The following is a 55,918-nucleotide window of genomic DNA, read 5'->3' as shown; positions in this document are numbered from 1 at the left end:
GGCGATCTGGGCGAGGGCGTCGCGCAGGAGACCGTGGACGAACCCGACGATGACGGCACAGGCCTCGAACCCGACGGACATCGCACCGCTGCCGACCTCGAGGATCTTGAGCTTGCGCAGCTCGTTGCGCACGTGCTCGCGGTAGGCCGCGATGTTGGGGCCCGACATGCCCTCGAGCTTGCTGTCGGACTCGCTCTTGAAGTCGTCGCGGACGCCGCCGACCTCGATCGAGACGTTGAGCCAGGTGCCGGCGAACGCCGAGACCGCCTCGGGGTTGCCGGTGAGGTCGTCGAACCAGCCCTTGATCGGGTCGAGGTGGTCGATGATCCATCCGATGCCTGCCGCGAACAGGGACCCGAGCGGGTCCGAGTAGGTCGCCACGACATCGAAGCCCACGGCCACCCCGGAGAGGGCGAAGTCGACCCAGCTCTCGTCCTTGATGCTGTTGGCCACACCCATGCCGGAGTCCAGCAGCCCGGCACCGCTGTGCCAGCTGCGCTCCGACGGCGCGACGACCAGGGGGTTGTCGCTCATCGCTCGCCCGCCTTGATGACGCGGTTGCTCGCGCCGGTGTCGTCGGACTCGTACTGCTTGACGACCTGCCTGAGGTTGCGCATCGTCTCGGTCATGTCCTTGGAGCTGTTGCTGATGGCGCCCTGTGCGATGCCGGCCAGCCCCGTCGCAGCCGTGGCGAGGAAGACGTTGACCAGACCGAACGCGCTCGAGTCGAGGGTCGTCTGCCCGGCCGAGGACGCCGTGCTGAGTCGTGCCGACAGGCTGGCCACCTCGTTGGCGTGGCCCCCTATGTCGTCGGGCCTGACGTCGAACTGCGTCATCGCGGATCCCCTCCCTGGGTGCAGTGTCACCGGCTCGGTGCGCTGTCATCCTAGGTCGGTCCCGGGAGCATGCGCGATGGGGAGCACTCCCCGTCCGATCGTGCGCTCGGCGTCGGCCGCGGGTCTGCCGGCGTCGCCCGGCCGACGCACGTCACCCAGCGGCTAGGGTCGTGCGCGTGCCTGCCGACACCGACACGGAACTGTTCCTCTGGGGAGCCCGCGCCTTCGCCGTCATCGCGTTGCTGGGCGTCGTCGCCATCCTCGCGGCCGTGTGGTGGCTCATCGTGAGGCCCGTCATCACCGAGGCGCTGCGGGCCAACGAGGCGGGCAGCTGGTGGCTGCCGTTCCTCCCGGGCCCCGACGGCGGCTACGGCCCGCTCGCCGACAACCACTGGTGGAGCGCGATGCGGGCGAGCGCGCCGGGCAGCGGTGCGGCCCTGGCGCTGCGCTGGGGCTTCTGGGGGTTCGTCGCCGTGGCGCTCACGGCAGGCATGGTGCGGGCACTCGTCCAGCTCGCTCAGCTGGGCCTGAAGCTCTGGGACTGAGCCCGCAGGGCGTCGTCAGCGGCGCTCGTCGCCGACGTTGAACCTCGCCTCGACCGAGCGCGAGATGGTGTCGACCTCGGCCGAGTCGGACCCGAACGCCGCGACCGCGCTGTCCCTGATCTGGCGTGCCAGCAGCGCCTGGGCGTCGGCCACGGCGCCCAGGATGGACGCGGCGACCGCGTCACCGCCGCCGGCGCAGGCCGACGTGGGGACCGTGAGACCGCGCAGGCCGCCGGTCCCGGAGACCGTCGCCACGACGCCGTCCCTCACGCCCTCGGCCGTCATCGCGTCGACCGAGGCTCGCCACGCGAACGCCGCACGCGCGCGGGCCACGGCGCGGTCGAGGTCACCCTGTGCGGGGATGTCGCCGTCGAGACCGAGGTCGAAGCCGCCGGTGCCGCTCACCACTGGCCTCCGTCGTTGCGTGCGTGAGTGGAGTCCGGCTCGTCACGCGGAGCCGTCTGGTTGGCCGTGAACTCCTGGCTCACGACCCGTGTCGTCGCCGAGTCCTCGCCCCATGCGCGCGCCGTGAGCTCGTGCACCTGCGCGGTGACGTCCTCCTGCGCGGTCCGGACGGCAGCGAGGACGCCCAGCTCGACGACGCGGCCACCCTTGGCGGCGACGACGTCGCTCACCGTGAGCCGGCGCAGCACACCCTCGGCGTCGACCTCGACGCGGACGCCGCCCCGCTCGGCCTCGCCCGTGCCGCTCACGGCCGTGACCGCGGCGCTCCAGTCGGCGGAGCGCTCGGCCCTCGCGCGGGCCTCGGCGACGGCACCGTCGGGGTCGTCCCACCTCTGCGCGCGCCGTCGTTCCTCATCGGGGCTGGTCGTCATGCCGGTCAGGGTAGCCGTGGTCGGCGCCGGGAGGCAGGACAGACCTCCCGCAAGGTCAGCGGGCGCCCGGAGGCCCGACGCGGTCCAGCTGCCGAGCATCGCGGGGCGCGACACCCGTGGGGGTGGGAGCATCGCGATCGTGACGACCACACCCGACCTCGCGCCCTCCGGCGTCCTGCGCGCCTCGATCAACCTCGGCAACGCCGTCCTGACCAACGGCTCGGCCGATGACCCGGCCGGGATCACGGTCGACATCGCCCAGGAGCTCGGCCGCCGGCTCGGGGTGCCCGTCGAGCTGGTCCTGTGGGACGCGGCTCGCAAGTCCGTCGACGCGGTCCGCGACGGCGCGGCCGACGTGTGCTTCCTTGCAGTGGACCCGGTGCGTGCAGAGGAGCTCGCCTTCTCGTCGCCCTACGTCCTCATCGAGGGCGCGTATGCCGTCCGCGACGCCTCCCCGCTCCGCTCGGCGTCCGAGGTCGACCGGGACGGGATACGGATCGGGGTCAAGACCGGGTCGGCCTACGACCTGCACCTCACCCGCGAGATCACGAGTGCGGAGATCGTGCGTGGGTCGGACGGTGTCGACGTCTTCGAGCAGGAGGGCCTCGACGTGGCCGCCGGTGTGGCACAACCGATCGAGGCCTACGTGGCGGCCAACCCGGGCCTGCGTGTCCTGGACGGTGCGTTCATGCAGATCCCGCAGGCCGTCGCCATCTCACGTCGTCACGACGACGGGACCATCGCCTGGGTGGGCTCGGTCGTGGACGAGCTCATCGAGTCCGGGTGGGTCGGCGAGGCCCTGGCCCGCCACGGTCACGACCCGGCCCTCGCGGCACCCGCCGAGGGTCACTGACCGAGCTGTCGCACCGCCCGGGCCCCGAGGCTCGTGCCGATGTGGCCACGCATGACCTCGGCCGCGGTCTCGCCGTCACGGTCGGCGATCGCAGCGACGAGGGCTCGGTGCTCCTGCGCCTTGTCGCCGGCCTCGGACCCGTCGGCGCTCGGGTCGCCACCCGCCAGGACGAGGAGCCGGTAGCGGTCGGACTGGTCCCACAGCTGCTCGAGCGACGCCACGAGCAGCGGGTTGTGACCCGCGGTGTAGACCGCGCGGTGGAACCGCCGGTGCGCGCCGAGCTGCTCGACCGTGGTCCCGGACGCGAGGGGCTCCAGCGCGTCGAGCGCCGCACGCATCTCGGCGAGGTCGTCGCTCGTGCGCCGCTCGGCGGCCAGGGCCGCGGCCAGGGGGTCGAGGGCAGAGCGCAGCTCGATGAGGTCACGAGCCTGCTCGGCCCGCAGCTCGGTGATGCGGGCGTCGCGGTGCGAGTCGAGGTCGACGAGCCCCTCGGTCATGAGCCGACGGAGCGCCTCGCGCAGGGGAGTGGTCGAGATGCCGAGCGTCGCGGCGAGCTCGCGCTGCTGGAGGACCTGTCCGGGTGCGAGGGCGCCGGAGAGGATGCGGTCACGCAGCAGCTGGTAGGCCGACTCGCTCTTGGTCATGGTTATAACCCTATCCCAGCATGTGAGGCGCTCGCGCAGGCGACTTGCGGAGATAGGTTATAACCGTCATGCTCGGCGGGTGACGGCCCCCGATGTGTTCTGCACGGCGACCCTGGACCACCGGGGTCGGCGCTATCCCATGGTCGACGTGCCCCAGCTCCTCGGTGACGACCCGTCGCGCCACCCCTACGTCCTGCGGCTGCTCGCCGAGAACGTCGCGCGCTGCATGAGCGGGGAGGAGCGCGAGCGCGCGCTCACGGCGCTCCGGTGCTGGGTCACCACCCGCACGAGCCGTGTCGAGATCGACGTCACGCCGGGCCGGCTGCTCATGCACGACACGACGAGCACGCCGGCACTGGTCGACCTCGCCGCCATGCGCGACTGCCTGGCCGAGGCGGGTCGGGACCCCGAGGTCCTCACCCCGCGGCTGCCGGTCGAGGTCTCGGTGGACCACTCCCTCGCGGTCGAGGCCTACGCGTCCGCGGACGCCGTGGAGCGCAACCAGGCCCTCGAGCTGCGACGCAACGGGGAGCGCTTCTCGTTCCTCAAGTGGGCGGCTTCGGCGATGCCCACGGTGCACCTCAACCCGCCGGGGACCGGCATCATGCACACGATCAACCTCGAGCAGCTCGCGACCGTGAGCGAGGTGGTCGACGGCTTCCTGCGGCCCGACGTCATGCTCGGGACCGACAGCCACACGCCGATGGTCAACGGCCTGGGTGTCCTGGGGTGGGGGATCGGCGGCCTCGAGGCGGAGCTGGTCATGCTCGGGTTGCCCACGACCCTGCGGATCCCCGACGTCGTCGGTGTGCGGCTCGTGGGCGCGCTGTCCGAGGGCGTCACGGCGACCGACCTCGCCCTCACGGTGACGCACCTGCTGCGAGAGCTCGGGGTCAACGGGGACTTCGTCGAGTTCCACGGCCCGGGGGTCACGACGCTCACCGTCGGGCAGCGGGCAGTGGTGGCCAACATGGCGCCCGAGTACGGCGCGACGACGGGCTACTTCCCGGTGGATGCGGCCGTGGTGTCGTACCTCGGGCTCGTGGGTCGGGACCGCGTCGACGCCGGGCTCGTCGAGGCGCACCACCGCGCCGCCGGGCTCTGGTTCGACCCCGGCCTCGACCCGGACTACACCCGAACCCTCGAGCTCGACCTCGCTTCGGTGGGGCGGACGGTCGCCGGGCCCACCCGGCCGCAGGACCGGCTGCGGCTCCACGGCATACCGGAGGCGGTGGGGGAGAGGCCCAGCGAGGGTGACGGCGCGATCCCGGCGGCACCGGTCGCCATCGCGTCGATCACGAGCTGCACCAACACCTCCGACCCGTCGCAGCTCGTCGCCGCGGGCCTCCTCGCGCGCAACGCGCGACGTCACGGGATCACGAGCAAGCCGTGGGTCAAGACCTCTCTCGCCCCGGGATCGCCTGCGGCACAGTGGTACCTGCACAGGTCCGGGCTCCTCGACGACCTGGCGTCGGTCGGCTTCGCCCTCGTCGGGTTCGGCTGCACAACGTGCATCGGCAACTCCGGCTCGCTGCCCCCGGAGGTCGAGGCGGCCCGGCGTGCGGGCCGGGCGAAGCCCGTGGCGGTGCTCAGCGGGAACCGCAACTTCCCGGGTCGCGTCCACCCCGACCTGGACACCGGCTTCCTCATGTCGCCGGCGCTCGTCGTGGCCCACGCGCTCCTCGGGGACGCCGCGCAGGACATCGAGTCCGCCGTCCTCGCCACCACGGCGGACGGTCGCTCCGTGCGGCTGGCCGACCTCATGCCGACCGACGCGGAGGTCGCCGCCGCGACGGCCGAGTCGGTGGACGCCGACGACTTCCGCGAGGCCTTCGCGCAGGCCCATCGGAGCGAGGCCTGGGCCGCGCTCGACGCGCCCACGGGTCCGACCTTTGCCTGGGACCCGGACTCGACGACGTTGCGACGACCGCCGTTCGCGCGGGCGGACGCCCCGGCGCCGGCCCCCTTCTCGGCGCATCCACTGCTCGTCCTCGGCGACGACATCACCACCGACCACATCTCGCCGGCGAGCGCGATCCCGACCGACAGCCCGCTGGCGGACTTCCTCGTGGCGCGCGGTGAGCCCCGCGAGGACCTCGGGGTGCTGGCCGCGCGACGCGGCAACTGGGAGGCGATGGTGCGCGGCGCCTACGTCAACGCGACGATGGTCAACGCCCTCGCCCCGGGCGGAGCGCCGGGCACGACCCGGCACGCCGACGGCTCGGTGGCGCCGGTGTTCGAGGTCGCCGAGCGCTACGCGGCGCAGGGGCTGCCCACCGTCGTCGTGGCCGGCGAGCGCTACGGGATGGGCAGCTCGCGCGACTGGGCCGCCAAGGCGCAGCACCTGCTCGGGGTCCGTGCCGTGCTCGCCGCGTCGTTCGAGCGGATCCACCGCACGAACCTCGTCGGGATGGGGATCCTGCCCCTGGTCCTGCCGCCGCACCTGCGTCGCACGCTCGGCGAGATCCGGGCGTCGGACCGCCTCGTCGTCGACCTCGATGCCGAGACGCTCGCTCCCGGCGTCGTCGTGCGGGTGCGGCACGAGCGGGCCGACGGCGGCGCCACCGACCTCGACCTCGTCGCGGCCCTCGAGACGACGGTCGAGGTCGAGCTGCTCAGGTCGGGAGGCGTGATCCCGATGATCCTGCGGCGGGAGACGGCCCGAGGCTGACCTCGAGCTGGGCCACGGTCGCCTCACGCGCGGCGAGCACGTGCTGCTCGGCCCGTGCACCGGCCTGCACCGCGTCCGCCGCGGCGATCGACTCGACGATGCCGCGGTGCTCGGTCAGGGCCGCGGCGCGGCGGTCGGGCGAGGCGTTGCTGAACCGGCGGTAGCGCGCGAGCTGGCCCTCGATCTGCGCGAGCACCCGGGACGCCCAGGAGTGGTCGGCGATCCGCTCGATCTCGACGTGGATCGCGTGGCCCGACTCCATGGCGCCCTCGGGGAGGCCGGCGAGGGCCTCGTTGCGCTGCAGCAGGGCCGTGAGCCGGTCCACGTCGGCGGGCGCGGCCCGCTCGGCCGCGGCGGAGGCGACGAGGGCCTCGAGACGGGCGCGGACGGCATACAGCTCCGCAGCGTCTCGCGTCGAGAGGCGACGCACGACCATGCCGCCGGTCGGGAGCTGTTCGAGCAGGTCCTCGGCGAGGAGCAGCCGCAGGGCCTCGCGCAGGGGGGTGCGGCTCACCCCGAGGGCGGCGGCGAGCTCGGTCTCGTGGAGGCGACGGCCGGGCTCGAGCCGCATGTCCTGGATCTGGGCGAGGAGCTCCTCGTAGACGAACTGCGCGCCGTTGCGACGTCGGGGGCTCGCGCTCGTGGACATGGGGGCATCCTGCCCCGTGACGGATCACTTGTCTACTTGTATACAAGTATGCCACCATGGTCGTCATGACCCCGAGGACCGTCGCCGCAGCGCCGCTCGCCACGTTCATGGCCGACGTGGCCCGCGCCCACGGCGTGCCGTCACACGATGCAGACCTCCTGGCCGACACGCTCCTCGTCGCCGAGCTCTGGGGGCACCCCTCGCACGGTGCGATCCGGCTGCCCTGGTACCTCACCCGCATCCGGAGCGGCGCCATGCGGGCCGTGACCGAGGTCGAGACCGTGCGCGACACGGGCAGCGTCGTCGTCCTCGACGGGCACGACGGCCTCGGCCAGGTCGTCACGCAGCGGGCGGTCGAGCTCGGCGTCGACCGAGCCCGCGAGCACGGCATCAGCGCGGTCGCGGTGCGCCGCTCGGGCCACTTCGGGACTGCTGCCTACTTCACCCGATATGCCGCGGAGCGCGGCTTCATCGCGCTCCTCGCGACCAACGCCTCCCCGGCGATGGCGCCGTGGGGCGGGCGCACGAAGCTCGTCGGCACCAACCCCTGGTCGATCGCGGCACCCGGCCCGGACGGTGACGTCCTCGTCATGGACATGGCCAACACGGCGGTGGCGCGCGGCAAGGTCTACGTCGCCGCGGACCGGGGGGAGGCGATCCCGCAGGGCTGGGGAGCCGCCGCCGACGGCACGCCGACCACCGACCCGCGCGAGGCGATCGAGGGGCTCATCCTCCCGGTCGGTGGGGCCAAGGGCTACGTCATGGCGTTCATGTTCGACGTGCTCGCCGGCGTGCTCACGGGGAGCGCGTTCGGCGCCGACGTCGTCGGGCCCTACCGCCCCGAGGGGGCGAGCGGTGCCGGTCACCTGCTCATCACGCTCGACGTCGCGGCGTTCGCCGAGCGTGAGGAGTACGACGTCCGGGTGGCGGCGCTGGCCGAGCAGGTGCACTCCAGCGAGCCGGCCTCCTGGTCCGACGGGGTGCTCACCCCGGGCGAGCTCGAGGACCGCAACCGGCGACGCGCGGAGGCGGACGGCATCCGGCTCTCCGACGCGACCTGGTCCGAGCTCACGACGCTCGCCGACGCCACGGGCGTCGCCCTCCCCGCCACCACCACGGAAGACACCCCCACCCCCAGGGAGAACGCATGATCTCGCTCATCGTCCGGCTGGACGTCGTCCCCGAGCGCCGGGAGGAGTTCCTCGCGGCCATCACGAGCAACGCCGCCTCGACCTTCGGCGACGAGCCCGGCTGCCTCCGGTTCGACGTCTGCCAGTCGCAGACCGACCCGCACCACTTCGTCTTCTACGAGATCTACCGCGACGAGGCGGCGCTCGAGGCGCACCGGGCCGCACCGCACTTCGCGCAGTGGCGCGAGGCGGTCGCACGCACCGTCGTACCCGGCAGCCAGGTCAACACCGTCACAGATCTCGTTCTCGCACACCGAGAGGGCGACAAGGGCGGGGTGACGGCATGAGGCTGCTCCTGCTCCCCGGCGACGCCATCGGGCCCGAGATCAGCGCGGCCACCGAGCGGGTGCTGCGCGCGGTCGACGAGGCCTTCGGGCTCGACCTCGAGATCGAGCACGCCGACATCGGCTGGGCGGCGCACGAAGCCGTGGGCGAGACGATGCCGCAGGCCGTGCTCGACCGGGTCGGCGAGGTCGACGGCACCATCCTCGGGCCGGTGTCGCACCTCGACTACCCGTCGCGGGCCGAGGGCGGCTGGAACCCGTCGGCCGCGATCCGGACGACCTACCGGCTCTACTCGAACGTCCGCCCCGCGCGCAGCATCCCCGACCTCACGGTGCTGCCCGAGGCCCTCGACCTCGTCATCGTCCGGGAGAACACCGAGGGCTTCTACAGCGACCGCAACATGGTCGCCGGGAGCGGCGAGTTCATGCCCGACCCCGACCTCGCACTCTCGGTCCGCAAGATCTCGCGCCGGGCCTGCAACGCCGTCGCCGAGGAGGCCTTCCGGCTCGCCGCAGGCCGACGGCAGCGGGTCACGGCGGTCCACAAGGCCAACGTCCTCAAGCTCTCGGACGGGCTCTTCCTCGACGAGGTGCGGGCCGTGGCCTCGCGGCACCCCGACATCGAGCTGCGCGAGCTCATCGTCGACGCCGCCACCGCCCACCTCGTGCGCTCGCCGCAGGAGTTCGACGTCGTCGTGACGACCAACATGTTCGGCGACATCCTGTCCGACCTCGCGTGCGCGCTCTCGGGCAGCCTCGGGCTCGGCGGGTCGCTCAACATCGGTGACGAGGTCGCCGTGGCCCAGGCGCAGCACGGCTCCGCGCCGGACATCGCCGGGCAGGGAGTGGCCAACCCGACCTCGCTCATCCTCTCGACCACGATGCTCCTGCGCTGGTGGTCGCAGCGGACCGGCGCCGAGCAGTTCGCCCGGGCCGCCGACGCCGTCGACGCGGCCGTCACGGCGCGCATCGCCGACCCCTCCACCCGCACCCGCGACCTGCGGGGGAGCCTCAGCACCGAGCAGTTCACCACCGCCCTCCTCACGAAGCTGGAGTCCTGACCATGACCGACCGCACCGCACCCGACGCCCCCAACCTGCTCGTCCGACCCGACGAGGTCGAGCCGTTCGACCGCGGCAACGGCGTCCGCACCATCCCCTACGTCGGCAGGTGGAACTGCGAGACCAACCACGTCACGACCGGGCAGACGCAGTTCCAGGAGGGGACCGGCCTCCCTCTCCACAGCCACAACGTCGAGGAGTCGGTCCTCATCCTCGAGGGCGAGGCGGTGGCCGAGATCGACGGGCAGGAGTTCGAGCTCGTCGCGGGCGAGGCCACCTGGGTGCCTGCCGGTGTGCCGCACCGCTTCTACAACCGCGGCACCGGCTTCATGCGGATCTACTGGGTCTACGGCGGGCGCGACGTCACCCGCACGATCACGGCGACGGGTGAGACGTTCGAGCACCTCTCCGAGGCCGACCGGGGCGGGCTGAGCACCCCGTGACCGTGATCGAGACGTTCGACCCCGCCACCGGGAAGCCGCTCACGACCCATCCGGTCATGGACGACGCCGCGATCGAGGCCGCGGTGGTCGAGGTGGCGGATGCTGCACTGTCCTGGGCGAACGTGCCTGTCGCACAGCGGTCCTCGCTCCTGCTCCGCGTCGCCGACACCCTCGAGGCGCAGCGCGAGGCGCTCGCCGCGCTCATGACCTCCGAGATGGGCAAGCCCCTGCGCGAGGCGCGCGGCGAGGTCGACAAGTCCGCGACCACGGCCCGGTGGTACGCCGAGAACCTCGATCGGCTGCTCGCTCCGCAGCAGGTCGACGTGGGGGGAGCGGCGAACGCGTGGGTGACCCGTGAGCCGGTCGGGCCGGTCCTCGCGGTGATGCCGTGGAACTTCCCGCTGTGGCAGGTGATGCGGTTCGTCCTGCCCGCGCTCGGGGCCGGCAACACCGTCCTGCTCAAGCACTCGCCCAACGTCACCGGTTCGGCGCTCGCCATCGAGTCGCTGCTGCTCGATGCCGGTGTGCCGCAGGGCGTCCTGCGTGTCCTCGTCGTCGACGAGGCACGAGTTCCCGAGGTCACCGAGCGGCTCATCGACGACCCGCGCATCGCCGGTGTCACGCTCACCGGGAGCAACCGCGCCGGTGCCGCCGTCGGCGCCGCGGCCGGACGTGCCGTCAAGCCCTCCGTGCTCGAGCTCGGGGGGTCCGACGCCTTCGTCGTGCTCGCCGACGCCGACGTGGCGGCGGCGGCCGAGGCCGCCGTGCGGGCGAGGTTCCACAACAGCGGCCAGTCGTGCGTCTGCGCGAAGCGCTTCGTCGTCGCGGCGGAGGTCGCCGACGCCTTCCTCGACCGCTTCCTCCTGGGAGTCGCCAAGCTCCGCGTCGGCGACCCCACGGACGAGGCCGTCGACGTCGGCCCGATGGCTCGCGACGACCTGCGCACGGCGATCCAGCGCCAGGTCGACGAGTCGGTCGCCGCGGGAGCCCGGCTCGTCGCCGGTGGCGCGGCGGTCGAGGGGGAGGGCTGGTTCTTCGAGCCCACCGTCCTCACCGTCGACGGTCCCGGGGTCCCCGTCTTCGACGAGGAGACCTTCGGGCCCGTCGCCGCGGTGGTCGTGGCCACGGACGACGACGACGCCGCCCGCCTGGCCGGCGCGACGGCATACGGGCTGGGCCTGTCCGTCTGGAGCGCCTCGACCGAGCGCGCGGTGGCGCTGGCCGCCAAGGTGACCACGGGTGCGGTCTTCATCAACTCGGTCGTCGCGTCCGACGTCCGGGTGCCCTTCGGGGGCACGAAGCAGTCGGGCTACGGGCGCGAGCTGTCGGCCGAGGGGATGTACGCGTTCATGAACCAGCGGACCTACTGGGCCGCCGTCTGATAGCGACGCTCGGGGCGGCCCGCCGAACCGTACCGGTGACGGACGGCGGCCGCTCCCGAGTCGACGAGGTACTCGAGGTAGCGCCGGGCGCTGCTGCGCGCGATCCCCACGGCCTCACCGCACTCGGTGGCGGACAGGCCGTCGTCGCCGGCGCCGGCGAGTGCCGTGCTCACGAGGCTGACGGTCTCGGCGCTGATGCCCTTGGGGAGCGAGGTCCGGCCGCGTCCGGCCGGGCCGGCCCGGAAGAGGCGGTCGGCCTCCTCCTGCTCGACCGTCGTGTCGGGGTCCTGGCCCCGGATCCGGGAGCGGTGCAGGGCGTACTCCGCGAGGCGTCGGCGCAGCTCCTCGAGCTCGAACGGCTTGACGAGGTACTGGTAGACGCCGGACTGCATCGCCTGACGGAGCGAGTCGAGGTCGCGGGCGGCGCTGATGACGATGACGTCGCAGTCGACGCCGATGCCGCGGAGCCGGCGCAGCACCTCGAGGCCGGTGAGGTCGGGCAGGTAGACGTCGAGGAGCACGAGGTCGGGACGCTTGTCCTTGACCATGGCGAGCGCCTGCGCGCCCGTGCTCGCCACACCGACGACCTCGAAGCCGTCGAGCCGGGCGACCGTGCTCGAGTGCAGCCGGGCCACCATGAAGTCGTCGTCGACGACGACGGTGCGGATGGGGAGGGGGTCGGTGATCGCCACGGTCAACCCGTCGGGAGGCTGACCGTGAAGACGGCGCCGTCGTCGTTGCTCACACTGACCTCTCCACCTCGTTTGGTGCAGACCATACGCACGAGGGCCAGCCCGATGCCGCGCGAGGACCCGGGTTCGCTGTCCTTGGTCGACCAGCCACGGACGAAGAGCGTGCCCATGTCGTCGGCCGGGACGCCGGGACCGTTGTCGTGCACGACGAGGCGGACGCTGCCACCGTCCGGGCCGCTCACCGCGACCCGCACCCGGCCGCTCATGTCGGGGACGGCCTCGAGGGCGTTGTCGACGAGGTTGCCGAGGATGGTGTTGAGGTCGGTCGAGAGGTCGCCGTCGAGACGGGCCAGGCGGCTCTCGTCGTCGAGGTCGAGCGTGATCCCGCGCTCGGCGGCCTGCCGGGACTTCGCCATGAGCATCGCGGCGACGGCCGGGTCGGCGACGGCCGTCCCCACCCGGGCGGTGAGCTCGGCCTCGTCGGCGGTGATGTGCCGGATGTAGTCCGTGACGTCGTCGTACTCCTCGAGGGCGATGAGCCCGGCGACGACGTGCATCCGGTTGCTGAACTCGTGGGCCTGGGCGCGCAGGGAGTCGGTGGTCGCGCGGGTCACGTCGAGGTCGCGTTGGAGCTCGAGCAGCTCGGTCCGGTCGCGCAGGGTGGCGACGTGGCCGACCAGCCGACCCTGCTGGCGCACCGGCATGACGTTGGCGGTGACGAGGCGTCCGCGCACGAGCATCGCGCGGTCGACGGAGGGGACCTCGGGCTCGTCGGCGACGGAGACGGTCGGTCCGCTGCGCAGCCGTCGTGACGGGAAGAGCGCGAGGAGCGGCCGGTCGGCGCCCAGCTCGGAGAGCGAGTGGCCCACCGCGCCGGCCTGGGGGATGGACAGGAGGGTGGCGGCCTCGTCGTTGATGAGGGTCACCCGCCCGGTGAGGTCGACGGCGAGCAGCCCCTCCTTGATGCCGTGCAGCACCGCCTCGCGCTGCTCGACGAGGCCGGCGATCTCGCGCGGCTCGAGCCCCAGGGTCTGCCGCTTGACGCGCCGGGCGAGGAGGAGCGAGCCGACGACGCCGATGACACCGGCGAGGCCGAGATAGGTGAGGAGGTTCGGGGTGATCGTCGCGAGGTCGTCCCAGGCCGAGGGGGAGGGGCGCGTCACGGCGACGACCCCGACCGGCTCGAACTCGCCGGGCACGATGACCGGCGCCATCGCCATGATCGTCGTCGGGTCGTCGTCGTCACCCTCACCACCGAGCCAGGAGCTGCCCTCGAAGGCCTCGGTGCGGGGCAGGCGGCGGACGGGGTCGTCGGCCGCCGCAGCGACGACGGAGCCGTCGACCGTGCGGGCGAGGTAGACGCCGTCGGAGGCCGACAGGGTGCGGGCCGACTCCAGGGCGGCCTGGGCCTGCGACATCCAGGCCTCGCCCTGCGGGCCGAGCACCTGGCGGACGCCGGGCTCCTGGGTGACCTGCTCGGCCACCTGGCGGGCGCGGCGGACCTCTCGGTCGGTGACGCCCGCACCCTGCTGAGCCACGGAGAGCGCGCCCACCGCGACGAAGACGATGCTCACGATGAGGAGCTGGGTCGCGAGCATGCGACCGGCGAGGGTCTGGGGCCAGATGCGACGCAGCGCCGCCCGCACCCGTCCTGACCGTCGTCGCACCACCCCATGATTGTGCCGGTCACGGCTGGGAGCACCCGCAGCACCGTGAGCACAAAGAACTCAACGGCGTCTGTGCCCGCAACCGTGACATGCGGGCCGGCAGGCGCGACCGTTGCCTGCGACGCACCCCACGGTGCACCCGTCACGCACCCCTCGACAAAGGAGTCCCCCGTGCGCATGACCTCCCTGGTCCGCAGCGCCGCGATCACCGCGGCCGCTGCCCTCGCCCTCACCGCCTGTGGCGTGAGCAAGACCGACGACACCGCCTCCGGCTCCGACAGCAGCGCCTCGGCGCAGAAGCTCTCGGGCCTGCGCATCATGGTCCCGAACTCGCCCGGCTCGGGCTACGACCAGACGGCCCGCGCCGTCTCGGCCGACCTCCAGTCCGCGGGCCTCAGCGGCTCGATCGAGGTCTTCAACCAGGCCGGCGCCGGCGGCACGGTCGGTCTCGCCCGTCTCGTCAACGAGAAGGGCAAGGGTGACCTCCTCATGCAGATGGGACTCGGCGTCGTCGGTGCCTCCTACAGCAACAAGTCGGAGGCCAAGCTCACCGACACCACGCCCATCGCCAAGCTCATCGAGGAGTCCGAGGCGATCGTCGTGTCGAAGGACTCGCCCTACAAGACGCTCGACGACCTCATCAACGCCTGGAAGGCCAACCCGGGCGCCGTGCCCGTCGGTGGCGCCTCCAACCCCGGTGGCCCCGACCACCTCACCCCGATGCTCCTCGCCAAGACCGTCGGGCTCGACGCCAAGAAGGTCAACTACGTCGCCTACGACGGCGGTGGCGAGCTCATGACCGCCGTCCTCGGCAAGAAGCTCGGCTTCGCCGCCACCGGCGTCAGCGAGGTCGTCGAGCAGGCCAAGTCCGGTGACGTGCGCGTCCTCGCCGTGACGAGCGACAAGGCCGTCGAGGGCCTCGACGCCAAGCCCCTCAAGGACCAGGGCGTCGACATGGTCTTCACCAACTGGCGTGGCCTCGTCGCCGCCCCCGGCATCACCGACGCCGACAAGAAGAAGCTCGTCGACGCCGTGACCGCCCTACACGGCACCGACGAGTGGAAGAAGACGCTCGCCGACAAGGGCTGGGCCGACGCCTTCGTCACCGGTGACGAGTTCAGCACCTTCCTCACCACCGAGAGCGACCGCGTCGCGGGCGTGCTCAAGGAGCTGGGTCTCGCCTGATGAGCGACCAGGTGCAGAAGCGGGGGGAGGGGCGCTCCGAGTACGGCGTGTCCCTCCTCCTGCTGGCCCTCGGGATCGTCGCGATCGTCGACGCCCTGGGCCTCATCGAGCGGGGCGCGCGCGGCTTCATGACCGCGCGGACCGTCCCGATGTTCGTCGGCGGCCTCCTCATCCTCTGCGCCGTGCTCCTCGCGGTCGACATCGCTCGCGGTGGGCGCGGTGAGCAGGAGGAGGGTGAGGACGTCGACCTCAGCGGCGGCGCGGACTGGCGGACGGTGGCGCTGCTCGCGGCGGCCTTCGCCTTCAACGCGGCCTTCATCGACCGCCTCGGCTGGCCGATCACCGGAGCCGTGATGTTCTTCGGCTCGGCCTACGCGCTGGGTAACCGCCACTACGTGAGGCTCGCGGTCATCTCCGTCGCGCTGTCCCTCGTCACGTGGTACGGCTTCTTCCTCGGTCTGGGCGTCAAGCTCCCGGCCGGGCTCCTGGACGGGATCCTCTGACATGGACGGCCTCAACGCCCTGCTCGACGGGATGTCGGCGGCCCTGACGCCGATGAACCTGCTCTACGCGTTCTTCGGCGTGCTGCTCGGCACCGCCATCGGTGTCCTCCCCGGCATCGGTCCGGCCATGGCCATCGCGCTGCTCCTGCCGCTCACCTACACGCTGCCCGTCGAGCAGGCGATCATCATGTTCGCCGGCCTCTACTACGGCGGCATGTACGGCGGCTCGACGACCTCGATCCTGCTCAACACACCGGGCGAGAGCGCCTCGGTGATGACAGCCATCGAGGGCAACAAGATGGCCAAGGCGGGACGCGGTGCAGCCGCGCTGTCGACCGCGGCCATCGGCTCGTTCGTCGCCGGCACCATCGCCACCTTCTGCCTCGCGCTCCTCGCGCCCCAGGTCGTCAAGGTCGCGATCCAGCTCGGTGACCCGGACTACCTCGCCGTGATGCTCTTCGCGTTCGTCGCGGTGACCACGGTCCTCGGCTCCTCGAAGATCCGCGGGTTCGCCAGCCTCGGTCTCGGCGTGTGGATCGGCCTCATCGGCATCGACCCGACGTCGGGCCAGCAGCGCCTCACCTTCGGCATCGACCAGCTCTCGGACGGCATCGACGTCGTCGTGGTGGCCGTCGCCGTCTTCGCGATGGGCGAGGCCCTGTGGATCGCCGCGCACCTGCGCCGGGCCCCGGCCCGGATCACCCCGATCAAGGGCCGCTGGATGACGCGCGAGGACCTCTCGCGCTCGTGGAAGCCGTGGCTGCGCGGGACCGTCATCGGCTTCCCGTTCGGCGCCATCCCCGCCGGCGGGGCCGAGATCCCGACGTTCCTGTCGTACATCTCGGAGCGCAAGCTGAGCAAGAAGCCCGAGGAGTTCGGGCACGGCGCCATTGAGGGCGTCGCCGGACCCGAGGCGACCAACAACGCCTCGGCCGCGGGCAGCCTCGTCCCGCTCCTCACGCTCGGCATCCCGACGACCGCGACCGCGGCCGTCATGATCCTCGCGTTCCAGACCTACGGGATCCAGCCGGGACCGCGCCTCTTCCAGGACCAGGGCCCGCTCGTGTGGACCCTCATCGCCAGCCTGCTCATCGGCAACGCGATGCTGCTCCTGCTCAACCTGCCGATGGCCGGTCTGTGGGCCAAGCTCCTGCTCATCCCGAGGCCCTACCTGTATGCCGGCATCCTCATGTTCGCGTCGCTCGGCGCCTACGCGGCCAACGGCTCGCCGTTCGACCTGTGGCTGCTGCTGTTCATCGGTGGTCTCGGTTTCGCGATGCGTCGCTTCGGGCTCCCCGTCGTGCCGCTCATCGTCGGCCTGATCCTCGCCCCTCGGGCCGAGGTCTTCATGCGGCGGGCGCTGCAGATCAGCGACGGGCACCTCTCGGGCCTGGTCAACACGACGTTCTCGAAGGTCGTGTACGTGCTCATCGCGCTCCTCATCGTGGCGCCGTTCATCTGGTCCAGGGTCCGGGGTCGGCGCACGCCTCCCGAGGGCCCGGTCGGCCCGTCGTCCCCGACCACGGGGGCGGACGACGCTCGCGTCCACGCCAACACCGAAGGAGCCTGACATGCCGGTCATCGTGGGGTTCGTACCCACCAAGGAGGGTCGCGCCGCCCTCGACGCCGCCGTCACCGAGGCCCGCAGCCGCGGCAGCAGGCTGCTCGTCGTCAACGCGAGCACCGGTGCGGCGTCGGCGGACAACCGCTACGTCGACGACGAGGAGCTCACCGCGCTGCGCGCCGAGCTCGACGCGTCGGGCCTGGACTACGAGATCTCGCACGCGGTCCACAAGAAGGACCCGGCCGAGATCATCGTCGAGCTGGCCGAGGAGACGCACGCCGACCTCATCGTCATCGGGGTGCGCCGCCGCACGCCGGTCGGCAAGCTCCTGCTCGGCAGCCAGGCCCAGAAGGTCCTGCTCGACGCCGAGTGCCCCGTGCTCGCCGTCAAGGCACCGCGCTAGAACGTCACCGCCCCGCCGCGGCACCCCCTGCCAGGCCGCGGTGGCCGCCGCGAGCACCGCGCGGCACGGAGCCGCCCACGATGACCCGTGGGCGGCTCCGTCGCGTGCGGGGACGTCGCGCCCACCGCCGTCGGAGCCCTGAACGCGCGACCTCGGCGGAGTCCTAGACTGGCGCCCATGGCTGAACTCACCCGCGACGACGTGGCGCACCTCGCCGGTCTCGCCCGCATCGACCTCTCCGACGCCGAGCTCGACAGGATGGTCGGCGAGCTGGGCGTCATCCTCGAGTCCGTGGCCGTCGTGCAGCAGTCGCCGATCGAGGGCGTCGAGCCGATGAGCCACCCGATGCCGATCGTCAACGTCACCCGGCCCGACGTCGTCCGGCCGAGCCTCGGCGCCGACGCCGCGCTCTCGGGCGCACCGGAGTCGGACCAGCAGCGCTTCTCCGTGCCGCGCATCCTCGACGAGGACTGACGCGACCGTATGCCGTGAGGTGAGCCCACGGCATACCTCCGCCTTGACAGCACCACGCCTCCCGCAACCGCAAGGACCGACGTGACCACAGACCTGACCCGCGCCAGCGCCGCCGAGCTCGCCGACCTCCTCACCTCGGGTGGGACGAGCTCGGTCGAGGTGACGCAGGCGATGCTCGACCGGACCGAGGCCGTCGACGGCGACGTCCACGCCTACCTCCACGTCGACCGTGAGGGTGCCCTCTCGAGCGCGCGCGACATCGACGAGCGACGCAGCCGCGGCGAGCAGCTGCACCGGCTGGCCGGTGTGCCGATCGCCGTCAAGGACGTCATGGCGACGAAGGGCCTGCCCACGACGTGCGGCAGCAAGATCCTCGAGGGCTGGGTCCCGCCCTACGACGCGACCGTCGTGAGTCGCCTCAAGCAGGCCGGCATGCCGATCCTGGGCAAGACCAACATGGACGAGTTCGCGATGGGCTCCTCGACCGAGCACTCGGCCTACGGCCCGACCCGCAACCCGTGGGACCTCGACCGCATCCCCGGTGGCTCCGGCGGTGGCTCCAGCGCGGTCGTCGCGTCGTTCCAGGCTCCGCTCGCGATCGGCACCGACACCGGTGGCTCGATCCGCCAGCCGGCCGCCGTGACCGGCACCGTCGGGACCAAGCCGACCTACGGCGGCGTCTCCCGCTACGGCCTCGTGGCGCTCGCGTCCTCGCTCGACCAGGCCGGCCCGTGCACCCGCACCGTCCTCGACGCGGCCCTGCTGCACGAGGTCATGGGGGGTCACGACCCGATGGACTCGACGTCGATCGACGCCCCGGTCCCGCCGGTCGTCGAGGCTGCGCGCCGCGCCGACGTCACGGGGATGAGGATCGGCATCGTCCGCGAGCTCACCGGCGAGGGCTTCCAGGCCGGCGTCCAGGCGCGCTTCGACGAGTCGGTCCAGCACCTCGTCGACGCCGGCGCCGAGGTCGTCGAGGTCTCGTGCCCGAGCTTCACGGCGGCACTCGCGGCCTACTACCTCATCCTCCCGTCGGAGGCCTCGAGCAACCTCGCGAAGTTCGACGCCATGCGCTACGGCCTGCGCGTCCTGCCCGAGGGTGTCGACGACCCGAGCGCCGAGCAGGTCATGGCGGCCACGCGCGACGCCGGCTTCGGCGACGAGGTCAAGCGCCGCATCATCCTGGGCACCTACGCCCTGTCGTCGGGCTACTACGACGCCTACTACGGCTCGGCCCAGAAGGTCCGCCGGCTCATCGCCGACGACTTCGCGAAGGCGTTCGAGTCCGCCGACGTCCTCGTCTCGCCGACCGCGCCGACGACGGCCTTCCGCTTCGGTGACAAGATCGACGACCCGATGGCGATGTACCTCAACGACATCGCGACGATCCCCGCCAACCTCGCCGGTGTGCCCGGCATGTCGCTCCCGAGCGGCCTCGCCGACGAGGACGGGCTGCCCGCGGGCTTCCAGATCCTCGCGCCCGCCACGGCCGACGACCGCCTGTATGCCGTCGGCGCGGCTCTCGAGCAGCGCCTCCACGCGGCGTGGGGCGGACCCCTGCTCGCCCAGGCACCGGACCTGTCCACCTCCACGACGAAGGGTGCGTGACATGAGCGCCACGACCACCGACGCGACCCTCGCCTGGGACGACGTCCTCGCGGCCTTCGACCCGGTGCTCGGGCTCGAGGTCCACGTCGAGCTCGGCACCAACACGAAGATGTTCTGTGGGTGCGCGACCGAGTTCGGCGCCGAGCCGAACACCCAGGTCTGCCCGGTCTGCCTCGGCCTGCCCGGCGCGCTCCCGGTCGTCAACGAGGTCGCCGTCGAGTCGGCGATCCGGATCGGTCTCGCGCTCAACTGCGAGATCGCGCAGTGGTGCCGGTTCGCGCGCAAGAACTACTTCTACCCGGACATGCCCAAGAACTTCCAGACCTCGCAGTACGACGAGCCGATCGCCTTCGAGGGCTTCCTCGACGTCGAGCTCGACGACGGGTCGACGTTCCGTGTCGAGATCGAGCGCGCGCACATGGAGGAGGACACGGGCAAGTCGCTGCACGTCGGTGGCTCGACCGGTCGCATCCACGGCGCCACGCACTCGCTCGTGGACTACAACCGGGCGGGCATCCCGCTCATCGAGATCGTCACCAAGCCGCTGCGTGGTGCGGGGGAGCGCGCTCCCGAGGTCGCCCGGGCCTACGTCGCGACCCTGCGTGACCTGCTCAAGGCGCTCGACGTCTCCGACGTCAAGATGGAGCAGGGCTCGATGCGCTGCGACGTCAACCTCTCGCTCATGCCCAAGGGCACGACCACCCTCGGCACCCGCACCGAGACCAAGAACGTCAACTCGCTCCGCTCGGTCGAGCGCGCCGTCCGCTACGAGATGTGCCGGCACGGCGCGATCCTCAAGGACGGCGGCTCGATCCTCCAGGAGACGCGGCACTGGCACGAGGACACCGGCATCACGACGTCGGGCCGCGTGAAGTCCGACGCCGACGACTACCGCTACTTCCCCGAGCCCGACCTCGTCCCCGTCGCCCCGACGCGCGAGACGGTGGAGTCGCTGCGGGCGACCCTGCCCGAGCCGCCGGCGCAGCGCCGCAAGCGCCTCCAGTCCGACTGGGGCTTCAGCGACCTCGAGATGCGTGACGTCCTCAACGCCGGGCTCGTCGACCTCATCGGCGAGACCGTCGAGGCGGGCGCGACGCCGGCCGGTGCGCGCAAGTGGTGGTCCGGCGACATCGCCCGACGCGCCAACGCCGAGGGCTCGACCGACGTCGCGTCGTATGCCGCCGAGCGGTCGATCACCCCGGCGCACGTCGTCGAGCTCGAGGGTCTCGTGACGTCCGGCCGTCTCAACGACTCGATGGCCCGCCAGGTCTGGGAGGGCGTGCTCGACGGTGAGGGCTCACCGACGGCCGTCGCCGACGCGCGTGGGCTCGAGCTCGTCCAGGACGACGGCGCCCTCGAGGCGGCCGTCGACGAGGTCATCGCCGCCAACCCCGACGTGGCCCAGAAGGTGCGCGACGGCAAGGTCCAGGCCGCCGGTGCCCTCATCGGCCAGGTCATGAAGGCGATGAAGGGCCAGGCCGACGCCGGCAAAGCCCGCGAGATCATCCTCGCCAAGCTCACGAGCTGACGGATGGGGGGTCAGCATTATCGGGTGACCCGATAATGCTGACCTCGACCCGAGGTGCCGACGGGGGTCGACCGAGACTTTGTCCGGTTGAGCGGTCCCCAGACGTCGTATGCCGTCGTGCGCGGGCTGCCGACGGCCTTCCGGGCCGTGCGGCGCTCGTTCAGCGGCGGCCGCCGCCGAGGAGGCCGCCGAGGACGTCGAGGATCGAGCCACCGGCCGACGGCTGGGTCTGCTGGGTCTGCTGCGGTGCCTGCTGGGTCGCCGTGCCGCCACCGAGCGCTCCGCCGAGGACGTCCTTGAGCATCGAGTCCAGCGACCCGGGTCCACCCTGTGCCGAGCTGTCGCTCGTCGACGCTGCCGTGGTGCCGCCGCCCAGCCCGCCTGCGCCGCCCTTGAGGACACGGTTGGCGATGTAGGACAGGACGATCGGGGCGAGGATCGGGATGAGCCGCTTGACCAGCCCGCCGCCGGCGCCCGAGGAGCCGAGCGCGGAGTAGACCTGCTCCTCGTTGGACCCGAAGATGTGCGACGCGATCTTCTCGCCGTCGGCCTGGTCCACCTGGCCGAGGTCGACACCGCCGGCGAGCAGGTCGTCGTCGTGCTGGCCCAGGGCCTCGACGATCGAGCTGGCGCCGCCCGGGTCCTGGGCGTTGGCGTGCAGCCCACCGAGGAGCGCGGGCAGCGCGGCCTGCGCAGCCTGCTGCACCTCCTGCGGGTCGGCGCCGAGCTGCTGGGCCAGCTGGTCGATGGGGAGGTCTCTCAGGATGTCGTCCGTTGCAGCCATGGGTGGTGCCACCTCTTTCGGATCCGGCGGGCCACGGTGCCCACGCCATCAACGTACTCAGGACGGGGTGGGCCCGGGGGCTCGTCAGCCGATGGGCACGCGCACGACGCGGTCGTCGCCCGGGCGGGGCTGGCCGCGGAAGGTGTTGTTGCTCAGCACCCAGAGCGTGCCGTCCGGAGCCCTGACGACGTCGCGCATCCGGCCGTACCTGTTCTCCAGCAACCGCACCGGGCTCCCGGTCCGCTGGCCGCCGGCCACGGGGATCTTCCAGAGCGAGGCGCCCCGCAGCGCCGCCATGTAGACCGCGCCGTCCGCGCCGACGGCGATCCCGCTCGGTGACGCGTCGTCGGTCGACCACTGCGCGATGGGTGCGACGAAGCCGTCGCGGCGCTCGATGCCCTCGACCTCGGGCCAGCCGTAGTTGCTGCCGGGCGTGATGACGTTGAGCTCGTCCCAGGTGTTCTGACCGAACTCGCTGGCGTACATCGTCCCGTCGGCGCCCCACGCGAGACCCTGCACGTTGCGGTGGCCCAGGCTCCACACACGGCTGCCCTCGGTGGGGTTGCCGGGGGCGGCCTTGCCGTCGCCGGAGATGCGCAGGATCTTGCCGCCGAGACTGCGGGGGTCCTGCGACCGCTCGGTGCGCGCCGCGTCACCCGTCCCGACGTAGAGGAAGCCGTCGGGGCCCCACGCGATCCGCCCGCCGTTGTGGTTGCCGGCCTTGGGTATGCCGGTGAGCACCGGTGTCATCGGCCCGAACCCGCCTGCCCCGAGGGTGGTCCGCACGATCCGGTTGTCGTCGGCTGCGGTGAGGTAGAGGTGCACCGTCGCGTCGGTGGCGAAGGTCGGTGAGACCGCGACGCCGAGCAGGCCGCCCTCGCCGCCGGAGTCGACCCCGGGGACCCTGCCGAGGCTCGTGCGGGTCCCGGTCGGCGAGATCCGCAGCACCTCGCCGCGGTCGCGCAGCGTCACCAGCGCGTCACCCTCCGGGAGGAAGGCGATCGACCACGGCACCTCGAGCCCGGTGATGACGTCGCTCGGCGCCCCGGCCGGCACCGGTGCGCTCGCACTCGCCGAGGGCGAGGCCGAAGAGGAGGGGGACGAAGATGTCGGGCTCGGCGAGGTCGACGCGGACCCGGAGGGCGCGGGGGACCCGGAGGTCGACGCGCTCGTCGCTGTCGACCCGCCGGCCCCGTCCTCGTCCGGGTCGCTGCACCCCACGAGGGCGCAGGTGAGGGCGAGCGCGAGGAGGGCCGGGGACGTGCGGTGACGGGACGGCATACGACATCGTCTCCCGAGGGACCCGCGAAGGTCACGGTCCCGGGCAGGACTGGCAGCGAGTCCCCAGCCTGGCCGGCCGACCGGCGGACCGACCGGCTGACCGCGGAGCGGGCACCGTCCGGGCTCCCACGGGCGGTCGCCTAGGGTCGCAACCATGGTCGTCGTCTCCTTCCCGGACCCTGCCCTGCGTGACGCCGTCGGGGAGGTGCCCGGGGTCGAGAGCGTGCTCTGGGACCCCGCCGGCGACGCGGCTCCCGACGAGCGGGTCGAGGTCGTCGTCGCGCCCTACCTCGGTGCCGCGTCCGCCCTCGCAGCGGTCGCCCAGCTCCCCGACGTCCGGCTCGTGCAGCTCCAGTCGGCCGGCTACGACGGGGTGCTCGAGGTCGTGCCCGAGGAGGTCGGCGTGGCCAACGCGGCCGGGGTCTACGACGCGGCGACCGCCGAGCTCGCCGTCGGCATGGTGATCGCGTCGCTGCGCGGGATCCCCGACGCCGTCCGCTCGGGTGACGGGGCCCGGTGGACGCCGCTCGGCCGGCGCACCTCGCTGGCGGACCGGCGCGTCCTCGTCGTCGGCTACGGCTCGGTCGGCAGGGCCATCGCCCGGCGTCTCAGCACGTTCGAGGTCACGCTCACCGCGGTCGCCTCCCGCGCGCGGGCCGGCGACGACCTCGTCGACACCGTCCACGGGATCGACGAGCTGTCGACGCTCCTGCCCGAGCACGACGTCGTCATCGTCATCGTCCCGCTCAACGACTCCACCCGGCACCTCGTCGACGATGCCTTCCTGTCGGCGCTGCCCGACGGGGCCCTCCTCGTCAACGTCGCCCGTGGCCCGGTCGCGGACACCGACGCCCTCGTCGCCCACTCGGGACGCCTCCCGCTGGCTCTCGACGTCACCGACCCGGAGCCGCTCCCGGACGGACACCCCCTCTGGACGGCGCCGAACGTGCTCATCACGCCGCACGCCGGTGGCAACACCACCGCCCTGCTGCCCCGCATGTCGGCACTGCTCCGGGAGCAGCTCGGCCGGGTCGCCGCGGGGGAGGAGCCGCGCCACCTCGTCCGTCCGATTGTCAAGACCTGACATCGCGCTCCGGCAGGGGCAAGATCGGAGCATGACCACCGCTGCGGAGGACCGGACGCTCGTGCTGGTGCGCCACGCGAAGGCCGAGCAGGGTGGGTTCGACGCCGACCACGAACGCGAGCTGACCAAGCGGGGCCAGCGCGACGCACGCGCCGCCGGGACGTGGCTGTGCGACCAGGGCATCGGGGTCGACGAGGTCATGTGCTCGACCGCGACGCGCACCCTGCAGACCTGCGAGGGGATCTGGAGCGCCGGCTGCTCCGAGGCCGACATCCACGAGGACCACCGCATCTACGACGCCTCGGCCGACCGCCTGCTCGAGGTCGTGCGCGAGGCCGACGAGGACGCCAACGTCGTCATGGTCGTCGGCCACGCACCGGGCATCCCGGCGCTCGCGTCGATCCTCGCGGAGGGCTCGGGCAGCGACCGTGCCCACGACCTCATGAGTGAGGGCTTCCCGACGGCCGGTGTCGCGGTGCTGCGGTTCTCCGGGCACTGGCGCGACCTGGCCGCAGGGGTCGCGCGCCTCGACCGGTTCCACGTGGCCCGGGCCGAGCGCCAGTCGGCCGGAGCCTGACTCCGGAGGGTCCGGCTCACATCACCGACCGCAGGGCGGCGATGGCGCCCCTGAGGTAGCGCTCGACGACCTCGCGCTCCTCGTCGGTCAGCGAGCCGTCGATGTCGGCGAGCGCCGTGAACATCGGGGCGAGCAGCGTGAAGATCTCGCGCCGACCCGAGTCGGTGACGACCACCTCGGTGCGTCGGCGGTCGTCGGTGTGGGCACGCCGCTCGGCGTGGCCGCGGGCGACGAGGCGGTCGACCACGCCCGAGGACGCCGCCGAGGTGACGCCGAGGACCTTGGCGAGCTCGACCGGGCCCATCGGGGTGGAGGAGAGGTGACGCAGCGAGTGCAGCTCGGAGACGGAGAGACCGCCGCGGCGGGCGACCGCCTGGGGTGACTGGGCCGCGATCTCGACGAGCTCCTCGAGTGCCTCGAGGGAGGACGAGGACCGGTATGCCGGGGCGACCGACCGCACGGAGGTCTCGTTCTCGTCGCTGGTCGTGCCACGGGCAGCCGGGCGGCCCGGACCGGTTGTGTCGGGTCGATCGCTGTTGCTAATATCACTCACCTACTTAGTCACTTGATGAGTCACTGACTGAACCACTCTAGCGAAGGACGGGCCATGCGCGCGCTCTCCACGTTCCTGACCCGCCGGTGGGTCGCCGGCATCGTCGCACTTCTCGCCCTGCTCTCGGCCGGTCTCGTCATCGGGGTCGTCGGGCAGGCCGAGCTCGGGCCGACCGCGACGGCCTCGCTCCCGCTCGAGTCCGACAGCCGGGCCGCCGCCGAGCTGAGCGCCACGCTCCCGGAGGCCGAGGGCTCGGCCGCCGTCGTCCTCTACAGCAGCGACGATCGGCTCACTCCCGAGCAGCTCGCCGTCGTCCAGGAGCGCGCCCGCTCGCTCCCCGGCGCGGTGGGCGCTCCTCCCGTCGTCGCCGAGGACGGGACGGCGGCGACGGTGTTCGTGCCGGTCAAGGCGCCCGACGCCAGCCAGACGGCGGACGTCGTCACCGAGCTCCGGGCCGCGGCCAAGGCGGACCTGCCGAGCGGGCTCACCGCCCAGGTCACGGGTCCGGCGGCGATCCAAGCCGACCTCGCGGCGGTGTTCGACGGGGCGAACTTCCGCCTCCTCGGGGCCACCGCCGGCGTCGTGGCACTGCTGCTCATCATCACCTACCGCAGCCCGGTGCTCTGGCTCGTCCCGCTCACCGTCGTCGGTGCGGCCGACCAGCTCGCGGCGGTGCTCGCGACCCGCACCCTGGCGGCCTTCGACGTCCAGTGGGACGAGTCGACGATCGGCATCCTCTCCGTCCTCGTGTTCGGTGCCGGCACCGACTACGCGCTGCTGCTCATCTCGCGCTACCGCGACGAGCTGCGCGTCTTCGAGGACCGGCGCGAGGCCATGGCGCACGCCCTGACCCGCACCGCGGAGGCCGTGCTGTCCAGCTCGACCACGGTCGTCCTCGGGCTGCTCACCCTCCTGCTCTCCGCCTTCCCGACGACCCGGGGCCTCGGTCTCGCCTGTGCCGTCGGCGTCGTCGTGGCCGCCGCGTTCGTCCTCGTCGTCCTGCCGGCGGCCCTCGTGGTCTTCGGGCGCTGGATCTTCTGGCCCAAGGTGCCCCGGGAGGGGCAGGCCAGCCTGGCCGACTCGCGCTCGTTCTGGCGCCGCATCGGTGACGCCGTGGCCCGTCGTCCCGCGATCTTCGCCGGCGCCACCGTTGCGGGGCTCGCCCTGGCAGCGGCCGGGATCACGCAGATCAGCACGGGACTCGACGGGGCCGACCAGTTCCTCCAGAAGCCGGAGGCCATCGCCGCAGGGGAGCGACTCGCCGAGTCCTTCCCGGCCGGCTCCGCCGACCCGGTGGTCGTCGTGTCACGCGGCGCCGACCCGGCCCTGCTGACGTCGACCGTCTCCGCCGTGGAGGGTGTGTCGTCCACCCGTCCCGTCGCCAGCGCCGGCGGGGTGAGCGAGATCCAGGCCGTGCTCGACGCCGAACCGGGCTCGGCCGAGGCCGAGGCCGGGGTGCGGGCCATCCGTGCAGCGGTGGCGGACACCGCCGACACGCACGTCGGCGGGACCGAGGCCGAGTCGCTCGACACGGCGAAGGCATCGGGCCGCGACCGGCTCGTGATCTTCCCGATCATCCTCGGCCTCGTGCTCGTCGCGCTCGGCCTGTTGCTGCGCTCGCTCGTGGCGCCCTTCATCCTCGTCGCCACCGTCGTCGGCACCTACCTGGCCAGCCTCGGCATCTCGTGGGTGCTCTTCACGCAGGTGCTCGGTTTCGAGCGCCTCGACGACGGGGTGCCGCTGCTCGCCTTCGTCTTCCTCGTGGCGCTCGGGGTGGACTACAACATCTTCCTCGTCACCCGGGCCGCCGAGGAGTCGCGCGGCCACGGCCCTCGCGAGGGGATGCTCCGGGCGCTGTCGGCCACCGGCGGTGTCATCACGAGTGCGGGCATCCTGCTCGCGGCGGTCTTCGCGGTGCTGGGCGTCCTGCCCCTCGTCGTCCTGGCCCAGCTCGGCGTCGTCATCTGTGTCGGCGTGCTGCTCGACACCCTCGTCGTGCGCACCGTCCTCGTGCCGGCCATCGCCCTCATGCTCGGCGACCGCTTCTGGTGGCCGCGCCGGGTCGGCACGTCGAGCAACCCCGAGGGGGAGTCGCACGACGCCTCGGAGCTGGTCGCCGCCGAGAGGTGAGATCGGCGTCCCACCTCGTGGACAGGCGTCCTAGAGTTGCCCCATGAGCGACGCCCCCGACATCAAGCCCCGTTCCCGCGACGTCACCGACGGCCTCGAGAAGACCGCAGCCCGGGGGATGCTCCGGGCCGTCGGCATGGGTGACGACGACTGGGTCAAGCCGCAGATCGGCGTCGCGAGCTCGTGGAACGAGATCACCCCGTGCAACCTCTCCCTCGACCGGCTGGCCAAGGCGGTCAAGGACGGCGTGCACTCCGGTGGCGGCTACCCGCTCGAGTTCGGCACCATCTCGGTCTCCGACGGCATCTCGATGGGCCACGAGGGCATGCACTTCTCGCTCGTGTCGCGCGAGATCATCGCCGACTCCGTCGAGACCGTGATGAACGCCGAGCGCCTCGACGGCTCGGTCCTGCTCGCCGGCTGCGACAAGTCCCTGCCGGGCATGCTCATGGCCGCCGCCCGCCTCGACCTCTCGTCGGTCTTCCTGTATGCCGGGTCGATCCTTCCCGGGATCGCCAAGCTCTCGGACGGCTCCGAGAAGACCGTGACGATCATCGACGCCTTCGAGGCCGTGGGTGCGTGCGCCGCGGGCAAGATGTCGCGCGAGGACGTCGACGCCATCGAGCGCGCGATCTGCCCGGGCGAGGGCGCCTGCGGCGGCATGTACACCGCCAACACGATGGCCTCCGTCGCCGAGGCGATGGGCATGTCGCTGCCCGGCTCGGCCGCCCCGCCCGCCACCGACCGGCGCCGTGACGGCTTCGCCCGCAAGTCCGGGGAGGCCGTCGTCGAGCTGCTCCGCAAGGGCATCACCGCCCGCCAGATCATGACGAAGGAGGCGTTCGAGAACGCCATCGCCGTCGTCATGGCCTTCGGCGGCTCGACCAACGCTGTCCTGCACCTGCTCGCGATCGCCCACGAGGCCGAGGTCGACCTCACCATCGGCGACTTCCAGCGGGTCGGCGCCAAGGTCCCGCACCTCGCCGACGTCAAGCCGTTCGGGCAGTTCGTCATGACCGACATCGACCGGGTCGGGGGAGTGCCCGTCGTCATGAAGGCCCTGCTCGACGCCGGACTGCTCCACGGTGACGCCCTCACGGTCACCGGCCGCACCGTCGCCGAGAACCTCGCCGACATCCGCCCGCCGGACCCCGACGGCCACGTCGTGCGCGCGATGTCCGAGCCCATCCACAGGACCGGTGGCCTGACGATCCTCTCGGGGTCGCTCGCCCCCGAGGGCGCCGTCGTGAAGTCGGCCGGGTTCGACACCGACGTCTTCGAGGGCACCGCCCGGGTCTTCGACGGCGAGCGCGCGGCGATGGACGCCGTCGAGCAGGGCGAGCTCAAGGCCCAGGACGTCGTCGTCATCCGCTACGAGGGCCCCAAGGGCGGCCCCGGCATGCGCGAGATGCTCGCCGTCACGGGCGCCATCAAGGGTGCCGGCCTGGGCAGGGACGTCCTCCTCCTCACCGACGGCCGCTTCTCCGGCGGCACGACCGGCCTGTGCGTCGGGCACGTCGCACCCGAGGCCGTCGACGAGGGGCCGATCGCCTTCGTCCGGGACGGGGACGGCATACGCCTCGACGTCGCGAAGGGCACCCTCGACCTCCTCGTCGACGACGCGGAGCTCGACCGGCGGCGCGCCGAAGGCGTCACGCACCCCGAGCCCAAGTACACCCGCGGCGTCCTCGCGAAGTACCGCAAGCTCGTCGGCTCGGCGAGCAAGGGCGCGGTCTGCGACTGACGCCCTCGCACGACCTCCGACGTCGTGCCCTGGTGGGACCGCTCGGCGGCGCTGGCCGTCCGCGCAGGGCACGACGTCGCTCGTGGAGTGACCGGATGGTGGGATGTGTCGTCTCACACGTTGACACGGCGGACGGCGGGGGAGAGAGTCTTCACGTGGCCCGACTCCTCGTACTTCCTCCGGCGCCCGGCCCCTCCTGACAGGTCCGGCCAGGCGCCTCCCTCCATCGTCCCCACCCGTGGGACGGGAGGGTTTTTTTGTGCCACACGCAGCACCGAGCACGACCCGCAGCACCCCGACCGACACGACAGAACGCAACTCCGACCGAAGATGGTGACGACGTGAGCGAGACCCAGGCAGCGCCCACCCCGGCGCGGCTCGCCCGACAGGCCCGAGCCAAGGCTCCCCTGCAGGTGACCGGAGCCCAGAGCCTCGTACTCTCGCTCGAGTCCATGGAGGTCGACACCGTCTTCGGCATCCCCGGCGGCGCGATCCTGCCGGCCTACGACCCGCTGCTCGACTCGGTCAAGGTCCGGCACATCCTCGTGCGCCACGAGCAGGGCGCCGGGCACGCCGCCGAGGGCTACGCGTCCGCGACCGGCAAGGTCGGGGTCTGCATGGCCACGTCCGGCCCCGGTGCGACCAACCTCGTCACCGCCCTCGCCGACGCGCACATGGACTCGGTGCCGATCGTCGCCATCACCGGCCAGGTCGCGAGCGCCTCCATCGGCACGGATGCGTTCCAGGAGGCCGACATCCGCGGCATCACCATGCCGATCACGAAGCACAACTACCTCGTCACCGATGCCGCGGAGATCCCGCGCGTCATCGCCGAGGCCTTCCACATCGCCTCGACCGGGCGACCCGGACCCGTGCTCGTCGACATCAGCAAGGACGCCCTCCAGGCGAGGACGACGTTCTCGTGGCCGCCGCGCATCGACCTGCCCGGCTACCACCCGGTGACCCGGCCGCACGCGAAGCAGATCCGCGAGGCGACCAGGCTCATCTCCGCCGCCGAGCGACCGGTGCTCTACGTGGGTGGCGGCGTCATCCGCGCCGACGCCTCCGAGGAGCTGCGCCAGTTCGTCGAGCTCACCCGCATCCCCGTCGTGACGACGCTCATGGCCCGCGGCGCCCTGCCCGACAGCCACGAGCTGCACCTGGGCATGCCGGGCATGCACGGCTCCGTGGCCGCGGTGACGGCGCTGCAGAAGTCCGACCTCCTCATCACCCTCGGCGCCCGGTTCGACGACCGCGTCACCGGCCAGCTGTCGACGTTCGCCCCCGAGGCCAAGGTCATCCACGCCGACATCGACCCGGCCGAGATCTCGAAGAACCGCAAGGCCGACGTGCCGATCGTCGGCTCGTGCAAGGACGTCCTCGTCGACCTCATCGCGTCGGTCGACGGCGACATCGACGCCGGCCGCGGTGGCGACTACACCGAGTGGCGCGAGCGCACCCAGGGCTGGAAGCGCGACTTCCCCGTGGGCTACACCGTGCCCGAGGGCGGCACGCTCGCCCCGCAGTACGTCATCGAGCGGCTCAGCGCCATCGCCGGACCGGAGGCGGTCTACGTCGCGGGTGTCGGCCAGCACCAGATGTGGGCGGCACAGTTCGTGCAGTACGAGCGTCCGCGTGCCTGGCTCAACTCCGGTGGGCTCGGGACGATGGGGTATGCCGTGCCCGCCGCCATGGGTGCCCAGGTCGGCGAGCCCGACCGGACCGTGTGGGCGATCGACGGCGACGGCTGCTTCCAGATGACCAACCAGGAGCTCGCCACCTGCGTCATCAACAACATTCCGATCAAGGTCGCGGTCATCAACAACAGCAGCCTGGGCATGGTGCGTCAGTGGCAGTCGCTGTTCTACAACGAGCGCTACTCCAACACCGACCTCCACACGTCGCACGAGGGGACGCGCATCCCCGACTTCGTCAAGCTCGCCGACGCCTACGGCTGCGCGGGCCTGCGGTGCGAACGCCCCGAGGACGTCGACGAGACGATCCGCCAGGCGATGGCGATCAACGACCGTCCGGTGCTCGTCGACTTCGTCGTCCATCGCGACGCGATGGTCTGGCCGATGGTCCCCGCCGGGGTGAGCAACGACGCGATCCAGGTCGCCAAGGACACCGCGCCCCAGTGGGACCGCGAGGACTCCGAGGCGCTGCCGCAGGAGCAGGACGCCGACCACAGCGGCGACGACACCACCGTCGAAGGTGAGGAGAAGTGATGTCCCAGCACACCCTGTCGGTGCTCGTCGAGAACAAGCCCGGTGTCCTCGCCCGCATCGCCGGCCTGTTCTCGCGGCGCGGCTTCAACATCCACAGCCTCGCCGTGGGTGAGACCGAGCACGAGGAGATCTCGCGCATCACCGTCGTCGTCGACGTCGAGGACCTCCCGCTCGAGCAGGTCACCAAGCAGCTCAACAAGCTCGTCGAGGTGCTCAAGGTCGTCGAGCTCGACGCCGCCTCGGCCGTCCAGCGGCAGGTGATGCTCATCAAGGTGCGGGCAGACGCCGCCACGCGCAGCCAGGTCCTCGAGCTCGTCCAGCTCTTCCGCGCCAAGGTCGTCGACGTCGCCACCGAGTCGGTGACGATCGAGGCGACCGGGCCCGGCGAGAAGCTCGCCGCGCTGCTCGGCGTGCTCGAGCCCTACGGCGTGCGCGAGCTCGTCCAGTCCGGCATCGTCGCCATCGGACGAGGCCCCCGATCCATCACCGACCGCGCGCTGCGCGGAGCCTGACCCACCAGGGCGAGCGCCCGGCATACGCCGCCGTGCTTCCTCCCCGACCACATCGCACGACAACTCAAGGAGAAGCCGAAACCATGGCCGAGATGTTCTACGACGACGACGCCGACCTGTCGATCATCCAGGGGCGCAAGGTCGCCGTCATCGGATACGGCAGCCAGGGCCACGCCCACGCGCTGAGCCTGCGCGACAGCGGGGTCGACGTCCGCGTCGGTCTCGCCGAGGGCTCCAGGAGCAAGGCCAAGGCCGAGGCCGAGGGCCTGCCGGTCAAGAGCGTCGCCGAGGCCACGGCCGAGGCCGACCTCGTCGTCATCCTCACGCCGGACCAGGTCCAGCGCACCGTCTACGCCGACGAGATCAAGCCCAACCTCAAGGAGGGCGCCGCGCTGCTCTTCGGCCACGGCTTCAACATCCGCTTCGGCTACATCACGCCCGAGGCCGGCTCCGACGTCATCATGGTCGCGCCCAAGGGCCCCGGCCACCTCGTGCGTCGTGAGTACGTCGACGGGCGCGGCGTGCCCGTGCTCCTCGCCGTCGAGCAAGACGCGTCCGGCAACGCCTGGGACCTCGCGAAGTCCTACGCCAAGGCGATCGGCGGCCTGCGTGCCGGCGGCATCGGCACGACCTTCACGGAGGAGTGCGAGACCGACCTGTTCGGTGAGCAGGCCGTGCTCTGCGGTGGTGCCAGCCAGCTCGTCATGTACGGCTTCGAGACCCTCGTCGAGGCGGGCTACCAGCCCGAGATCGCCTACTTCGAGGTGCTCCACGAGCTCAAGCTCATCGTCGACCTCATGGTCGAGGGCGGCATCGCCAAGCAGCGCTGGTCGGTCTCCGACACGGCCGAGTACGGCGACTACGTCTCGGGCCCGCGGGTCATCGACCCGTCGGTCAAGGAGAACATGGCGGCGGTGCTCGCCGACATCAAGAACGGCGCGTTCGCCAAGCGCTTCATCGACGACCAGGACGCCGGGGGCCCCGAGTTCAAGGCGCTGCGCGAGAAGGGTGCCCAGCACCCCATCGAGTCCACGGGTCGCGAGCTGCGCAAGCTCATGTCGTGGGTCAAGACCGACACCGACAGCGACTACGTCGAGGGTTCGGCCGCGCGCTGACCGAGCGGGTGCCCGCTCGCCGGGCGCCGAACCGCAGTCGAGGTGGCACGACACGTCGCGTCCCGAGAAGGGGCGCGGCGTGTCGTGCTGTCTCGACCTCTCCCTAGAGTGGGCGCGTGAGTGACCTCGTCGACCGCTGGCCGGTCTGGGCGGTGTTCGCGGCGTTCTGGGTCATCGCGATGCTGCGCTCCAACGCGACCTACTGGGCCGGGCGCGGGCTGCGCGCCGGAGGGTCTCGCACCCGGCTCGCACCGCACCTCGACCGACCTGCCGTGGTGCGCACCGAGGCCCTCGTCAGCCGGTGGGGTGCGCCGGCCGTCGCGCTGGGGTTCCTCACCATCGGCGTCCAGACGCTCGTCAACGCGGCCGCCGGTGCCCTGCGCATGCCGCTCGCCCACTACCTGCCGGCGACGGCCGTCGGGTCGCTGCTCTGGGCCACGCTCTACACGTCGGTCGGGCTGGCGGTGTGGGAGGCGGTCACCGGGGGCGCCTGGTGGTGGTTGCTCGTGGTCGTCGCCGTCGTCGGGCTCGTCGCCGGCACGACGACGTGGTTCAGCCGGGCGGCGTCCCGTCGACGACGTCCGACACCATGACGGTGGTGGACAGCAGGCGGTCGCCGCGCTGGGAGGTGACCTTGACCGGCATACCGGGTCGTCGTGTCGAGAACCAGAAGGTCGTCGTCCCGGCGCCCTCGCGCACGACGTAGCGCAGGCACGCCTCGACACCGAGCGGGAACTCCAGGGTGACCTCGTCCCGGGTCGTCACCTCGGCGGGGAACGAGGCGTGGCGCTGGAGGTCGAGCCAGGTCAGCGGCGCGGTCACGACGTCGCCGACGACCGCTCCGTCGGCGTCGCAGTCGGCCCGCTCGTAGGTCGCACCCTCGTCGGTCACCGCAACGAACCGGCTGCGGCGGTGACGGACGCCGTCGCCGTCCTCGACCCGGACCACGACCGTGCGTCCGGCAGGGCAGCCGTCGCGAATCTCGCTGGCGGAGAACGGAGTCGGCGCCGTGCCCGGCGCGAGGACGTGGTCGTCGCTCATGTCGGCGACCGGAAGCGGCGGGGGAGCGGGGTCGGCTGGGTCGTGAGCCACTCCTCGAAGCCGCGCCCGCCCGTCTTGGCGTCGGGCCCCGGCAGAATCGCACCCTGCGAGAACCCCTTGAGCACCGGCAGGAACGGCGGGACGCGCACGACGCGAGGGGTGCGCCGTCCGTCGTGCGCCGCGAGGAGCGCTGCCATCTCTCCAGCGGTGTATGCCGTGGGGCCGGCGAGGTCGGTCGCGCGCCGGAACCCGCTCGGGGCGGGACCGGTGGCGTGGTCGCAGAGCCGCTGCGCCACCCAGTCGATGTCGACCGGTTGCACCCGCATGTCGCCGATGGCGAAGGCCAGCGGGCCGACCCGGCCGGCCGTGCCGAAGAACGCCGCGAGCGAGTGGAACTGCGTGGCTCGCACGACGGTGGCCGCGATGCCGGCCTCCTCGAGGGCGCGCTCGGAGTCGACCTTGGCGCGGTAGTACGCATACGGCACGAGGTCGCAGCCGACGATGGAGATCGACACGACGTGGGCGGAGGAGCCGAGCCGTCGCAGGGACTCGCCGAGGCGGCGTGCACCGGCGACGTCGACGCTCTGGGGCCGGGTCTGGGACGAGGCCGCGTGGACCACCGCGTCGGCGCCGTCGAGGACCGCGTCGACCCCGTCGCCCGTGGACAGGTCCACCCCGGTGCGCCGGCTCGCGGGCACCGCGTCGTGGCCACGTGCTCCCAGCTCGCGGACGACCCGACCCCCGAGGTCCCCGCGGCCTCCCGTGACGACGATGCGCATGGGCGGAAGTCTCGCAGTGCACGTCGGTGGCGTCGAGCACGTCGCGGCGCGCGACTATCCTCAGGTGTGACCGCGACCATGGCGAGCTGGCCCTCGGCGCTGCTGTACCTCGGGCTCTTCGCCCTCGGGGTGGTGCGCGGGCTGGGCTACTACGCGGTGGGGCTCGTCGCGACGACCCGGGCCGCTCCGGACGGACGCGTCGCCGCCGCGCAGGCGAGGGTGCAGCGGTTCGGCGCACGCTCGGTGCTGTTCACCTACCCGGTCTACGGGCTGGCCGCGGCGACGCAGGTCGCCAACGGCGCCGCGAGGATCCGGCTGCCCCGCTTCATGGCCGTCCTGTCGCTGGCCTCCGCGTGCTGGGCCGGGGTGCAGACCCTCGTCGGCGTCGCCGTGTGGCAGACCCTCTTCGGCGGCTGACCCGCCTCTGTGGCGTGTCACATACCGGGCATCACCATCCACATGCTGAACGCGGCCCTAGACTCGGCCTCGCGCACAGCGTCGTGCGGACCACCTTCCCCGAACCCCCAAGGACTGCACGTGAGCAAGCCGATCGTCCTGATCGCCGAGGAACTCAGCCCTGCGACCATCGACGCCCTCGGGCCGGACTTCGAGATCCGCCAGATCGACGGATCCGACCGTTCCCAGCTCCTCCCCGCCCTCGCCGACGTCGATGCCGTCCTCATCCGCTCCGCCACGAAGATGGACTCCGAGGCGATCGCGGCGGCCAAGAACCTCAAGGTCATCGCCCGCGCGGGTGTCGGCCTCGACAACGTCGACGTCCCCGCCGCGACCCAGGCCGGTGTCATGGTCGTCAACGCCCCGACGTCCAACATCACCAGCGCCGCCGAGCTCGCCGTGGGCCTGCTCCTGTCGACCGCCCGCAACATCGCGCCGGCCAACCAGGCGCTCAAGGGCGGCGCGTGGAAGCGCAGCAAGTACGGCGGTGTCGAGCTCCTCGACAAGAAGGTCGGTGTCGTCGGCTTCGGCCGGATCGGCCAGCTCGTCGCCGAGCGCCTCAAGGGCTTCGGCATGGAGATCCTCGCCTACGACCCCTACGTCTCGGCGCAGCGCGCCGGCCAGCTGGGCGCCCGCCTCGTCACCCTCGACGAGCTGCTCGCCGAGTCCGACTTCATCACCGTGCACCTGCCCAAGTCGCCCGAGACCCTGGGCCTGCTCGGCAAGGACGCCTTCACCAAGGTCAAGCCGACGGTCCGCATCATCAACGCCGCCCGTGGCGGGATCGTCGACGAGGAGGCCCTCGCCGAGGCCCTGCGCGACGGTCGGGTCGCCGGTGCCGGCATCGACGTCTTCGCCACCGAGCCCACCACCGAGAGCCCGCTCTTCGAGCACGAGTCGGTCGTCGTGACGCCGCACCTCGGCGCCTCGACCGAGGAGGCCCAGGAGAAGGCCGGCGTCGCCGTCGCCAAGTCCGTGCGCCTCGCCCTCAACGGCGACCTCGTCCCGGACGCGGTCAACGTCTCCGGTGGCGCCGTCGCCGAGGAGGTCCGCCCGGGCATCGACCTCGTCGAGAAGCTCGGCCGCATCTTCACCGGTGTCGCTGGCTCGGTCCCCGTCCAGCTCGACGTCGACGTCCGCGGTGAGATCACCGAGCACGACGTCTCGGTCTGGGAGCTCTCCGCGCTCAAGGGCGTCTTCACCGACGTCACCGAGGACCCGGTGACCTACGTCAACGCACCGCTGCTCGCCAAGGAGCGCGGCTGCGAGGTGCGACTGCTCACCGACCCCGTCTCGGACGAGTTCCGCAACGTCACGACGCTGCGCGGCACCCTCGCCGACGGCACCACCGTGTCGGTGGCCGGCACGCTCACCGGACCCAAGCTGGTCCAGAAGCTCATCGGCATCAACGGCTTCGACCTCGAGGTGCCGATCAGCGACCACATGGCGTTCTTCTCCTACAAGGACCGCCCGGGTGTCGTCGGTGTCATCGGCCGTCTCCTGGGCGAGGCCAACGTCAACATCGGCGGCATGCAGGTCGACCGCGACGACGCCGCCGGCACGGCCCTGGTCGTCCTCACCGTCGACAACAAGATCCCGGCGGACGTCGTCAACGCCATCGCCTCGGAGGTCGAGGCAGAGGTCCAGACGGTGGACCTGGTCGACTGAGTTCCGCTGTGCCGCAGCGCCTCTGACCCACATCACGTATGCCGTGCGCTCACCTCCCGAGCTGGGTGCACGGCATACGTGTCTGCGGGTCGGTTGCGCGGTTCGCGGCCCACTGTGCTTAGGGTTGGCCGTCATCACCACCAAGACTCAGGAGGGTTTGTGAACCGTCAGGACCTCAAGACCAAGGTTGCCGAGAGCACCGAGCTCAGCGGAGCCGACGCGGACCGCGCCATCGGCGCCGTCCTCGATGCCATCACCGAGGCGCTCGTCGCCGGCGACAAGGTGTCGCTCCCGGGCTTCGGCATCTTCGAGACGCGCGAGCGCGCGGCTCGTACCGGCCGCAACCCGCAGACCGGTGAGGCGCTCGAGATCGCTGCGAGCACCGCTGCCGCGTTCAAGCCGGCCGCCGAGCTCAAGCGCAAGCTGGCCAAGTGAGCTGAGGTCTCCCACCTCGTCGGATGCCGTGCTCCCACCTCGGTGGGGCACGGCATCCGTGCGTCCGGGAGCGTCCCGCTGAGACGGCGTCTCAGTGCGTGGTCACGCCCTTCCGGATAGTTGGACGTCCTCATAACCTCGACAGCATGCAGCGGCAGGTACTCCTCATCGCCAGCCGCGGCGGGGTCCGGTAGTCAGCACCCTCGCCGCGGAGACCCCGCGACGCCGCTGACCGGTTCGCCCACACCACGGGCTCGAGCCGACCGAACTCCCACCAGTCGAGAACACGAAGGACGAGATTCCCCATGAGCGAAGAAGCGAAGCAGGCGCAGCAGGCCCTCCAGGAGTCGTTGGACCTGCGCGACCAAGACCACACGGACGCCTGAGCAGCGACGTCAGTGCGCGGAAGGGCCCTTGACCATCGGTCGGGGGCCCTTCGCCATGACCGCATGGTGAGCATGCGGTCCCGAATCGCGAGATGACTTCCTAAGGTGGCGACATGACCGACAGCAGCGCAGTGGAGCCCGGCCGGACCGACATCAACCTGGCGGTCCTGCCCGGTGACGGCATCGGGCCCGAGGTCGTGGCCGAGGGCCTCAAGGTCCTCGAGGCCGTGACCGCCGGCAGCGGCACCAAGGTGAGCTCGACGGCATACGACCTCGGCGCGCAGCGCTGGAACGCCACCGGCGAGACGCTGCCCGACAGCGTGCTCGAGGAGCTGCGCGGCCACGACGTCATCCTGCTCGGCGCGATCGGCGACCCGAGCGTCCCGAGCGGCGTCCTCGAGCGCGGCATCCTGCTGCCGCTGCGCTTCGCGCTCGACCACTACGTCAACCTGCGCCCGGCCAAGCTCCTCCCGGGCGTCGAGAGCCCCCTCGCCGTCGAGCGCGTGGCTCCGGACGGCATCGACTTCGTCGTCGTCCGCGAGGGCACCGAGGGCCCCTATGTCGGCAACGGCGGCTCGGTCCGCACCGGCACGGCCCACGAGATCGCGACCGAGGTGAGCGTCAACACCCGCTTCGGCGTCGAGCGGGTCGTGCGCGACGCCTTCGCCCGCGCCCAGGCCCGTCCCCGCAGGCACCTCACGCTCGTCCACAAGCACAACGTCCTCACTCACGCCGGTCACCTGTGGCGGCGCACGGTCGAGGAGGTCGGCGCGGAGTTCCCCGACGTCGAGACGGCCTACCAGCACGTCGACGCCGCGACGATCTTCCTCGCGACCGACCCCGGGCGCTTCGACGTCATCGTCACCGACAACCTCTTCGGCGACATCATCACCGACATCGCCGCGGCCATCGCCGGTGGCATCGGCCTCGCCGCGAGCGGCAACATCAACCCCACCGGCGAGGCGCCGAGCATGTTCGAGCCGGTCCACGGCTCCGCCCCGGACATCGCCGGGCAGGGCAAGGCCGACCCCACGGCGACGATCCTCTCGGTCGCGATGCTGCTCGAGCACCTCGGCCGCACCGACGAGGCCGCCCGGGTCGAGGCGGCCGTCGCCGCGGACCTCCTCGAGCGGGGCAGTGCCGTGCGGTCGACGAGCGCCATCGGTGACGCCGTCGCCGACCGCCTGTCATAGGCTCGGGGCGGCGCACCGAAGCCCTGCTGGTGCCCCGCCGAAGCCCCGCTGAAGCCCCACCGCGTGGAAGGACCCGCCTGAGATGACCGACCTCTCGTTCACGACTCTGCGACGTGAGGACCCGGCGAGCGACGCGCGTCGCGCCGAGATCCACGCGAACCCCGGCTTCGGGGTCCACTTCACCGACCACATGGTGTCGGCCACGTGGACCAAGGACGGCGGCTGGCACGACGGTCGCGTCGTGCCCTACGGCCCCATCCAGCTCATGCCGAGCGCGGCGGTGCTGCACTACGCCCAGGAGATCTTCGAGGGCATGAAGGCCTACCGCCACGAGGACGGGTCCGTGTGGACCTTCCGGCCCGAGGCCAACGCCGCCCGGATGGCGCGAAGCGCCCGTCGCCTCGCCCTGCCCGAGCTCTCCGAGGCCGACTTCATCGGCTCGCTCAAGGCGCTCCTCGCCGTCGACGAGGCCTGGGTCCCGCCGGCCGACGGCAGCGAGGCCAGCCTCTACCTGCGCCCGTTCATGTACGCCTCCGAGTCCTTCCTCGGGGTGCGCCCTGCCAACGAGGTGACCTACTCGGTCATCGCCTCCCCGGCCGGTCCCTACTTCGCGGGCGGCCTCAAGCCGGTCAAGCTGTGGATCTCGCAGGACTACGCACGCGCCGGCGCCGGTGGCACGGGCGCCGCGAAGTGCGGTGGCAACTACGCGTCCTCGCTCGCCGGCCAGCTCGAGGGCATCGAGAACGGCTGCGACCAGGCGGTCTTCCTCGACTCGGGCACCCACGAGCTCATCGAGGAGCTCGGTGGGATGAACCTCTTCTTCCTCACCAAGGACGGCGAGCTCGTCACGCCCGAGCTGTCCGGCTCGATCCTCGAGGGCATCACCCGCAGCTCGATCCTCGAGCTCGCCAAGGACCTCGACCTCACGCCGGTCGAGCGCAAGGTGCCCATCCAGGAGTGGAAGGACGGCGTCGCCTCGGGCGACATCGTCGAGATCTTCGCCTGCGGCACCGCGGCGGTCATCACGCCGGTCGGCGAGCTGCGCTGGGAGGGCGGCTCCGCACCGGCCGTCGGCGGACCCGAGGGTGGCGAGGTGACGCGCGCGATCCGCTCGCGCCTGCTCGACATCCAGTACGGCCGCGCCGAGGACTCGCGCGGCTGGCTGACCCGCCTCGCCTGAGCGGACTGCATACGCTCGTCGGAAAAGGTTCATGGACAGACCATTGACGGCGTATGCCGTGTGGGTGTTTCCTGTCCGTCACTGACGTTCCGGGGACAAAGGGTCCTGGAACAGACCTTTGATGGAGAGTGCGATGGCGTCTCAGTCGGGCAGCACCACGCAGGGGCCACACGGTGACCACCACGACGACGAGGCGATGCTCGCCGAGCTCGGCTACAAGCAGGAGCTCACCCGCTCCATGAGCGGGTTCAGCAACTTCGCCGTGAGCTTCTCGATCATCTCGATCCTCGCCGGCTGCATCACGAGCTATCTCATCGCGATGAACGCCGGCGGGCCGATGGCGATCTCCGTCGGCTGGCCGCTCGTCGGCGTGTTCGTCGTCTGCGTCGCTCTCGCGATGGGGGAGATCTGCTCGGTGTACCCGACCGCCGGCGGGCTCTACTTCTGGGCCGGTCGTCTCGCCCGGACGAACAAGCGGGTCTGGGCCTGGTACGTCGGGTGGTTCAACTTCCTCGGCGAGGTCGCCGTGACGACCGCGGTCGACTACGGCGCAGCGGTGACCTGGATGGCCTTCCTCAGCCTGGTGTTCGGGTTCGAGGTGAGCGCGACGACGACGTTCATCGCCTTCGTCGTCATCCTCCTGCTGCACGGGCTGCTCAACGCCTTCGGCGTCAACCTCGTACGGCTGCTCTCGAGCGTCTCGGCCTGGTGGCACCTCGCCGGCGCGGCGATCATCGTCCTCCTGCTGGCCTTCGTGCCCGACCAGCACCAGAGCGCGCAGTGGGTCTTCACCGAGTTCAAGAACGAGACCGGCTGGCAGAGCGGGATCTACGTCTTCCTCATCGGGCTGCTCATGGCGCAGTACACCTTCACCGGGTTCGACGCCTCCGCCCACGTCGCGGAGGAGACCAAGAACGCCTCCGTCGCCGCGCCTCGCGGGATCGTGAACTCGGTCGTCGTCTCGCTCGTCGCCGGGTGGATCCTCCTCCTGGCGGTGACCTTCGCGGTCCAGGGCGAGGACGGCTGGACCGCGGCGAGGGAGTCCGACATCGGTCTGCCGCCGGCACAGATCTTCATCGACGCCACCGGCGAGACCCTGGGCCTGTTCATGCTCTTCATCGCCGCCGTCGCCCAGTTCTTCTGCGGCATGGCGTGCGTGACCTCGTCCTCGCGCATGTCCTTCGCCTTCTCCCGTGACAACGCCCTGCCGGGCTCGCGACTGTGGTCCAAGGTCAACCCGCGCACCGGCACCCCGACCAACTCGATCTGGCTCGTCACCGTGGCTTCGATCGTCCTGGCCAGCCCGGCCCTCGTCTCCACCACGGCCTATCTCGCCGTGACGTCGATCGCCGTCATCGGGCTCTACATCGCCTACGTCACGCCGGTCTTCCTGCGCCGGACGAACCCCGACTTCCGGCCGGGGCGGTGGAACCTCGGGAGGTGGAGCGCCCCCATCGGCTGGATCGCGGTGGTGTGGGTGGCCTTCATCGTCGTGCTCTTCATGCTGCCTCCGGCCTCGCCGATCACGGTCGACACCTTCAACTACGCGCCGATCGCGGTGCTCATCGTCATCGGCTTCGCGACGGTGTCGTGGTTCCTCGCGGGCCGGAAGCACTTCATGGTCGACGTCCCCGCGGGTCACGACACCATCCCGCCCGCGGAGATCTTCCGGTGAGGTGTGCCGTGAGGAGGCCTTCGTGACGCAGGCGCCCCTGGGCGCGGGACGCCTCCCGGAGGCCGTCCTGCGTCCGGCGACGGCGAACGTCTTCGAGACGACGGTCGAGCAGCTCGCCACGGCCATCCGGCTCGGGGTGTTCGTCGACGGGGAGCAGCTGCCGCCCGAGCGTGAGCTCTCCGAGCGCCTCGGGGTCGCCCGCAACACGCTGCGCGACGCCATCGCCGCGCTGCGCGAGAGCGGTCTCGTGACGACCCGTCGCGGTCGTGGCGGCGGCACGGTCGTCACCTACGTCACGCCCGAGCCGGGCTCGGGGACAGCGCCGGTGAGGCGTGGTGCGGCGCTGGCCGACGCGCTCGACTTCCGCCGGATCGTCGAGCCGGGAGCCGCGTGGCTCGCGGCGCGCCAGGAGCTCGCCGGGGACCAGCGGGCCTGGCTCGTCGCTTCGGCCGCGGCCGTGTGGGAGGCCGACGACACCGGCGCCCACCGGATCGCCGACAGCAGGTTCCACCTCGCCGTCGCGACCCTGTCGGCCTCGCCGATGGTCATCGAGTCGGTGACGCGGGCCCAGGCCGCGCTCGGCGAGATGCTCGCCGCGATCCCCGTCCTTCCCCGCAACATCACCCACTCGTGCGAGCAGCACGACGCCGTCGTCGCCGCCATCCTCGCGGGGGACGCCGACGCCGCCCGCGCTGCCATGGAGGAGCACTGCGACGCGACCTCCGCCCTGCTCAGGGGACTTCTCGGATGACGACACGCACGACGACACGGACGACGAAGGAGAGCGACACATGACCGGATCCATCCACGCCGGGGGGCCCAGGCAGCTCACCCTGGACGACCTGCGCGACGGCTCCGCGAGCGGCGAGATCGACACCGTCGTCGTGGCCTTCACCGACATGCAGGGACGGCTGACCGGCAAGCGGCTGCACGCGGCATACTTCCTCGACCACGTGCTCGAGGGCGGCGCCGAGGGGTGCAACTACCTCCTCGCCGTCGACGTCGACATGAACACCGTCGACGGCTACGCCATGTCGTCCTGGGAGAATGGCTACGGCGACTTCGAGTTCGTCCTCGACATGGACACGCTCCGCCGCACCCCCGGCGCCCCCCACTCGGTGACGATCCAGTGCGACCTCGCCTGGCTCGACGGCTCCGGGCCGGTGCGGCAGTCCCCGCGGGGGATCCTGCGCGCGCAGGTCGACCGGGCCGCCGAGCTCGGCTGGACCGCGATCGCCGGCACCGAGCTCGAGTTCATCGTCTTCGAGGACACCTACGCCTCCGCGTGGGACCGCCGCTACGTCGGGCTCACGGGGGCCAACCGCTACAACGTGGACTACTCGATCACCGGTGGGACCGTCGTCGAGCCGCTCCTGCGCGAGATCCGCAACGAGCTGTATGCCGCGGGCGTCACCGTCGAGGGGGCCAAGGGCGAGTGCAACTTCGGCCAGCACGAGATCGGGTTCCTCTACGACGAGGTCGTGCGCACGTGCGACAACCACGTCATCTACAAGACCGCCGCCAAGGAGCTCGCCGCCAAGCACGGCATGTCGCTGACGTTCATGGCGAAGTACGACGAGCGCGAGGGCAACTCGTGCCACATCCACCTGTCGCTGCGCGGGCTCGACGGAGAGGTGGTCTTCGCCGACGACGAGCGCGACGGCGGCCAGAGCGAGCTGCACGACCAGTTCCTCGCCGGGGTGCTCGCCACCATGCGCGAGTTCACGTACTTCTATGCGCCGAACATCAACTCCTACAAGCGTTTCGCTGCGGGGTCGTTCGCACCGACCGCTGTCGCATGGGGCCGTGACAACCGCACCTGCGCCCTGCGCGTCGTCGGTCACGGGGCCGGTCTGCGCATGGAGAACCGCGTCCCCGGCGGTGACGTCAACCCCTACCTCGCCGTCGCCGCGATGCTCGCCGGTGGCCTCCACGGGATCGAGCAGGAGCTCGAGCTCGAGCCGGCCTTCGAGGGCAACGCCTACCTCTCCGACGTCGACACCGTGCCGACCACCCTGCGCGAGGCGCGTGACCTGCTCGCCGGGTCCACCATCGCCCGCAGCGTCTTCGGCGACGACGTCGTCGACCACTACGTCAACGCCGCCGACGTCGAGCTCAAGGCCTTCGACGCGGCGGTCACCGACTGGGAACGCATCCGCGGATTCGAAAGGCTGTAAGCAGACACATGAGCACCACGCACGACGTCATCAACCCCGCGACCGAGGAGACGGTGCGCACCATCGAGCTCGTCGGTGTCGAGGAGACCGACGAGGCGGTGGCCCGCGCCGTCGAGGTGGGGCCGTCCTGGCGAGGCCTCGCACCCGCCGACCGCGGCCGGCTGCTGCGCCGCTTCAGCGAGGTCGTCGACGACCACCTCGAGGAGCTCGCCCAGCTCGAGGTGACCAACGCCGGGCACACCGTCGGCAACGCACGATGGGAGGCCGGCAACGTCCGCGACGTCCTCGCCTACTACTCGGCCGCACCCGAGCGGCTGTTCGGCCGCCAGATCCCCGTCGCCGGCGGCCTCGACATCACGATCAAGGAGCCACTCGGCGTCGTCTCGGTCATCGTGCCGTGGAACTTCCCGATGCCCATCGCGGGCTGGGGGTTCGCGCCCGCGCTGGCGGCGGGCAACACCGTCGTCCTCAAGCCGGCCGAGCTCACGCCACTCACCGCGATGCGGCTCGGCGAGCTGGCGCTGGAGGCGGGCATCCCCGAGGGCGTGTTCACCGTGCTGCCCGGCAAGGGGTCGGTGGTGGGGGAGCGCTTCGTCACCCACCCCGACGTCCGCAAGGTCTGCTTCACCGGCTCGACCGCCGTCGGTCAGGGCATCATGCGCAAGGCCGCCGACCAGCTCAAGCGGGTCACGCTCGAGCTCGGCGGCAAGTCGGCCAACATCGTCTTCGATGACTCGGACCTCGACGTGGCGGCGGCTGCCGCGCCGATGTCCTTCCTCGACAACGCCGGCCAGGACTGCTGCGCCCGCACGCGGATCCTCGTGCAGCGCAGCGTGTTCGACGCCTTCATGGAGCGCTTCGAGGCGGCCATGGGCGACGTCCGCGTCGGCGACCCCGGTGACGAGTCCACCCAGATGGGCCCGCTCGTCAGCGCAGGCCAGCGTGAGACGGTCCGCGGGTTCGTCGAGGAGTCCGGGGGCGCCGTCGACGTCGCCTTCCGCGGCTCCGCCCCCGAGGGAGCGGGCTACTGGTACCCACCCACGGTCGTCCTGCCCCGGGCCACGACCGACCGCGTCTGGCAGGACGAGATCTTCGGTCCCGTCGTCGGGGTCATGCCCTTCGACGACGAGGCCGACGCGATCCGCCTCGCCAACGACACGGCATACGGGCTGTCGGGGTCGATCTGGACGCGCGACGTCGGGCGGGCGATCCGCGTCTCGCGCGCGGTCGAGGCGGGCAACCTCTCGGTCAACAGCCACAGCAGCGTCCGCTACTCGACCCCCTTCGGCGGCTACAAGGCGAGCGGCATCGGGCGCGAGCTCGGCCCCGATGCGCTCGACGCGTTCACCGAGGTCAAGAACGTCTTCATCAGCACCGAGAGCTGATCACCACCACCACTGAAAGGCTTGCAACACATGGGAACTCGTCTTGAGGGCAAGGTCGCCGTCGTCACCGGGGGCTGCTCCGGCATCGGGCTCGCCACCGTGCGCCGCTTCGCGGAGGAGGGCGCCAGGGTCGTCATCGGCGACCTCGACGACACCAACGGCGAGCGGATCGCCGACGAGGTCGGCGGCGCCTACGTCCACTGCGACGTCACCGACAAGGACCAGGTCGACGCCCTCTTCGCCACCGCGAAGGAGAGGTTCGGCAGCGTCGACATTGCGTTCAACAACGCCGGTATCAGCCCGCCCGAGGACGACTCGATCCTCGACACCGACCTCGACGCGTGGCGCAAGGTGCAGGAGGTCAACCTCACCTCGGTCTACCTCTGCTGCAAGGCGGCGATCCCCTACATGCTCGAGCAGGGCAAGGGCTCGATCATCAACACCGCCTCGTTCGTCGCGGTCATGGGTGCGGCGACCTCGCAGATCTCCTACAGCGCCTCCAAGGGCGGGGTGCTGTCGATGTCGCGCGAGCTCGGCGTCCAGTTCGCGCGTCAGGGGGTGCGGGTCAACGCCCTGTGCCCGGGACCGGTCAACACGCCGCTGCTGCGCGAGCTCTTCGCCAAGGACGAGGAACGCGCCGCCCGACGTCTCGTGCACGTGCCGATGGGGCGCTTCGGCGAGCCCGAGGAGATGGCCAACGCGGTCCTCTTCCTCGCCTCCGACGAGTCGAGCTTCATCACCGCCAACACCTTCCTCGTCGACGGCGGCATCTCCGGCGCCTACGTGACCCCGCTCTGAGCCCCGTGACAGCGCAACGTCGTCGTCCGGTCATCGGCGTCACGTCCTACGTCGAGCCGGTCGTGCGCGGCGACTGGAGCGACCAGCCCAGCACCGTCCTGCCGCACAACTACGTCGAGCACCTCGAGCGGGCCGGGGCGATCGCCGTCGTCCTGCCCCCGCGCCTGGACGCCGACGAGGAGCTCGTCGAGGAGGTGCTCTCGCGGCTCGACGGTGTCGTCATCGCGGGCGGCGCGGACGTCGAACCGAGCCGGTATGCCGCCGTCCCCCACGAGAGCGCCCAGGCGCCGCGACCGGACCGGGACGGGTTCGAGATCGCGGTCGCCGCCGTGACGGCGCGCACGCGGTTGCCGCTGCTCGGGATCTGCCGCGGGATGCAGGTCATGGCCGTCGCTGCGGGCGGGACCCTCGAGCAGCACGTGCCCGACCGCGTGGGCCACACCTCGCACAGCCCGTCGCCGGGTGTCTACGCCTCCCACCACGTCTCCGTCGTCGAGGGCACCCGGCTCGCCTCGATCCTCGGGATCGAGCCCCTGGACGTGCCGACCTACCACCACCAGGCCGTCGCCACCCACCCCGGCTACGCGCCCGGCGCCTGGCACGAGGACGGGACGCTGGAGGCGATGGAGGACCCGGCGCACCCGTTCCGGCTCGCCGTCCAGTGGCACCCGGAGGCGGGGGAGGACGGCCGTCTCTTCGACGCCCTCGTGGTGGCATGCCGCGACTTCGGCGAGTTGGGGTGACACTGGAGCGGTGAGAATCCCCGGACTGGCAGTGGCAGCAGGTGGCGTCGGCCTCGCGGCGTGGCTCGTGAAGGCGGGGCGCCCGATCCCCGAGGCCATGGGCGGACGCGCGACCGGTGCCCGTGCGGCCCGGATGGCCGAGTCGCCGGAGTGGTCCAACGGCCGCTTCCACAACCAGCAGCTGCGCTTCGAACCCTCGTCGCGCTCGCTCGCCGGCAGCGTCAAGGAGCTCGTCGCCGGACGCCAGGAGCGCCACCCGGTCGGTGACGTGCCCCTCGTGCGCGAGCCGCTCGGCTCCCTGCCAGAGGGCACCCACGTGTCCTGGCTCGGTCACTCGACCGTGCTCGTCCAGGTCGACGGGGCCGTGGTGCTTCTCGACCCGGTGTGGAGCGACCGGTGCTCGCCCTCGCAGCAGGTCGGGCCGCGCCGCCTCCACCCGGTGCCGGTCGCCCTGCGCGACCTGCCCCCGGTCGACGCCGTCGTCATCTCGCACGACCACTACGACCACCTCGACATGGACTCGGTCAAGGAGCTCGCCGACCTGCGTCCCGAGACGCGCTTCGTCGTCCCGCTCGGCGTCGGTGCCCACCTCGAGAAGTGGGGCGTCGCGGCCGACCGCATCGACGAGCTCGACTGGCACGAGGACACCAAGGTCGCCGGGGTGCGGCTCGTGGCGACGCCGGCCCAGCACTTCTCGGGCCGCGGGCTCTCCCGCGACGGCACGCTGTGGGCCTCGTGGGTCCTCGAGGGCGAGCACGGCAAGGTCTTCTACTCGGGTGACACCGGCTACTTCATCGGGTTCGCACAGATCGGCGAGCGCTACGGGCCGTTCGACCTCGCGCTCGTGCAGGTCGGTGCCTACGACGACGGCTGGCCGACGATCCACATGACGCCCGAGCACGGTGTCGAGGCGGCGCTCGACGTCGGCGCACAGGTCATGGTGCCGGTGCACTGGGGCACCTTCAACCTCGCGTTCCACCCGTGGAGCGAGCCGATCGAGCGTGTCCTCGCCGAGGCCGAGCGACGCGGGGTCACGGTCGTCGTCCCGCGACCCGGCGAGCGCATCGACGTCGCCGACCTCCCGGCCGAGCCCACGCACTGGTGGCGCTCGGTCACCTGAGGGTCCTGACCGGCGGGGCCCGTCGTCCACAGGGCGTCGATCCCGTATGCCGTCGTCCACAGGTCTGCGCCTGCGCCCGGACCGTCGTCGTGTGGCGATGCGATGCTGGACGTCCACGAGGACCAGCGGGGGAGACATGCACAGCAGCACCGAGTCGGACCTGGTCGCGCTCGCGGTCCGTGCCTTGGGCGCCCGGCGGGCCCGCGCCTTCGACGACGTCGTCGTCGCCCTGGCGCAGCGGTGCGACACCGCCGAGGGCGCCCGGGCGGTGGGCGGCGCGGTGGTCGAGTCGTTGCGCGCGGCCACGACGGGGGCCTGGGAGCGGGGCTGGCAGCCCGCCGACGTGCACCGCATGGCGGTGCGAGGGCTCGGTGCCGACGAGCAGGTCGTCGTCCTCGACGTCATGGCCGACGAGCTCGACCGCTATGCCTCGACGACCGTCGACCCCCAGTGGTGGTCGCAGCTCGAGACGCTCCAGGGCGCGGTGTGGTGGCCGCGCTCCCAGACCTGGCTCGACGCCCGACGACGCCGGGGCGCGGACTGGCTCACCCTGCTGACGCAGGCGCTGACGGTCCTGCACCTCCTCCAGACCCTGCCGGGGATCGAGCGGCTCTCGCCGCTGCCGGGCACGGCGACCGCGGCACCGCAGGCTGCTGCCGGAGGCGCAGGGCGCGCCGGGTCGGCGCCGGCCCACGTGGACTCGCGCATCCTCGAGCGGGTCCGGATGCTGCTCGCCAAGGCCGAGTCGACGACCTTCGCCGCCGAGGCCGAGACGTTCACCGCGGGCGCCCAGGCACTCATGGCCCGGCACAGCATCGACCTCGCCCTGCTCTCCGCGCGCGAGCCCGACGCGGGGGAGGGGCCACGGGGTCGGCGGATCGGGATCGAGACCCCCTACGACGGCCCCAAGGCGTCGCTGCTCACGGCCGTCGCGACCGCGAACCACTGCCGCATGGTCTGGACCCGCGCCCTGGGCTTCGGCACCGTCGTGGGCTTCGAGGGCGACCTCGAGTCGGTCGAGCTGCTCTTCACGTCCCTGCTCGTCCAGGCCAACACCCGGATGCTGGCCGAGGGCTCACGCGAGGACCACCGCGGCCGCAGTCGCACCCGGGCCTTCCGCTCGTCGTTCCTCACTGCCTACGCGCACCGGATCGGTGAGCGCCTGCGCGAGGTCATGGACGCCGAGACTGATGCTGCCGTGTCGGCGGCCGGGCCCCAGGGGCAGGCCCTCGTCCCGCTCCTCGCCGCCCGCACCGAGGAGGTCGAGGCCACGGTGGGCGAGTGGTTCCCGTCGGTCCGGACAAAGTCCACGGGCTCGGTCCGCGACGCCGAGGGCTGGCACGTCGGTCGCGCCGCCGCCGACCGCGCGAGCCTCGACGGCGCCGGGGCCCGGGCCGGGCTGGGCCGTCGCCGCCGAGGCTGAGCCTGCTGTCAGTCCCCGGCGGTCCTGCGCCGCGTCACTCCGGCGGTCACTCCTCGGCGGGCAGCCCGGTGTCGCGCACGAGGTAGACCCACGGGAAGGCCCGCGACCCCAGGACCCAGTCGTCCTTCTCCCACCGGGTGAGCGAACCCGACCAGAGCACCCGCTTGTGCTCCCACTGGTGCGGGGTGCGGACCATGCGGTGGCGGAGCATGCCCACCCCGATCGTGTGCCAGCCCAGTCGCCCGGCGAGCTCGAGCTCGGCCATCTCGTCGAAGGCCGTGACCGGACCCAGCCACCGCTCCTCCGGCTCGAGCTCGTCGTCACCGCCGCGACCGCCGAACCGCTGCTGCACGGCCTGGCGGCTCATGCCGAGCACGGCGCCGATTGCGGCCCAGCTGTGACCGTCGGCGCGGGCGGTGCCCACGGCCTGCGACAGCAGGTCCCGCACGGCCGCCTCGGCGGACGCCGTGTGCTCGACGAGGACGAGCGGGTCCCTGCTGGGGGCCGTCGAGAGGATCGCCGACCCGACCGCCTCGACGAGGTCGCGGTGGACCGCGCCGGACTCGCTGGTCGGGTGCGTGGACGGGCCGTCCGACGTCGTCACGCGCTCAGCGCCCGTCGCGGCTCGGCAGCCACGCGTCGTCACCGAGCTCGTCCTCGGTGCCCTTGCGGAAGGTCGCCGACCCCAGGAGGTAGGCGCCCAGGATCATGAGGGCGATGCAGGCGCCGAGGAAGAAGCCCTTGTCGAACCCGTCGCGGCCCCGGGACAGCATGAGGGCGACGAGACCACCGAGCACGCAGAGCATGCCGGTCGAGAGTGAGGTCTTCCTGCGGGGGCGGATGTCCGGGCGTCGGGTCATGGTGTCAACGATAGGTTGACGAAGTCTGGACGTCAACCCTGAGTTGACACGCCTCAGCGGGTGCGGCCCTCGCGCACCATCTCGACGGTCTTCGCGATGCGGTCGAGTCGGGTCTGCTCGCGCTTGGCCTCGCCCACCCACCGCACGTACTCCTTGCGGTGGGTGTAGGCCATCGACTCGAAGGCCCGAGCCGCCGCGGGATCGCGGGCGAGGGCCTCGGCGAGGTCGCCGGGCACCTCGACCGTCCGCGGACCCGTCTCCGCGGCGATGCTGAACGTCACGGTGTCGCCGATCTCGACCCCGGCCTCGGCGCGCGCCGCCTTGCTCAACCCGACGAGCGACTCGCCGCCCATCCGGGCAAGCCGGAGGTGGAGCGTGGTGTCACCGACCGTCACGGTCACGGGGAAGGTCTTCGCCCCGTCGCCCATCGCCGCCACCTGGTCGTCGGTGAACACCAGCGCGCCCGCGGGGCCTCGCGGCTCGAGGACGGCGGTGAGGTGCAACGTCTCTCCCATGGGAGCCGAGCGTAGCGACGCGAGGGGTGCGGACGGCATACCTCGCTCGAAGCGGAGTGGACCCGAGCGGGCGCCCGCGATGTGGACAGACCTTCCCGCATGCCGGGCGCGCGTGCCACGCTCTCCTCGTGACTCCCATGTCCGTGGCCACCGCCACCGTCATTATCGACTAGCGCGACGAACGTCACCGTTCGTCGCGCAGACCTCCCACACCCGGGGGGTCTTTTTGTTTGGTCGACGACGGTGCGCCGCAGTCGCCAGGCAGAGGGTCCGGCCGCCACACCCCGGCTGCTGGACGGCAACGCTGGTTCGAGGGCGACACTTAGAGCACTGCGACAACCACGGCACGAGACCGATCGAGGCGAGACACGAATGAGCGACCTGCACGTCTACGACACCACCCTGCGCGATGGTGCCCAGCAGGAGGGGCTCAACCTCTCCGTGGCGGACAAGCTCACCATCGCGTCCCACCTCGACGAGCTCGGCGTGGGCTTCATCGAAGGTGGCTGGCCCGGGGCGAACCCGAAGGACACCGAGTTCTTCGCCCGGGCCGCCACCGAACTCGAGCTCAAGAACGCCACGCTGGCGGCGTTCGGCGCCACCCGGCGCGCGGGAGGCTCCGCCGCCACCGACCCGCTGGTGCGGGCGCTGCTCGACAGCCGGGCACCGGTCGTCACCCTCGTCGCGAAGTCCCACGTGGGGCACGTCGAGCGCGCCCTGCGCACGACCAAGGCCGAGAACCTCGAGATGATCCGCGACACCGTGACCTTCCTTCGCGGTGAGGGGAGGCGCGTCTTCGTCGACGCGGAGCACTTCTTCGACGGGTATGCCGTCGACCGCGCCTACGCGCTCGAGGCCCTCCGCGCCGTCTTCGAGTCCGGGGGCGAGGTGGCGGCCCTGTGCGACACCAACGGCGGCATGCTCCCCGGCCAGGTCTGGGACGTCGTCACCGATGTCGCCCAGAGCCTCGGCCTCACCGGGCTCGACGCGGGAGCGAGCGGCGACGCCCGGCTGGGGATCCACTGCCACAACGACACAGGTTGCGCCGTCGCCAACTCGATGGCGGCCGTCGACGCCGGCGCGACGCACGTGCAGGGCACCATCAACGGCTACGGCGAGCGCACCGGCAACGCCAACCTCGTCACGGTCGTCGCCAACCTCCAGCTCAAGGTCGGCCAGCAGGTCCTGGAGCCGCACCGGCTCCAGGAGTCGACGCGGATCAGCCACGCCATCAGCGAGATCACCAACGTGCCGGCCTACAGCCGCCAGCCCTACACGGGGGCGAGCGCGTTCGCGCACAAGGCCGGGCTGCACGCGAGCGCGATCAAGGTCGACCCCGACCTCTACCAGCACCTCGACCCCAAGCACGTCGGCAACGACATGCGGATGCTCATCTCCGACATGGCCGGCCGCGCGTCGATCGAGCTCAAGGCCCGCGAGCTCGGCCTCGACCTCGACCCGCTGAGGGACGAGGACAGCGCACTCGTGCAGCGGGTGCTCGCGACCGTGAAGGACCTCGAGCTGCGCGGCTACACCTTCGACGCCGCGGACGCGAGCTTCGAGCTGCTCCTGCGCCGGGAGATCGACGGCGCGCTGCCGCCGTTCTTCGAGGTCGAGTCGTGGCGGGTCATCACCGACAGCCAGTCCGACGGCGGCGCCCTGTCGGAGGCGACGGTCAAGCTCACCGCCGGGGGCAAGCGGGTCCTGCGCACCGGCGAGGGCAACGGTCCCGTCAACGCGCTCGACCACGCACTGCGGCTCGCACTCGCCACGGCCTACCCCGAGATCGAGCACCTCGAGCTCATCGACTACCGCGTCCGCATCCTCGACGCGGCGCACGGCACCGACGCCGTGACCCGGGTGCTCATCGAGACGAGCGACGGCGAGACGACCTGGGAGACCATCGGTGTCGCCGCGAACATCCTCGAGGCGAGCTGGATGGCGCTCGTCGAGAGCGTCACCTACGGCCTGCTGCGCGCCGGAGTGCCCGCCCGCTGACCACCCTGCGACCATGGCTGGCATGAACGGTCCGGGCAACCTCGTGGTGCGGCCCGGTCCCGGTCTGCCCGGCGGCCTCGTGCTCGATGCGTCCGAGCTCGTCGAGCGGTTCAGCCGCGCGTCGGGCCCCGGTGGTCAGGGAGTCAACACGACCGACAGCCGGGTCGAGCTTGTCTTCGACCCGGCAGCGTCGACGTCGCTCACGCCGACGCAGGCGGGCAGGGTGGTCGAGGTGCTGGGGTCCAGCCTGGTGCAGGGGCGGATCGTCGTCGTCGCCTCCGAGCACAGGTCCCAGCTGCGCAACCGGGCCGCCGCCCGCGAACGGCTCGTCGCGATCCTGCGCGAGGCACTGGCCCCGGCGCCGCCGTCACGTCGACCCACGCGACCGACGAGGGGCTCGCAGCGGCGCAGGCTCGACGCCAAGAAGCGCCGCGGCGACCTCAAGTCCGGTCGGGGCCGGGTGACCCCCGACTGACGACGAGCGGCGAGCCCCGTCACCGCCCGGAGAGCACCCTCACGTCCTCGGCCTTGACGTAGCCGAAGCGGTGCCCGACCCAGACCTGGAAGTACTCCTGCTGCCCTCTGACGACGGTCTTGTCGCCGGGGAGCGAGTTGTCGAACGACTTCGCGTGGTAGTAGTCGGTCGGGACCGTCCTGTCGGCGACGACGTAGCGCTGACCCGGCTGGAGCGTGAGCACCGACCCGTCGGGCGCGGTGACGGTGGGCTGCCCCTGGTTCGGCACCGGCGTGCCGGCATACGCCGACGCCTCGGGGTAGGCGCGCGCATAGACCGGGACGGACTGGCGCACCGGTTCGACGACCTCACCCTGGGACGGGACAAGGGTGGACTTCTTGCCCGTCGGGCTCTTGACCCACCCGGTGGAGCCGTCCCACCAGACCTTCACCCAGTCGCCCTGGCGTCCGGCGACGGAGAACTTGTGACCGGCGACTGCGCGGGCGTCGCGGTCGGAGACCAGGTCGGTGGACCCCCACACGAGAGGCGCCGAGTCGCTCGGGGCGGTGCGGACGTCGACGTAGTTGGTGCCGAACGACGGGCAGGCCCGGCCCGGCTGCGTCTCGGTCGCGAAGCAGCCGGTGAGCGTCCGGGCGTTGTCGGTGAAGCCGGGCTTGACCGTGAACACCTGGCTGGGGCCGCTGCGCCGGTCGGGCTTGATGGGGGCGCCGAGCAGGGCCATGTAGTGCTCCCAGTCCCAGTAGGGCCCCGGGTCCCACTTGTAGTTGCTCGACATGAACTCCTCGTGGCCGACGACGTGGGCGCGGTCGAGCGGGATGCCCTTCTGCGTGGCGAGGTAGGACACCAGCTGGGCCGAGGAACGGTAGAGCGCCTCGGTGTACCACGTGCCGGGCTCGCCGGCCTTGCCCTCGTGCTCGACACCGATGGAGTGCATGTTGAGGTACCAGTTGCCCGCATGGGCGGCGACGTTGCGGGTGGCGACGTGCTGGTCGACGTGTCCGTCCTTGGACCGCACGGTGTAGTGCCACGACACGAACCGGTTCGGCTCGGCCTCGCCCTTGATGAGCCTGGTGCAGACGTCGTAGGTGCACTCGGTGTTGTGCACGACGAGGTAGTCGATCGACAGGTCCTTCTCGCGGTCGGCGAGGTCGTAGTTGACGTACTGCGTGACGGCGGGTCCGGTGCGGCGGTACTGCGCCTCGACGACGTCGCAGTCGATCGTCGAGGGGCACTCGAGCTCCTGGACTCCGGGCCGGAGGACGCGGTCGCCCGCCACGGCTGCGGTGTCGAGCGTCGCGCCCGGGTCCGCAGCCAGCGTCACGGCGTCGCCGAGGTCGTTGGTCTCGGTGGCACCGGCCCGGATCACGTCGAACACGAGGCCGGCGTAGTTCAGGGCCTCCTGTCGGTCGGCGGTGCCGGCATACCTCGCGACCGCCTTGCTCCACCCGGCCGGACCCTGCGCCGTCGTGCCGGGCTGGTACGACGCCAGCACGGCAGCCGCCCCGCAGATGTTGGCGACGGGGTCGGTGCGCAGCCGCTCGGCCGACAGCCCGGTCCGCTGACCCGCGACGACCAGCGTGCCCGCACGACTGGGCAGCCCGGTGGCGGCGTCGCCCTTGTCCGGCGCGGACACCGGGGCCACGGGCCTGTCGGTCAGGTGCATGACGCCGTACCCGCCGGACACGCTGGGCTGCCCGGCGTGGTGGCTCCAGCGGCCGCCCATGTAGCCGACCGCGAGCAGCACGTCCTCGGGGACCCCGCTGACCTGCGCGGCCCGTGCGAAGACGGCCTGAGTGTCGTCCGGACCCTCGAGGCAGCTGCCCCAGTCCGTGGCCGACGCCGTCGACGTGCTGCTGAGCGTGAGTCCGGCCGCAGCCAGCATCGCAGCCAGCGCCCCCGCCCCGAACCGTGAGAACCTGCGAGCCATCGTCGCGACCTTCCAGCAAGGTCCCGGGGGAGTCCCGGGCGATGGGACTATCCAACGCTGTCGGCCCTCTGCGCGTCAATGGTTGACGCGACAGACGACGCGGCCTGCTCAGTGCACCTCGGTGCCCAGCACCTCGAGGATCCGGTGGCGCAGCACGTTGGACCGTTCCGCGAACGCCCGCTGCCGCGCGACGTATGCCGTCCTGCCGGCCACCGTCTCGATCGGCACCGGCTCGACGCCGTAGTCCGAGAGGTCGTAGGGGGAGGCCTGCATGTCGAGCAGCCGGATCTCGCGGGCGAGGTCGAAGCAGTCCATCGTCAGCTCGCTCGGGACGAGCGGCGACAGCTTCGTGGCCCACTTGTAGGTGTCCATGCCGGCGTGCAGGCACCCGGGCTGCTCGAGCTCGACCTGCGACTCGCGCGTGGGCTGGATCGCGTTGCGGGACAAGGCGTCCGGGGTGAAGAAGCGGAACGCGTCGAAGTGGCTGCAGGTGATCTGGTGCCGCTCCACGACCTCGTCGGTCGCGCTCTGGCCCAGGCGCAGCGGCACCTGCTGGTGGCGCACGTCGCCCTCACCGGCGCGGTAGACCATGGCCCACTCGTGCAGCCCGAAGCAGCCGAGCCGTGCCGGCCGGGAGGCGGTCGCCGAGAGCAGGCGG

General features: G+C 71.8%; 57 protein-coding genes (2 of these 57 cut by a window edge). 39 read left to right on the top strand and 18 right to left on the bottom strand.

Annotation, left to right across the window (positions count from 1 at the left end):
* Both KLO01_RS01250 and KLO01_RS01245 read right to left on the bottom strand, forming a co-directional pair.
* Positions 1 to 534: the 5' portion of a hypothetical protein gene (locus tag KLO01_RS01250; protein WP_147061726.1), read on the bottom strand. Its footprint begins 504 nt before the window's first position; only the first 534 of its 1,038 coding nucleotides appear in the window; it begins with the start codon at positions 532 to 534; its stop codon lies off the left edge, out of view.
* Positions 531 to 836, bottom strand: a complete 306-nt coding sequence (locus tag KLO01_RS01245) for a type VII secretion target (RefSeq protein WP_147061725.1) — start codon at positions 834 to 836, stop codon at positions 531 to 533. Before KLO01_RS01245 ends, KLO01_RS01250 begins: the two co-directional genes overlap by 4 nt.
* 176 nt (positions 837 to 1,012) lie before the next feature.
* Between KLO01_RS01245 and KLO01_RS01240 the strand changes: the two genes are divergently transcribed.
* On the top strand, positions 1,013 to 1,381 hold the full coding sequence (locus KLO01_RS01240; RefSeq protein ID WP_147061724.1) for a hypothetical protein: 369 nt from the start codon (positions 1,013 to 1,015) through the stop codon (positions 1,379 to 1,381).
* A 15-nt stretch (positions 1,382 to 1,396) separates the two neighbouring features.
* Here KLO01_RS01240 and KLO01_RS01235 read toward each other — a convergent pair whose 3' ends face one another.
* Together KLO01_RS01235 and KLO01_RS01230 are read right to left on the bottom strand one after the other, a co-directional pair.
* The gene (locus KLO01_RS01235) at positions 1,397 to 1,786 is read right to left on the bottom strand and encodes a hypothetical protein (protein ID WP_147061723.1); all 390 of its coding nucleotides are present in this window, start codon (positions 1,784 to 1,786) and stop codon (positions 1,397 to 1,399) included.
* Positions 1,783 to 2,217, bottom strand: a complete 435-nt coding sequence (locus tag KLO01_RS01230; protein WP_147061722.1) for a YbaB/EbfC family nucleoid-associated protein — start codon at positions 2,215 to 2,217, stop codon at positions 1,783 to 1,785. The genes KLO01_RS01235 and KLO01_RS01230 overlap by 4 nt, the downstream gene beginning before the upstream one ends.
* 139 nt (positions 2,218 to 2,356) lie before the next feature.
* On the opposite strand from KLO01_RS01230, the gene KLO01_RS01225 reads away from it, so the two are divergent.
* Entirely contained in the window at positions 2,357 to 3,070 is a 714-nt protein-coding gene (locus KLO01_RS01225) for a transporter substrate-binding domain-containing protein (RefSeq protein WP_246135991.1), read from the top strand.
* On the opposite strand, the gene KLO01_RS01220 is transcribed toward KLO01_RS01225, so the two are convergent.
* Positions 3,064 to 3,714, bottom strand: a complete 651-nt coding sequence (locus KLO01_RS01220) for a GntR family transcriptional regulator (protein WP_147061720.1) — start codon at positions 3,712 to 3,714, stop codon at positions 3,064 to 3,066. The two genes, KLO01_RS01225 and KLO01_RS01220, sit on opposite strands and share 7 nt — an antisense overlap.
* 79 nt (positions 3,715 to 3,793) lie before the next feature.
* On the opposite strand from KLO01_RS01220, the gene acnA reads away from it, so the two are divergent.
* On the top strand, positions 3,794 to 6,385 hold the full coding sequence (gene acnA / locus KLO01_RS01215) for an aconitate hydratase AcnA (RefSeq protein ID WP_222611903.1): 2,592 nt from the start codon (positions 3,794 to 3,796) through the stop codon (positions 6,383 to 6,385).
* On the opposite strand, the gene KLO01_RS17010 is transcribed toward acnA, so the two are convergent.
* Positions 6,330 to 7,034: a GntR family transcriptional regulator gene (locus tag KLO01_RS17010; protein ID WP_186827868.1), complete on the bottom strand. Its 705-nt coding sequence runs from the start codon at positions 7,032 to 7,034 to the stop codon at positions 6,330 to 6,332. The genes acnA and KLO01_RS17010 overlap by 56 nt on opposite strands.
* Positions 7,035 to 7,099: 65 nt before the next feature.
* Here KLO01_RS17010 and KLO01_RS01205 point away from each other — a divergent pair, with 65 nt between their 5' ends.
* The 5 genes from KLO01_RS01205 to KLO01_RS01185 are packed head-to-tail and all read left to right on the top strand — an operon-like array spanning position 7,100 to position 11,394.
* A complete protein-coding gene (locus tag KLO01_RS01205) occupies positions 7,100 to 8,185 on the top strand; it encodes an Ldh family oxidoreductase (RefSeq protein ID WP_147061719.1) in 1,086 nt (361 codons plus the stop codon).
* Positions 8,182 to 8,511: a putative quinol monooxygenase gene (locus tag KLO01_RS01200; protein ID WP_147061718.1), complete on the top strand. Its 330-nt coding sequence runs from the start codon at positions 8,182 to 8,184 to the stop codon at positions 8,509 to 8,511. Before KLO01_RS01205 ends, KLO01_RS01200 begins: the two co-directional genes overlap by 4 nt.
* Positions 8,508 to 9,569, top strand: coding sequence for an isocitrate/isopropylmalate dehydrogenase family protein (locus KLO01_RS01195; RefSeq protein ID WP_147061717.1), 1,062 nt, complete (start codon positions 8,508 to 8,510; stop codon positions 9,567 to 9,569). Before KLO01_RS01200 ends, KLO01_RS01195 begins: the two co-directional genes overlap by 4 nt.
* 2 nt (positions 9,570 to 9,571) lie before the next feature.
* Complete coding sequence (locus tag KLO01_RS01190; protein WP_147061716.1) at positions 9,572 to 10,012, top strand: cupin domain-containing protein; 441 nt, start codon at positions 9,572 to 9,574, stop codon at positions 10,010 to 10,012.
* Entirely contained in the window at positions 10,009 to 11,394 is a 1,386-nt protein-coding gene (locus KLO01_RS01185) for an aldehyde dehydrogenase family protein (RefSeq protein WP_147061715.1), read from the top strand. The genes KLO01_RS01190 and KLO01_RS01185 overlap by 4 nt, the downstream gene beginning before the upstream one ends.
* Here KLO01_RS01185 and KLO01_RS01180 read toward each other — a convergent pair.
* Entirely contained in the window at positions 11,376 to 12,086 is a 711-nt protein-coding gene (locus tag KLO01_RS01180; protein ID WP_246135990.1) for a response regulator, read from the bottom strand. The genes KLO01_RS01185 and KLO01_RS01180 overlap by 19 nt on opposite strands.
* A gap of 2 nt (positions 12,087 to 12,088) precedes the next feature.
* Positions 12,089 to 13,753, bottom strand: coding sequence for a sensor histidine kinase (locus KLO01_RS01175; protein WP_222611901.1), 1,665 nt, complete (start codon positions 13,751 to 13,753; stop codon positions 12,089 to 12,091).
* 171 nt (positions 13,754 to 13,924) lie between these two features.
* Between KLO01_RS01175 and KLO01_RS01170 the strand changes: the two genes are divergently transcribed.
* The 7 genes from KLO01_RS01170 to gatB all read left to right on the top strand — a co-directional run bounded on the left by KLO01_RS01170 (position 13,925) and on the right by gatB (position 21,018).
* The gene (locus KLO01_RS01170) at positions 13,925 to 14,938 is read left to right on the top strand and encodes a Bug family tripartite tricarboxylate transporter substrate binding protein (protein ID WP_371860182.1); all 1,014 of its coding nucleotides are present in this window, start codon (positions 13,925 to 13,927) and stop codon (positions 14,936 to 14,938) included.
* Positions 14,938 to 15,441, top strand: coding sequence for a tripartite tricarboxylate transporter TctB family protein (locus tag KLO01_RS01165; RefSeq protein ID WP_147061714.1), 504 nt, complete (start codon positions 14,938 to 14,940; stop codon positions 15,439 to 15,441). Before KLO01_RS01170 ends, KLO01_RS01165 begins: the two co-directional genes overlap by 1 nt.
* Before the next feature lies 1 nt (position 15,442).
* Positions 15,443 to 17,011, top strand: coding sequence for a tripartite tricarboxylate transporter permease (locus KLO01_RS01160; protein ID WP_147061713.1), 1,569 nt, complete (start codon positions 15,443 to 15,445; stop codon positions 17,009 to 17,011).
* A gap of 1 nt (position 17,012) precedes the next feature.
* Positions 17,013 to 17,408, top strand: a complete 396-nt coding sequence (locus KLO01_RS01155) for a universal stress protein (RefSeq protein WP_147061712.1) — start codon at positions 17,013 to 17,015, stop codon at positions 17,406 to 17,408.
* 177 nt (positions 17,409 to 17,585) lie between these two features.
* Positions 17,586 to 17,882, top strand: a complete 297-nt coding sequence (gene gatC / locus KLO01_RS01150) for an Asp-tRNA(Asn)/Glu-tRNA(Gln) amidotransferase subunit GatC (protein WP_147061711.1) — start codon at positions 17,586 to 17,588, stop codon at positions 17,880 to 17,882.
* Positions 17,883 to 17,963: 81 nt separating this feature from the next.
* Positions 17,964 to 19,490 (top strand): Asp-tRNA(Asn)/Glu-tRNA(Gln) amidotransferase subunit GatA, encoded by a 1,527-nt coding sequence (gene gatA, locus KLO01_RS01145; protein WP_147061710.1) that lies wholly within the window; start codon positions 17,964 to 17,966, stop codon positions 19,488 to 19,490.
* Between the two features lies 1 nt (position 19,491).
* Positions 19,492 to 21,018: an Asp-tRNA(Asn)/Glu-tRNA(Gln) amidotransferase subunit GatB gene (gene gatB / locus KLO01_RS01140; protein ID WP_147061709.1), complete on the top strand. Its 1,527-nt coding sequence runs from the start codon at positions 19,492 to 19,494 to the stop codon at positions 21,016 to 21,018.
* Positions 21,019 to 21,178: 160 nt separating this feature from the next.
* Here the strand turns inward: gatB and KLO01_RS01135 are convergent, their stop codons facing one another.
* A complete protein-coding gene (locus tag KLO01_RS01135) occupies positions 21,179 to 21,802 on the bottom strand; it encodes a DUF937 domain-containing protein (protein ID WP_147061708.1) in 624 nt (207 codons plus the stop codon).
* 84 nt (positions 21,803 to 21,886) lie between these two features.
* The gene (locus KLO01_RS01130; protein WP_246135989.1) at positions 21,887 to 22,858 is read right to left on the bottom strand and encodes a PQQ-dependent sugar dehydrogenase; all 972 of its coding nucleotides are present in this window, start codon (positions 22,856 to 22,858) and stop codon (positions 21,887 to 21,889) included.
* On the opposite strand from KLO01_RS01130, the gene KLO01_RS17330 reads away from it, so the two are divergent.
* The 3 genes from KLO01_RS17330 to KLO01_RS01120 all read left to right on the top strand — a co-directional run bounded on the left by KLO01_RS17330 (position 22,830) and on the right by KLO01_RS01120 (position 24,744).
* Positions 22,830 to 23,072 carry a hypothetical protein gene (locus KLO01_RS17330; RefSeq protein ID WP_246135988.1) on the top strand — a complete coding sequence of 81 codons (243 nt, stop codon included), beginning with the start codon at positions 22,830 to 22,832 and terminating at the stop codon, positions 23,070 to 23,072. The two genes, KLO01_RS01130 and KLO01_RS17330, sit on opposite strands and share 29 nt — an antisense overlap.
* A gap of 165 nt (positions 23,073 to 23,237) precedes the next feature.
* Positions 23,238 to 24,167 carry a 2-hydroxyacid dehydrogenase gene (locus tag KLO01_RS01125; protein WP_147061706.1) on the top strand — a complete coding sequence of 310 codons (930 nt, stop codon included), beginning with the start codon at positions 23,238 to 23,240 and terminating at the stop codon, positions 24,165 to 24,167.
* A gap of 31 nt (positions 24,168 to 24,198) precedes the next feature.
* Positions 24,199 to 24,744, top strand: coding sequence for a SixA phosphatase family protein (locus KLO01_RS01120; RefSeq protein ID WP_147061705.1), 546 nt, complete (start codon positions 24,199 to 24,201; stop codon positions 24,742 to 24,744).
* Between the two features lie 16 nt (positions 24,745 to 24,760).
* On the opposite strand, the gene KLO01_RS01115 is transcribed toward KLO01_RS01120, so the two are convergent.
* Entirely contained in the window at positions 24,761 to 25,204 is a 444-nt protein-coding gene (locus KLO01_RS01115; protein WP_147061704.1) for a MarR family winged helix-turn-helix transcriptional regulator, read from the bottom strand.
* A 147-nt stretch (positions 25,205 to 25,351) separates the two neighbouring features.
* On the opposite strand from KLO01_RS01115, the gene KLO01_RS01110 reads away from it, so the two are divergent.
* From KLO01_RS01110 to KLO01_RS01085, 6 genes are all read left to right on the top strand, one after another.
* Positions 25,352 to 27,427, top strand: a complete 2,076-nt coding sequence (locus KLO01_RS01110) for an MMPL family transporter (protein ID WP_147061703.1) — start codon at positions 25,352 to 25,354, stop codon at positions 27,425 to 27,427.
* A 43-nt stretch (positions 27,428 to 27,470) separates the two neighbouring features.
* Positions 27,471 to 29,171, top strand: a complete 1,701-nt coding sequence (ilvD, locus tag KLO01_RS01105; RefSeq protein ID WP_147061702.1) for a dihydroxy-acid dehydratase — start codon at positions 27,471 to 27,473, stop codon at positions 29,169 to 29,171.
* Between the two features lie 341 nt (positions 29,172 to 29,512).
* Positions 29,513 to 31,399: an acetolactate synthase large subunit gene (locus tag KLO01_RS01100; protein ID WP_147061701.1), complete on the top strand. Its 1,887-nt coding sequence runs from the start codon at positions 29,513 to 29,515 to the stop codon at positions 31,397 to 31,399.
* Positions 31,399 to 31,911: an acetolactate synthase small subunit gene (ilvN, locus tag KLO01_RS01095; protein WP_147061700.1), complete on the top strand. Its 513-nt coding sequence runs from the start codon at positions 31,399 to 31,401 to the stop codon at positions 31,909 to 31,911. Before KLO01_RS01100 ends, ilvN begins: the two co-directional genes overlap by 1 nt.
* Before the next feature lie 32 nt (positions 31,912 to 31,943).
* Positions 31,944 to 33,026, top strand: coding sequence for a ketol-acid reductoisomerase (gene ilvC, locus KLO01_RS01090; RefSeq protein WP_275938369.1), 1,083 nt, complete (start codon positions 31,944 to 31,946; stop codon positions 33,024 to 33,026).
* 116 nt (positions 33,027 to 33,142) lie between these two features.
* A complete protein-coding gene (locus KLO01_RS01085) occupies positions 33,143 to 33,619 on the top strand; it encodes a DedA family protein (RefSeq protein ID WP_246135987.1) in 477 nt (158 codons plus the stop codon).
* On the opposite strand, the gene KLO01_RS01080 is transcribed toward KLO01_RS01085, so the two are convergent.
* Together KLO01_RS01080 and KLO01_RS01075 are read right to left on the bottom strand one after the other, a co-directional pair.
* Positions 33,579 to 34,067, bottom strand: a complete 489-nt coding sequence (locus KLO01_RS01080; RefSeq protein WP_147061698.1) for a hypothetical protein — start codon at positions 34,065 to 34,067, stop codon at positions 33,579 to 33,581. The two genes, KLO01_RS01085 and KLO01_RS01080, sit on opposite strands and share 41 nt — an antisense overlap.
* On the bottom strand, positions 34,064 to 34,846 hold the full coding sequence (locus tag KLO01_RS01075) for an SDR family oxidoreductase (protein WP_147061697.1): 783 nt from the start codon (positions 34,844 to 34,846) through the stop codon (positions 34,064 to 34,066). The genes KLO01_RS01080 and KLO01_RS01075 overlap by 4 nt, the downstream gene beginning before the upstream one ends.
* 66 nt (positions 34,847 to 34,912) lie before the next feature.
* On the opposite strand from KLO01_RS01075, the gene KLO01_RS01070 reads away from it, so the two are divergent.
* The 13 genes from KLO01_RS01070 to KLO01_RS01005 all read left to right on the top strand — a co-directional run bounded on the left by KLO01_RS01070 (position 34,913) and on the right by KLO01_RS01005 (position 49,485).
* Positions 34,913 to 35,263 (top strand): hypothetical protein, encoded by a 351-nt coding sequence (locus tag KLO01_RS01070; protein ID WP_147061696.1) that lies wholly within the window; start codon positions 34,913 to 34,915, stop codon positions 35,261 to 35,263.
* Positions 35,264 to 35,383: 120 nt separating this feature from the next.
* Complete coding sequence (serA, locus tag KLO01_RS01065; RefSeq protein WP_147061695.1) at positions 35,384 to 36,970, top strand: phosphoglycerate dehydrogenase; 1,587 nt, start codon at positions 35,384 to 35,386, stop codon at positions 36,968 to 36,970.
* Positions 36,971 to 37,129: 159 nt separating this feature from the next.
* Positions 37,130 to 37,405, top strand: coding sequence for an HU family DNA-binding protein (locus KLO01_RS01060; RefSeq protein ID WP_147061694.1), 276 nt, complete (start codon positions 37,130 to 37,132; stop codon positions 37,403 to 37,405).
* Between the two features lie 499 nt (positions 37,406 to 37,904).
* Positions 37,905 to 38,984 carry a 3-isopropylmalate dehydrogenase gene (locus KLO01_RS01050; RefSeq protein ID WP_147061693.1) on the top strand — a complete coding sequence of 360 codons (1,080 nt, stop codon included), beginning with the start codon at positions 37,905 to 37,907 and terminating at the stop codon, positions 38,982 to 38,984.
* A gap of 82 nt (positions 38,985 to 39,066) precedes the next feature.
* On the top strand, positions 39,067 to 40,164 hold the full coding sequence (locus KLO01_RS01045; RefSeq protein ID WP_147061692.1) for a branched-chain amino acid aminotransferase: 1,098 nt from the start codon (positions 39,067 to 39,069) through the stop codon (positions 40,162 to 40,164).
* A gap of 133 nt (positions 40,165 to 40,297) precedes the next feature.
* Positions 40,298 to 41,839, top strand: a complete 1,542-nt coding sequence (locus KLO01_RS01040; protein ID WP_147061691.1) for an amino acid permease — start codon at positions 40,298 to 40,300, stop codon at positions 41,837 to 41,839.
* A 22-nt stretch (positions 41,840 to 41,861) separates the two neighbouring features.
* On the top strand, positions 41,862 to 42,590 hold the full coding sequence (locus tag KLO01_RS01035; RefSeq protein ID WP_246135986.1) for a FadR/GntR family transcriptional regulator: 729 nt from the start codon (positions 41,862 to 41,864) through the stop codon (positions 42,588 to 42,590).
* A gap of 40 nt (positions 42,591 to 42,630) precedes the next feature.
* The gene (locus KLO01_RS01030) at positions 42,631 to 44,016 is read left to right on the top strand and encodes a glutamine synthetase family protein (RefSeq protein WP_147061690.1); all 1,386 of its coding nucleotides are present in this window, start codon (positions 42,631 to 42,633) and stop codon (positions 44,014 to 44,016) included.
* An 8-nt stretch (positions 44,017 to 44,024) separates the two neighbouring features.
* Entirely contained in the window at positions 44,025 to 45,401 is a 1,377-nt protein-coding gene (locus tag KLO01_RS01025) for an aldehyde dehydrogenase family protein (RefSeq protein ID WP_147061689.1), read from the top strand.
* Between the two features lie 30 nt (positions 45,402 to 45,431).
* Positions 45,432 to 46,199, top strand: coding sequence for a 3-oxoacyl-ACP reductase (locus KLO01_RS01020; RefSeq protein WP_147061688.1), 768 nt, complete (start codon positions 45,432 to 45,434; stop codon positions 46,197 to 46,199).
* Between the two features lie 5 nt (positions 46,200 to 46,204).
* Positions 46,205 to 46,942, top strand: a complete 738-nt coding sequence (locus tag KLO01_RS01015) for a gamma-glutamyl-gamma-aminobutyrate hydrolase family protein (protein ID WP_147061687.1) — start codon at positions 46,205 to 46,207, stop codon at positions 46,940 to 46,942.
* A gap of 10 nt (positions 46,943 to 46,952) precedes the next feature.
* On the top strand, positions 46,953 to 48,062 hold the full coding sequence (locus KLO01_RS01010) for an MBL fold metallo-hydrolase (RefSeq protein WP_246135985.1): 1,110 nt from the start codon (positions 46,953 to 46,955) through the stop codon (positions 48,060 to 48,062).
* Between the two features lie 136 nt (positions 48,063 to 48,198).
* Positions 48,199 to 49,485, top strand: a complete 1,287-nt coding sequence (locus KLO01_RS01005) for a DUF2786 domain-containing protein (protein WP_147061686.1) — start codon at positions 48,199 to 48,201, stop codon at positions 49,483 to 49,485.
* Positions 49,486 to 49,531: 46 nt separating this feature from the next.
* On the opposite strand, the gene KLO01_RS01000 is transcribed toward KLO01_RS01005, so the two are convergent.
* The 3 genes from KLO01_RS01000 to KLO01_RS00990 are packed head-to-tail and all read right to left on the bottom strand — an operon-like array spanning position 49,532 to position 50,860.
* Positions 49,532 to 50,089, bottom strand: coding sequence for a hypothetical protein (locus KLO01_RS01000; RefSeq protein WP_246135984.1), 558 nt, complete (start codon positions 50,087 to 50,089; stop codon positions 49,532 to 49,534).
* Between the two features lie 4 nt (positions 50,090 to 50,093).
* A complete protein-coding gene (locus KLO01_RS00995; protein ID WP_147061685.1) occupies positions 50,094 to 50,345 on the bottom strand; it encodes a hypothetical protein in 252 nt (83 codons plus the stop codon).
* A 53-nt stretch (positions 50,346 to 50,398) separates the two neighbouring features.
* Complete coding sequence (locus KLO01_RS00990) at positions 50,399 to 50,860, bottom strand: YdeI/OmpD-associated family protein (protein ID WP_147061684.1); 462 nt, start codon at positions 50,858 to 50,860, stop codon at positions 50,399 to 50,401.
* 372 nt (positions 50,861 to 51,232) lie between these two features.
* Here KLO01_RS00990 and cimA point away from each other — a divergent pair, with 372 nt between their 5' ends.
* Together cimA and arfB are read left to right on the top strand one after the other, a co-directional pair.
* Entirely contained in the window at positions 51,233 to 52,858 is a 1,626-nt protein-coding gene (cimA, locus tag KLO01_RS00985) for a citramalate synthase (RefSeq protein ID WP_147061683.1), read from the top strand.
* Between the two features lie 22 nt (positions 52,859 to 52,880).
* Positions 52,881 to 53,333: an alternative ribosome rescue aminoacyl-tRNA hydrolase ArfB gene (gene arfB, locus KLO01_RS00980; protein WP_147061790.1), complete on the top strand. Its 453-nt coding sequence runs from the start codon at positions 52,881 to 52,883 to the stop codon at positions 53,331 to 53,333.
* A 19-nt stretch (positions 53,334 to 53,352) separates the two neighbouring features.
* Here the strand turns inward: arfB and KLO01_RS00975 are convergent, their stop codons facing one another.
* Both KLO01_RS00975 and KLO01_RS00970 read right to left on the bottom strand, forming a co-directional pair.
* Positions 53,353 to 55,260, bottom strand: coding sequence for an N-acetylmuramoyl-L-alanine amidase (locus KLO01_RS00975; RefSeq protein WP_147061682.1), 1,908 nt, complete (start codon positions 55,258 to 55,260; stop codon positions 53,353 to 53,355).
* A gap of 108 nt (positions 55,261 to 55,368) precedes the next feature.
* Positions 55,369 to 55,918, bottom strand: the 3' portion of a protein-coding gene (locus tag KLO01_RS00970) for a 3-methyladenine DNA glycosylase (protein ID WP_147061681.1). It continues 338 nt past the right edge of the window; only the last 550 of its 888 coding nucleotides appear in the window; the start codon falls outside the window, past its right edge — the gene reads right to left on this strand; the stop codon is at positions 55,369 to 55,371.

It is taken from the genome of Knoellia locipacati (assembly GCF_007992835.1).
Lineage (GTDB): Bacteria > Actinomycetota > Actinomycetes > Actinomycetales > Dermatophilaceae > Knoellia > Knoellia locipacati.
This window is presented reverse-complemented; position numbering and strand designations above follow the sequence as displayed.

Coding starts and splice junctions, on each gene's coding strand:
- KLO01_RS01245 (WP_147061725.1), bottom strand. CDS start 836: ATGACGCAGTTCGACGTCAGGCCCGACGACATAGGGGGCCACGCCAAC.
- KLO01_RS01230 (WP_147061722.1), bottom strand. CDS start 2,217: ATGACGACCAGCCCCGATGAGGAACGACGGCGCGCGCAGAGGTGGGAC.
- KLO01_RS01220 (WP_147061720.1), bottom strand. CDS start 3,714: ATGACCAAGAGCGAGTCGGCCTACCAGCTGCTGCGTGACCGCATCCTC.
- KLO01_RS17010 (WP_186827868.1), bottom strand. CDS start 7,034: ATGTCCACGAGCGCGAGCCCCCGACGTCGCAACGGCGCGCAGTTCGTC.
- KLO01_RS01205 (WP_147061719.1), top strand. CDS start 7,100: ATGACCCCGAGGACCGTCGCCGCAGCGCCGCTCGCCACGTTCATGGCC.
- KLO01_RS01200 (WP_147061718.1), top strand. CDS start 8,182: ATGATCTCGCTCATCGTCCGGCTGGACGTCGTCCCCGAGCGCCGGGAG.
- KLO01_RS01195 (WP_147061717.1), top strand. CDS start 8,508: ATGAGGCTGCTCCTGCTCCCCGGCGACGCCATCGGGCCCGAGATCAGC.
- KLO01_RS01190 (WP_147061716.1), top strand. CDS start 9,572: ATGACCGACCGCACCGCACCCGACGCCCCCAACCTGCTCGTCCGACCC.
- KLO01_RS01165 (WP_147061714.1), top strand. CDS start 14,938: ATGAGCGACCAGGTGCAGAAGCGGGGGGAGGGGCGCTCCGAGTACGGC.
- KLO01_RS01160 (WP_147061713.1), top strand. CDS start 15,443: ATGGACGGCCTCAACGCCCTGCTCGACGGGATGTCGGCGGCCCTGACG.
- KLO01_RS01155 (WP_147061712.1), top strand. CDS start 17,013: ATGCCGGTCATCGTGGGGTTCGTACCCACCAAGGAGGGTCGCGCCGCC.
- gatC (WP_147061711.1), top strand. CDS start 17,586: ATGGCTGAACTCACCCGCGACGACGTGGCGCACCTCGCCGGTCTCGCC.
- gatB (WP_147061709.1), top strand. CDS start 19,492: ATGAGCGCCACGACCACCGACGCGACCCTCGCCTGGGACGACGTCCTC.
- KLO01_RS01135 (WP_147061708.1), bottom strand. CDS start 21,802: ATGGCTGCAACGGACGACATCCTGAGAGACCTCCCCATCGACCAGCTG.
- KLO01_RS17330 (WP_246135988.1), top strand. CDS start 22,830: ATGACGTCGCTCGGCGCCCCGGCCGGCACCGGTGCGCTCGCACTCGCC.
- KLO01_RS01125 (WP_147061706.1), top strand. CDS start 23,238: ATGGTCGTCGTCTCCTTCCCGGACCCTGCCCTGCGTGACGCCGTCGGG.
- KLO01_RS01120 (WP_147061705.1), top strand. CDS start 24,199: ATGACCACCGCTGCGGAGGACCGGACGCTCGTGCTGGTGCGCCACGCG.
- KLO01_RS01110 (WP_147061703.1), top strand. CDS start 25,352: ATGCGCGCGCTCTCCACGTTCCTGACCCGCCGGTGGGTCGCCGGCATC.
- ilvD (WP_147061702.1), top strand. CDS start 27,471: ATGAGCGACGCCCCCGACATCAAGCCCCGTTCCCGCGACGTCACCGAC.
- ilvN (WP_147061700.1), top strand. CDS start 31,399: ATGTCCCAGCACACCCTGTCGGTGCTCGTCGAGAACAAGCCCGGTGTC.
- KLO01_RS01080 (WP_147061698.1), bottom strand. CDS start 34,067: ATGAGCGACGACCACGTCCTCGCGCCGGGCACGGCGCCGACTCCGTTC.
- KLO01_RS01075 (WP_147061697.1), bottom strand. CDS start 34,846: ATGCGCATCGTCGTCACGGGAGGCCGCGGGGACCTCGGGGGTCGGGTC.
- KLO01_RS01050 (WP_147061693.1), top strand. CDS start 37,905: ATGACCGACAGCAGCGCAGTGGAGCCCGGCCGGACCGACATCAACCTG.
- KLO01_RS01045 (WP_147061692.1), top strand. CDS start 39,067: ATGACCGACCTCTCGTTCACGACTCTGCGACGTGAGGACCCGGCGAGC.
- KLO01_RS01040 (WP_147061691.1), top strand. CDS start 40,298: ATGGCGTCTCAGTCGGGCAGCACCACGCAGGGGCCACACGGTGACCAC.
- KLO01_RS01030 (WP_147061690.1), top strand. CDS start 42,631: ATGACCGGATCCATCCACGCCGGGGGGCCCAGGCAGCTCACCCTGGAC.
- KLO01_RS01025 (WP_147061689.1), top strand. CDS start 44,025: ATGAGCACCACGCACGACGTCATCAACCCCGCGACCGAGGAGACGGTG.
- KLO01_RS01020 (WP_147061688.1), top strand. CDS start 45,432: ATGGGAACTCGTCTTGAGGGCAAGGTCGCCGTCGTCACCGGGGGCTGC.
- KLO01_RS01005 (WP_147061686.1), top strand. CDS start 48,199: ATGCACAGCAGCACCGAGTCGGACCTGGTCGCGCTCGCGGTCCGTGCC.
- KLO01_RS00995 (WP_147061685.1), bottom strand. CDS start 50,345: ATGACCCGACGCCCGGACATCCGCCCCCGCAGGAAGACCTCACTCTCG.
- KLO01_RS00990 (WP_147061684.1), bottom strand. CDS start 50,860: ATGGGAGAGACGTTGCACCTCACCGCCGTCCTCGAGCCGCGAGGCCCC.
- cimA (WP_147061683.1), top strand. CDS start 51,233: ATGAGCGACCTGCACGTCTACGACACCACCCTGCGCGATGGTGCCCAG.
- arfB (WP_147061790.1), top strand. CDS start 52,881: ATGAACGGTCCGGGCAACCTCGTGGTGCGGCCCGGTCCCGGTCTGCCC.
- KLO01_RS00975 (WP_147061682.1), bottom strand. CDS start 55,260: ATGGCTCGCAGGTTCTCACGGTTCGGGGCGGGGGCGCTGGCTGCGATG.